Genomic DNA, 57,671 nt, shown 5'->3' on the forward strand with positions numbered 1-57,671 from the left:
CGCCACCACCACCGCCATCGCGGTCGGCGACGTCAACGCCGATGGCCTGCCCGACCTCTGGCTCGGCAATTGGTATCAACGCTACTTCTCCGGCTACGAGGCCTTCAGCAACGACCTCCTGCTGCAGTATCCGATTTCCGGTGACACGACCGCGATCGCCTTTGCCCGTTGGTCCGTGCCCGGCGAAACCAGCCCACTCGACTCGGCCACCGATCCCGGCGGTCGCCCGACCTATGGCGCGATGATCGCCCGCCTCGGCGACCCGGCCGCCGCCGAGCTGCCTTACTTGTTGGAGCTCAATTACGGCCGCCGTTGGAACCGTCTCTGGCAGCTCACGCCCTTCGCTCCGATGATCGAACCGCCGACCACCGAGGAACGCCTGCCGCCCCGCCCCGGGGGCCCACTCGCGTTTCGCGGTGATGAGGTCGCTCGCATCCTGCGCGGCGTCGATATCGCCCCTGCAGCCGGTTTCGACGGCGACAAAATCCGCCACGGCATTCACCCCCAGTGGCTGCACGCCCGCGCCGAAGACGACCCGCGCTTCAAACGCGACGACGAGCTGCCCTTCCGCGCCAACGGCAATACCTTCGACGCCGCCGTCGGCGACATCGACAACGACGGTGACTTCGACGTCTTCGTTTCCACCATCATCCACAACTGGGCCGGCGATTCCTCCGACCGCTCACGTTTCCTCGTCAATCGCCTGCAGGAAACCGGCCGCCTCACCTTCGACTCCCCGGCCCGACTTTCCGTCGATCGCGTCCCCGAAATCGTCACCCCCGACAACCGCAATTTTAATCAGGGCGACATCTTCTGCGAACTGGCTGACCTGAACAACGACGGTCGACTCGATCTCATTCTCTGTTCGTCCGATTACAGCGACCCACCGCCGCACGACGAACGTCTGCGCATCTTCCTGCAACAGCCCGACGGCACCTTCGCCGACCACACCACCGCGCTCGGCATCGACCACATCGGCGCAGGTCAACCCGCCCTGCTCGACCTCGATCAGGACGGCGCCCTCGACCTCGTGGTCGGCCAGACCTTCAACCGCCTCAATGCCGAGCGCCGCCGCACCGCCGCCCTCGCCAACGGCAGCCTCGCCGCCGACGCTCCGGAAGACGCCCGCGGCCAAGCCATTCTGCGCGTGTATCACAACACCTGGACCGAGGGCCGCGCCGGCCTCGTCCTCCGCCTCGTCGGCGACCCCACTCGCGGCGTCACTCGCGACGCCATCGGCGCTATCGCCACGGCCACCGTCGACCTCGACGGCGATCCGACCACGCCCCCCGTTAAACTCATCCGCCAATGGGTCGGCCCAGGAGGCCACGCCGGCAAACGCAGCGACGCCCTCCTCCACTTCGGTCTCGGCGCCGCCGCTCGCGTCGAGTCGCTCACCATCACCTGGCCCGACGCCGCCCGCACCGTCACCACCCACGGTCCACTCAACGCCGGCACCCACACCATCACCCTCTCAGCCCCCGATGCCTAGGCTTCAGCGCGTAGCGGTAGCGGAGCCTTTCGTGTCCATTCGTGGTTAAAAAAGAACCTGCCTCTCAGCCCATGTCCCACCGTCTCATTCTCTTCGCCCTGTCCGTGGTTCTAACCACCGGCGTCCTCCGCGCCCAGGACACCTTGCCGCGCCATTTCTCCGCCGAGCTCGTGCAACGCGCCGTCGACCTCAACGCGCCCCGCTGGAAGTTCGTCGAGCCGCGCCGCTACCGCGAAATGCCCGAGACCTTTGGCCTGCAGATCACCGCGCTCGCCGCCCACGCCGCTCCCGCCTACGAGGTCAACGGCCGCCCGCTCGCCGATCATCTCGCCGCCAAACTCCGCCACTTCCTCGTCACGCCCGAGCCTTACCCCGACGGCACCACCCGCGAGCCGGAAGCGCTCGGCGGCATCGGCGGCTGGACCCACCACGTGCCGGCCAATGCCCTGCTTCTCGCCAAGCATACCCCCGCGGTTTGGAACCAACTCTCCGCGGATGAACACGCCCGGGCCGACCTGCTCATGCAGGCCCTCGCCCTCGCCGGCCACTGGTGCCTCGACGACGACAACAACTATTACGTGCTCATGGACGGGGTGACCCTCTTCCATCGCAGTTGGAATCCCAACCACGTCGAAGGCTACGTCGGCGTCATGGTCGCCGCTTCCCTCTACTTCGGCCCCGACGAGCTCAACGCCTTCTTCCGCTCCTTCGATTTCGATCGCTTCACCGCCCGCCTCGAAGCCGCCAATTTCCGCAACATCCTGCGCTGCTGGACGTGGACCCCGGCCCTGCGCGATCGCATGATGTTTGGCGGCGACCTCGCCGTGCCCGACGACCAAATCCTCGTGCCCGGACTCGTCACCACCGGTCGCGGCGTGCGCAATACGTTCAGCTTCGACGGCATGGGCCTCGACGAGCCGTGGGCCCTTTACCGCAGCCAGGCCATGCGCGTCTTCAACAAAGCCGTGCGCAACGAGGTCAACATCCACGGCGACCTCACCGGCCACATCCTCGGCGAAGCCACCGGCGCCACCACCTCGCCGTGGAACGGCCAGACCGGCTTCATCTTCGAGTTTGAGAGCATGGATTGGTCGGGCCTGCGCACCAACCTCGCTTACGCCTTCGAGGCCGCGATGATCGACCTGATGACCGCGACCACCCTCAAGGAACTCAACGAGTGGCAGCTCGACGCCGGGGGCCGCCCCCTCGAGCGCCGCATGGCGGTGGGCATGGCTGACTTCATCTTCCGGGCCGAGGAAGGTTACGCCGGCTGGGCCAACGGCAAACCCGGCAACTACGACTGGGAAGAGTATTTTCTTCCCAAGGGCGCCGACCTCGTCATCGACCTCTGGCGCAGCTACTTCGAGGCCCCGCCGCCCCCGACCCCGGACCGCCCGCTCGATATCGCGGTCGCCGCCAACGTAGGTGAAACCCAGACCCTCTTCGCCGATCCCGAGGTCTACGCCGCCTGGCCCACCATGGTCCAACTCCCCGACGGGACCCTCGTCATCTCCTTCTGCGCGACCGAGGAACACCTGGGTCCCAATGGCCGCGCCATGATCATGCGCTCCACCGACAATGGACACACGTGGAGCGATCCGGTCGTCGCCGTCGACACCCCGCTGGACGATCGCGAAAACGGCCTGACCGTCGGCCCCGATGGCACGCTCGCCCTGCACGTGCGCAGCGTTGCCTGGACCCGCGCCGCCTACGACGCCCTCGCCCCCGGCTCCTATCCGGACGAAACCCTCGCCCGCTGGTCCGACTACGTGGAGCAACCCGCCTACCGCGCCGCCGCCGATCAAGCCGGCACTTGGATCTACACCTCCACCGACGGCGGCCATACCTGGAGCGAGCCGGTTCCTGGCCCCGACTCCATCCACGGCGGCATCGTCCTCGAAGACGGCACCTGGATGTCCAGTGCCTATCGCGACGAAAAAGGCAGCGTGGCCCTCTACACCGCGCCCGCCGCCAACGGCCCGTGGTCTCGCATCCAGCGTCTGGATACACCCAATACCATCAACCGCCGCTTCGGCGAACCGCACCTTGCCCAACTGCCCTCCGGTCGCCTCGTCATGGCCATTCGCTCCACCGCCAGCCCCTACGACGATCACAACAGCAACAACCAGTTCCACGTCAGCGTTTCCGATGACCTCGGCAAGACCTGGTCCACCGCCGCCAACTCCCAACGCTGGGGCTACCCCGTGCACGTGATCACCCTGTCCGACGGCCGCCTGCTCGCCAGCTACGGCTACCGTCGCCCACCCTACGGCATCAGGGCCAGTCTGAGCACCGACGGTATCAACTGGACCGATACACCCGAACTCGTGCTGCGCTCCGACGCGCCCAACCACGACCTCGGTTACCCGGCCTCGGTTGAAATCGCCCCCGGTGAGATCCTCACGATCTACTACATCGAAAATACCCTCGGCGACCGCCCCATCATTCAGTCCACCCGCTGGCACCTCGAATAAGCGCCCCCTCGCGCCGGTCGGCCGACCCTGAGCACACCCTAGCTGAATTCGGCCCAGCATTCGCCGGCGCCATCCAACCCGAGGTCCCACGCCCCGCCGAAGGCGTGATCGGTTGCCGCGCGCACATCGATCTCGCCCTTGCGCACCTGCAGCATCGTCGCCCCCCGTCCTTCCGCGGGACGACCATACAGCCCCGCGTAGCGCGCCAACACCGCGGTGTTCACACGCTGCGGCCAACCCGCCAAACCGGCAAAGTAGTGGTGCCCGTTGCGCTCCACACTGGTGTTGCCGAGCAGCGCCTGCACCGCGAGGTCCTGCGGCAAGGCCACGGGGCCAACGTTCGACAGGTCCTCGCCACTCATCAGCAGGTTCCCGCCCCGTCGCGTCAGCAAACAGCGGTTGGCGATGCCATGGATCACGCCTTTGCAGTTCTTGTGACTCACGCCCGCGTAGCCGATCGCCAACGCCCGACGCAGGTCAGCCGGCTCCGCACCGGATTCATCAATCAGTAAAGCCGGGCGCTCCCACCAGCGCGGCAGCGCGGCCGCCGTTTCGTCATTCAAGGCCACCGCCCGATGCAGCGGCTGCTCAAAAAACCGCAGCCGTCCCCACAGGTTGCGCAGGCGCGGTCGCTCCTGTCCCCGCGCCCAAAACTCCCGCAACGCGTCCACCGTCTCAAAGGCTTCGTTGCCATCCAAGGTCGCCGCGTAGTCCGTGCCGCGCTCCGCCTCGATCACGGCCGTTACCCGCTCCAAGCGATCCAGCCCGGCCTCCACCTCGGCGCCGACTTTGATCTTAAACTCTCGCACCCCGTAGTGCCGAATCACCGCGCGCAGATCCACCGGCAGACCATCGTCGACGCCAGCCGCCATGGTCTGTGCCTCCGCCTGATCCAAGGCATCTCCGAGACCCACCGTGTGCCGGCAAAACACCCGCTCCACGCTCGTGCGCGGCAACAGATTATCCAGGTCCTGGTCGCCCAACTCCTCATGCAGGTCGCCCAAACGGATGCCCAGACCTCCATCCCGCACGGCTTGGACCACCGAGCAACGGTGCCGCCGGCAAAACGCATCGATCAGCGCCCGCTCCACCAGCGACACGCCGAAGTGCGCCAGCAAGGCCGGCCATCCGCGCTGCGCCGCCTCCGCCCGCTGCGCCTCATCCACCGTCTGCACCAGCGCGTGCACGGAGCGCGCCTCCTGCCCCGACGCGGCCGCACTGGCCTTTCGCAGCACGGTATACATTTCGGCCAGCTCCAACCCGATCGACCGCATCGGATCCTTGGTGAACCATTTCGGCGGCAGGTGATCCGCCGCCCGCCCCCTGACCCGCTCCCCGTCGATCGTCGCTTCCAGCTCCAACCAGGCATGCGGCACCTGCTCCATCACCGTGATGCCGTAATGAAACGGCAACCGGGTGCGGAGCTCGCGCCGATACCAGCGTTGGGCGTGGATCGTGATCATGCGTCGCGTCCCCAGCGCCAGAGGATGGCTTCCAACACGCTGAACTGGTCGGTCAGCAACCCTTCGTAACCGCAGCGTTCATCCTGCCACGTGCGCCAGTCGACGCCCGAGTTGTTGCCGCCAAACACCCGCGCCTCGGCAAAGCCGACACACAGCCGCTTCAGGATGCGGTCACCGTCGCGGCGCAGACCCGCCGCATACAAGCCCATCACAAAACGCCGCGCCTGCGAGTGCGTGCGACCGCAGTTTTGGTAATAACCTTTTGGATACCCCTGCATGATGTCGGCCAGATCTTCATCCGGAATCGGCCACAATGCCAGCGGCAGACCGTAGGCCGGATCCGGCATCTGCACCCGCTCCATCTCGGCCAGCATCGCGGTCATGGCCGCGCGGGCGTCGTCCGCGTCCAGCAGGCCTTCCTGCACCGCCGCGCCATTGACCGCCGGAAACGCATGGTCGTGCAGCTGACCGTCGCGGCAACGCCAACCGGCCAGCCAGCCGGTCTCATCATTCCAAAACATATCGCGGTAATTCGCCCGCAGGCGATCTGCCCAAGCCTCCAGTTCGTCGGCGAGTTTGGTTTCTTCCCAACGCCGCAAACCCATCACGAGGCTGCGCAGCGCGCCGTAAAAGACCGCATTACTCCAAGCGCACTTCCAGCCGAACGAAATCACGTCGGCCCAGCAGGTGCTCCACTGCCCGGTGCCACTCACGCCGGTGCGATGCGGACTTTCAATCAAGCCGTCACCGTCGAGGTCGCGCGCCCGCGCCGCCTCGATTTTGCGCCGAATCGCCGCGCGTTGACGGCGATACCACGTCGCGTCCGCCGCGCCGCTCAGGTAGTCGCCGAGGGCCCGCAGCGCCGCGGCGCCGGTCATGAGATATTCGTCCTCCGCATCGTAGCGGTGACCATTCTTGGAGAGCACGCCGGCTGCGTAACCGGGTCCGTCACTTAACCAACGCTCGAGCGAAACGCCGAGCAGGTCACTGCCATCGGGCCCACCGTGCGTGGCGTCCCGCAGTCCGAGCCGCGGCAGCACCGCCGTCCAGGTTTCAAAACTGATCGCACACGGCATCGAGGCGCCGTTGTTGCTGAGCGTCGCGCCGTCGGCCCGCAGCGTCGGGGCGACGAACATCGTGCGCTCCAACGCCCTCTTCGCCACCGCCGGAGCCCCGCGTCCGAGACGATCTTTTGGCGCGGCCAGCGGACGCATCGTCACCACCGCCTCGTGCGTGCCCGGGCGCAGCACCGCCAGCCCGCGCGCATCGGTGGTTTCGCCCAACTTGAGTTCGAGCAGGTTCAAGTCATCCGCGCGGCGGCACTCGGAGCGCAGCGATACGGCGCCTTCCGACGACTCAAACAACCACGTGCCAAAACCCGGCGCGTTGACCCACGCCGGCAGTTGCAGCCCGCCGGTCTGCCCTTCCTGCACGAGATGACCCACCGCGTGCACCGGCGCGACCGAGTTGCGCCAGCCGATCGCCCACGCCGCGCTGTGCCACGCGGTCGCCGACCGTTTCGCCGTGCGTTTGGCGCGCAGGGTCATGCCATCCCGCCCCACCGTCCACGCGAGTCGATAACTTTGGCCACCGGCTTCCACCTCGTAAGTCACATCGGCACCGCGCACCGCGACCGTGCCCTTGAGATCACAACGCACCGATGGCGCCACCCGCGGGGCCTCCCCCACCGCATGCCATTGCAGTCCCTGCACACACTGCACCGGACTGGTGAAGAGGAGATTGTCGCCGCGCCGCGCCGGGTCCTCCAAACCGAGCCCAAGATGCGCCCAGCCCGGACGGTCCAGGCGGAAGCCCACTTCGTAGTGGGGAGTCCGATACACCACCACGCCGTCACGCATCTCGGCCTCCACCCCACGCGGCAAACCGTCATTCGGATTCACCTCCGTGATTTCCAGGCGTCGCTCGCAGCGCGGTGCCAAATCGCACAGGCGTTCGCCCTCCAGCACCAACGCGCCCATCATCAAATTCCAAGGCGTCCAACCGCCATCGATCCCGCAACGGCGAATCTCAATCAGCGCGGCGTCCGTCACCACTTTGCCGAGGGAGAACCAACGCACGTTGGTGCCCCGCGGCCGTGGCAAGCCGGTGCGTTCCAGCACGACCGTCCACTTGCCCTTCACCCGCGCCCACAGGCGCACATCCACCACCCAATCGAGGTCCAACCGACTCCCGCACTTGTGATAACCCTGCGCCGGACGCAGCCCGAGACGATCCAGTCGCGTCGGTCCCTGCAAGCGCACCGCGCGCTGGTGCACAATGCGTTTATTGGGAAGATCTGTTTCCCCGCGCGTGCGCCCCGCCCAGCAGGAACGACCGGCATCCAAACGGTTGCCGGTGCTCAAGTCGCCCATCGGCGGCTCCAAATCAACGATCTTCAAAAGGTCCTCTTTCATGGCTAGTTATCGAGGACGCCCGCCGGTTGCACCGCTTCCGCCTTCGCGTTCAAGGGTTCCCCCGACGATCGCGTCCAGCCTCAGAGCATATCGCGACCGCCCGCGCAAATCCATGCACGTTTTGGGAGCTGTTGGGTAGTTTCTGGAGGTCGCAACGCTCGGGCTGCGTCGCCCCAACCGCCCTCACTGGAAAAACTCGGCCGGATTCACCGTGATGGTCGAAGCCACCGCCTCGCCGTCGCGCAGGGCCGGCACAAACACCATCTCTTCCACCACATCGCGCACCATCGGCGGGATCACCGCCAACTCGTCATGCAAACGGATCAAGCGACCTTTCTCGTCGAGGTCGACCTGGACCGGAAAATCAAGATCGGCGCCATTCTCACGCTCCAGCAGGGCTCGCGGAATCAGCGACCACGCCGGCGCGGCCGAAACGGTTTCACCGCGATGCTCCCCGAGATGAGCCAACCGCACATACTCGCGGGCTTCCTCGTCGGTGACCGCGTAACGTTTTTCCGAGAGATTGGTCGGCAGCTCCTCCGCCCGCAGGAAGAGGTGCAGGCGGGAGTCCTTGACCTCATAACCCGGCGGAATGCCACGCCGCATGATTTCAATTTCCCGCGGCTTCGGACCGATGTCCCCGAGTTTGTGCGTAAAGCTGATATCGCTGAGTTCCCCTTCCTTGCTGAAACGCACCACCACCACGCCCTGCACATCCTTGAGCGGCGTCGCGGAGGAGACCTCAAACTTCAAACGCACCGCATCGAACTCCGGCGCCTTGCGCGCCGGACCAGGCAAGCCACCATTCGAGGCCGCCACCGACCACATGTCGGATTGAAACTGTTGAGCCTCAACGAATGCGGAGAAGATATCGGTTGAGATCAGCATTTGCTGTTCCGCCGAGGGGGCGTCCGCACTCACCGAGTTGGGGTCGGCGGGCGTGGCATCGCGCCGCAGGTCCATTTCAGCCTCCGCCGCGCGGTCCGCGGCAAAGTCCTGCAGTGCGACTTGATTGCGCATCTGTTCGCGGGTCGGGTCCGCCGCTGGCGAAAAACAACGTTCCACCTTCAGGTCCGCCACCGTCACATCCGTGGCGCTAACTTTCGTGGTCGGCTTGAGCCGCAGGCCGGACGTCTGACGCAAGTTTAAGCGTTCGCCCGATTCGAGTTGGATGCTTCGCCCATCCACTCGCCGCACGGGAACAAGCTCATTTCCTTGGCGCACGGTTAGTTCCGTGCCGACAAACAACACGTGATCGCGCGTCGGCGCCGGACGGGATTCAATCACCTTAGGGTCAGCCGCGTGGGACAGGCTCAACAAGCAGCCACTGCCCAGGACCAACCGCACCAAGTTTCGGGGTAAGTAAAACAGCATGGCGGGTTCGTGGAATGTAGGACCTGCCCCCCGTATGAAAAGAGAAGACCGCCGCAGACGAAACTTTCATTCGTTTCATCGCCGCGGCGGTCCTGCTGCCCACAAAGGGCGGGTCGGCATTCGAAGTCCCTTCCGATCAGCCGACCCGCCCGAGCTCTGGTTTTCCTCTACGAAGCGACGCCGGCTCTACGGCGCCACTTCGTAAATCTCGATGAGGCCGTCGCGGCCGTCTTCGCTGCGGGGCTGCAACTGCACCGTGTAGGCGCCCGGTGCCAGTTCGACCAACACCGCCGCATCGGCCGCGTCCGTTGCCAGCGCGAACGCACCGACAGCCGCCGTCTGCGTTGCAATCACCGTCGCGGTTGCACCGCCGTCGAGCGGCGTGGCCCAGTCTTCGTTGCGAGCGATCAGCTCACCGGCAGCGTTGCGCACATCGATGGCCACATCCGCGAGCGCCGTGCTCACGCCGTAGTCCTCCAGCGTCGGGCCGATGCCGCGAATGAGCATCGTCTTGCTGGCATTGCCTTCGATCACGAAGCCCACGATGAGGCTGTCCTCGCCGTCCCCGGCGCGACTGAGCGCGGAGAGGTTGACCAGTCGGTCCGCCACATCGACGGCGCCGAGGTCATACACCTCCGCCAACACGATGCCCCCGGCACTGGCTTCGTCGTTGATCGCCAGCGTGTAGGGGCCGGGCGCCAACACCGGCGCGAGCACGGCATCGGCACTGCCCGGCGTGAGGCTGAACGCTCCGGCTTGGGCAAACCAATCGCGCATCTGCGGGCTGCTTTGCCAACCGGTGTTCACGGCCAGCTCCGCGCCCTCGGCGTTGTGCAACGCGAGCCGCGGCGATTCCAGTTCTCCGGCGCCGAGATACGGCGCGAGCCCCGGTCCCACCGCGCGCAGCAAGACGCGGCGCGGCGCACTGCCTTCAACGACAAACCCCACCGTGATGACGTCGTCGAGCTCCAGCGAGACGCGCGTGGAGAGGTTGCGCAGACGACTGCCCAGGATGTCGATGCCGCCGTCGCCAGGATCGCCGCCGCCGTTGCCCCCCTCACCGCCGCTGCCGTCGGGATTCACCGTGATGCCGTCGCCACCCGGTAACCAATCACCGAGATCGCCGGTGATCGCCCCAAAGCGCGTCGGCAAGGTGGAACCATAACCGTAGCCCGAAGGCTGCGTGCCGATGAAGTGCCGGTAGTATTCACGCACCGACCCCGAGCCAAACTGCGTCGCCGAAGTCAGGGTGCGCACCCGCAGCACGTATTCTCCTTCGATCGGCAATACGTTGCCTTCCCAGCGCCAGACGGAACTGCCGTCACGCCGCCACGCAAAACCGCGTTCGCTCCAGGTTTCCCCGTCGGTGCTCACCGCAAGACTCACCGCGTTGGCACTGGCGCCACCACCGGTTTGCACCCAGGTGAGTCCGCGGCCGTCGTCATCGACCAACAAGGCTTGGCCAAACGCGTTGGCCGCATTGGTGCGGGCAAGCAGCGCCCGCGACGCGCCGGCAAACCGCGTGAAACTGCCGCCCGCCACCAGGCGACCTTCGCGGTCGATGGTGAGCGCGCGCACCGTGCCGTTGGTGGCCGGGTTGCCCGCGACCGCGAGCGTCCCGTCGTCACCCAACACCGCCAACTTCGGACTGGTGCTGCCATTCACCGTCGTGAAGTCGCCACCCACGCCGATCAGGCCATCGGCCCGCAGCACGACCGAATACACCCGGCCGTCGAAGCTCGGCGTAAACGTCGTATCGAGCGCACCGGTGTCATCGAACCGCGCCAGATAAGCGCGCGCCGAGCCATTCGCCGTGGTGAAGGCGCCAGCCACCAACACCCGCCCGGCCAGGTCCACCGCCACCGCGTCGACGGTGCCATTGACCGTGGGTGCCCAGGCGGCGTCGAGCGCACCGTCATTCCACAGACGCGCCAACCGCGTGCGTGACGCGCCCCCGACCTGACTGAACTCTCCGGTCACAATGATGCCGCCTTGTTGATCCAGCGCGACGCTGCGCACCGGACCGTTGATCACCGGCGCAAAGGCCGTATCCAGGGATCCATTACTCGCCAACCGCGCGAGGCGCTGACGCGTTTGCCCGTGCAGTTGCGTGAAGGCGCCGCCGACCAGGATTCGCCCGTCCGGCGTGGCCACCAGCGTGTTCACGTCGCCGTTGGGCGCCGGCCGGTAGGAGCCGTCGGGATTGCCATCGAGCTGCACGCGGGCGAGCGCGGGCAGATCGTTCGAGTCGAGCGTTGTAAACGCGCCGCCGAGGTAGAGCACGGCTTCGATATCGAGGCGGGTGAAGTCACCGCCGATCAGGATGCTGCCATCGGCGCGCTCCAGCATCGCGTAGGTGCCGTCGTCCGGGTTCGGGTTGAAGGTTTGATCAATGCCGCCATCGGGCAGCACGCGAGCGACGCCTGCCCGCGCCAGACCATACTCGGCATCGTTGGGAAAGAACGCCCCAAAATCACCGCGCACCAACATCGCGCCGTCCGCCTGCACGTGCACTTCACGCACCGTCGCGTTGGGCCGCGGATCAAAGCTGGTGTCGAGCGTGCCGTCGGCATTGAGCCGGGCGAGGTAATAGACGTCCGCATCTTCGTCGGCGATCGCGTTGCCTTCATCGTCTTCGTCGCCGTCGGCATCGTCGTCGTCGTTTTCGTTGTCGGTCAGATTCGTGAAGAGCGTGAAACCGCCCGCCACGATCAGCCGACCATCGTCGAGCAGATCGAGATCCCAGACCGCACTGTTGGGCGACGGATCAAAGTCTGCATCCACCACGCCGGTGCTACTGATCCGTGCCAAACCGCTGCGCGCATAGGTGGTCGCATCGTCGTCGTTGGAGGTGACCACGGTGAACTGACCACCCATCGTAATGTCGCCATCCGGATGGATCGCGAAGGACCCCACAAAGGCATCGGTGATCGGCGCGAAGGTGGTGTCGAGGGTGCCGTCGGCATTGAGCCGCGCAATGTAGGCCTGTCGGGTGTCGTCGTTGGTGGCGCCGTCACCGTCGTCATCGTCTTCTTCGCCGTCATCGACTTGGAAGGTCGTGAAGTTGCCGCCGATCAGCACTTTGCCGTCGGCCTGGAGCGCGGCCGCCGAAATCGAGGCCGAAGGCGCCGGCACCACGAAGCTGTCGTCGTAGCTACCGTCACTCAGCAGGCGCGCCGCGTAGCTCTGCTCCACGCCATCCACTTCGGTGAAGGAACCCACGATAACGATGCGGCCGTCCGGCTGCAGCAGGATCTCCGTCACCGTCGCGTCCGGGGTCGGACGGAAGTCCGGATCGAAGGTGCCGTCGGGCCGCAGGCGCACGAGGTTCGGACCGGAGGTATTGGCGGTGTTGGTGAAGAAACCACCCAACAGCACCGAACCATCCGGTTCCTCGACCGCCGCGAAGAGACGGCCGGAGAGATCGTCGATCTGCGTGTAGTTGGCCCCGGGCAGGTCCTGACCGTTGGCATCCAACAACGCGATGTTGCTGCGCAGGTCATCCCAAATGCCGGTCTCCACCCGATCGAGCAAGGCATGCACTGCGCCGTCGGAACGCAGGTTGAAGGAGCTGAGCACCGAACCGTCGGCCGTAAAGCGAGCCACGTTCTGCCGCGCCACACCACCGATGTCGTCAAAGCGACCGGCCGCCAGCACGTGGCCGGTGCGTTGCACGGTGAGCGCACTCACATAGCGCGCCGGATCGACCGAGGCGGTGGTTGCCCACGCCGTCGTGTCGACCCCGCTCGGCGCGTAACGCACCAACGACGTGGTCGTTCGCACGCTGCGGTCCGCCGTCGAATAAAACACCCGGAACGCGCCACCGAGCAGGTAGTCCCCATCGGCCAGCGGCAGGATCACCTGCAGACTGCCATCGGTGTTCCATTCCTCGCTGTCGTCACGCGTTCCGTCGGCGTTGAGCCGCACCAAGGAGTCGGCCAGGTCGTAAACCGTATCAGGATCCGGCGCGTAACGGTTAAACTCACCGCCCACCAGGATGTCGCCGTCGTCCATCACCTCGAGGTCAACGACGGCGCCATTGAGCGTGGGGGTGAAGGTTTGATCCAGCGAACCGTCGGCGTTGATCCGGGCGAGGTTGTAGCGGTCGGCATCGTCGTCGGTGACGTCGTCGCCGTCATCATCATCGGCCTGCCCGTCGTCGAGTTGCAGCAGGGTGAATTCGCCACCGATCAGGATGCGACCATCGGCATCCACGACGACGGAGTTCACCACGCCATTGGGCGCGGGATTAAAACCTTCGTCGACGTCTCCGTCGGTTTCGAGGCGCGCCACGTAAGCGCGGGTCTCCGTGCCCACGGTCGTGAATCCACCGGCAATCAGCAGGCGGCCATCCGATTGGCGCGCGATGTCGTTCACACTCGCATTCACCAAAGGCGTCCAATCCTCATCGATGCTGCCATCGGCCAACACGCGGGCGAGGTAGGCGCGACTCACGCCTTCATAGTCGTCGCCCGAGGTATCGGCGTCATACCCGGGCGTGAAGCCCGTGAATCCACCGCCCACCAACATCGCTCCGCTGCTCTCCCGCAACAGACTGCGCACCGTCGCGTTGGGTTGCGGATCGTAGCTGGTATCTAGACTGCCGTCCGGATTGAGCCGCGCCAAATAGGGCTGCGAGACGTCGTCGATCGTGGTGAACGCGCCGCCCACCACGAGCTTGCCGTCGTCCTGCAAGGCCAGCGCCGTGACCGAGCCGTTTAACTCCGGGGCGAAACTCGCATCCACCGTGCCGTCCGGCTGCACCAACGCCAAACCGGAGCGAGCCACGCCGGCGAAATTTGCGAACGAACCGCCCACGTAGACCGCGCCGTCGCCGCGCTGCACCGCCGCAAGCACGACGGCTTCACCGCCCGTGGTGAACTCCGCGTCAATGCGACCCGTTTCGTTCACCCGCGCTCCAAACAAACGCGTCGACGTCACGCCGGTGGTGCCGTCGTAGATGGCCACAAAGTGACCGCCCAACACGATGCCGCCGTCCTCCTGCAGCGCGATCGTATTGACCGTCCCGGAGGGCCCCACCCGGAAGGTGGTGTCGACCTGACCATCCCGTTCCAGTCGGGCAAACCCGGCTGCCGACTGCGAACTCTGCGACACGAAGGGCAGGAACTTCGTGAACTCGCCGCCCACGATCGTCGTCCCCGCGTGCTCAATCGCCAAAGCAGTCACACGTCCATCGGGCCGCGGATGATACGCCGTATCGCGCACGCCATCGACCGACAGGCGCGCGAGAAAGAGCTGCTGCTGCAGCTCCGCTTCGCCGGTGCCACGCAGCGCCAGGAAATCGCCGCCCAGCAGGATCGAGCCGTCACTTTCGATGGCGATGGCCCGCACCAGGTTGTCGGCCGCCACATCCCAGGCCGTATCCAAACTTCCGTTACTCGCGAATCGCGCGATCCGGCCGACCGCCTCGTCGCCCGCCTGCGTAAAGGCGCCGGTCGCGATGAAGCCGCCGTCGCGCTGCGCGGCCAGCGCCAGCACTTCGTGGTTCAGCGCGGGATCAAAGCCCGCCACCGGGGTGCCGTCTGACTCCAGCAGCGCCAGATAGTCATGTGCCGCAGGGGTGGCCTCCGGTCCGGTCGCCACGGTGCGAAACGCACCACCCACCGCGATGCGACCATCCGCCAACACCGCCAACGCCAACACCGCGTCGCGCCAGGTCGCTTCGCCGGCAAACTGCGGCGCAAAATCGGGGTCCACGCTGCCGTCGACGCGAATGCGCACCAAACCGTGGCGCACGTGCGCGCCGCTTTCGTCGGTCACAGTGGTGAAACCACCTCCGACCAGCAGGCGGCCGGTGGCATCAAGGGCGAGTGCGCGCACCGGGCCGTCAAACGCTGGCGCAAACGCGGCATCGAGCGCCCCGTCGGGCGCAAAGCGCGCGAGGCGGTCGCGGGTCTGCGGCGCCCCTCGACGACCGGGATGCAAACCGGTGAAGGCACCGCCCATGACGATGGCGCCGTCGGGTTGCACGAGCGCGGCATGCACGATGCCGTTGAAGTTGGGATCAAACGCTTCGACCGGTGCCGTGGTGGCACGGCTCATCGACGCGGCGGCGAGCAGACAGAGGCTCAACCACCACGCACTCCAGCGAGGGGAAACAGGGACAAATCGGTTCATAACAGGGACGGAAAACAGAGAGGTGAAATTCAGCGGAGGACCGGGACGGGACCGGGGTTAAAAACGGGTGGTGACGCCGATGCGCAGACCCAGACCGCTGGCGACTTCGGCCTGCGCCTGACGGCCATCGATCTCGAGGCTCAGCTCTTCGTCGAAGTCCTCGTAGTAGGCGCTGGCGAAGAGCGAGGTGCGTTCGTTGAGCGACCACTCGCCGTCGACACTGCCGTAAATGCCGGCAAAGGTTTCGGTCATCGTGCCGCTTTGTTCGCCGATCTCGGGACTCTCGATGTCGTCGTTGATGACGAGCTTCTCGCGGTAGTTCATCGAAAGGCCGATCAGCGTGAACGTGCCGCCGCCGCTCAGCTTCAGAGACATGTTTTTAAACGGTTCCCACCGCACCCAGGGGCCGGAGCGAAGCGTGAAGTAAGCGCCGCTCATCTGCCAGAAACCGTCGATCTGCGCACCGTCCGCAATGGTCTCAACGGTGCGCTCCACCGGGCGGCTGCCGAGCAGCGTGGTGTTGTCGACCACGTAGGTCGTGGTGACCCCGTCGTCACCCACCACTTCGATGATGCGGGAGGACGGCGCGGTGTAACCTTCGATCGGTTCACCGTCGCTGTCGTAGTCATAGGGGACCGGGGCACCGTTCAGCGAATAGGTGTCGGTGATCACGATGAGGTCGGCCGTGGTGCTGCCGTTGTATTTGGCATTCACGTCGGACAGCCCCCACCCCGCCAGCAGGCCGAGTTGCCAGGCCTTGCGCCGCGGTGAGACCGGTTTGCCCCACTGGTAGAGCACGCGGCTGTATTCAAGATCCGGATTCACGCCCTGCGGCGTCTCCGCCTCGATCACCGCGTCGCTGGGCGACGCCGCGTAGGCATGGAACATGATGCCATCGCCCTCGGGTGTGATCTGGTCGGCGTAGTCGTAACTCCAGGTGTTGGTGAGACCGTCGGAAAACGCCTCGCCATCAGCACTTTGACCCCGCGCATCGAGCGCGACGTAACCGTCGGCATACACGCGGTTGGCCAACGAGGTGGAGTCGTCGTCCTCAAAGTCGGTGCGTATTTCGCCCATGCCACTGAAGCGCACCGAGCTGTTGCCCAGGAAGCGCAGACTCACCGAAAACTCGTTGCGATAAGGGCGCACCAGCAGCGAATCAGGAATCGCCCGAGCGTAACGCGTGAGGGCGTTTTCGACTTCCGACGGCGGTTTCGCCTCTTGGCCAAACGCGAGCGCCGGCAGCAACAGGGCAACAAAGCGAAGCACCCTCGGACAAGGGTTCAGGGCAGGACGGGATATCATCATGAGAGCACGGTGTGACTCGCGTTTTTTGCGAAATCCGGAACCCGCTGGATGAACCCGCCGGACACCGGGATGAATCCGCGCCGAAGCGGGACGAATACACGGCACTTTGTCAGACCAAGTTGAAACCCTGGTCCGGAACCACGGTCCCATACGCCCTCGCCCGATTTCAGGCGCTTCCAGTTCCATGACCCATTTCTGCAACCTCGACCAAACCTCGTCTCCGGTAGCCGCGCGCCCGCACCTCGCGCCGCAATTGCCGTGGGGCTTGGTCGCATTGCTCGCCGGCGTGTCGATCATGTCGGGCCTCGCCTTCACCTGGCCGCTGCTGCGTTTCATCGAGCTCGACGCCGCCATGGCCGCCACCCTCGTCCTGCTCGGCTGGGGCCCGTGGGCACTGCTCGCCGGCGGCATCATTGCCTTTGCCCGCCTGGCGCCCCTCGACCCCCATCGCTGGCGCCGCACGCTGCCGCTCCACATCGCGGCCTGTTCACTGCTCGCTCTGGGATCCTATTTGTTCTCCGACTGGATGCGCGACCGGCACTTTCATCAAGGCGGTGGTTTCGGTCCGACAGGTCCCGCTCCGCGCGAGATGGTGCTCAATCAACCGCCGCCGCCGCCACCGGACAGTGGCTCCGGACCCGGCACACTGCCGGCGCCCGACGCCACCACCCTCGCGAGCATGATGTTGAGCCGCTCCTTCGGCTCCGGCCTCGTGGTGCCGGTTTACCTGCTGCTCGTCGCGGTGACCCAGGCCATGCGCAACCATCGCCGCGCCGATGAAACCGCCCGGCTCGCCGAACGCGCCGCCCACCAGCTCGCCCAAGCCCGCTTGCAGGCCCTGCAAAACCAGCTCCAGCCCCACTTTCTTTTCAACACCCTCAACGCCGTCACCAACTACATCCATACCCAGCCGCAGGTGGCGGAGGAAATGGTGTGCGCCTTGAGCGACCTGTTGCGGCGCGTGCTCAAACTCTCCGACCGCACCTCCATTCCTCTGCGGGAGGAACTGGAAATCGCCGACCTCTACCTCGCCGTGCAACGCCACCGCTTTGCCGGACGGCTCGTGCTGGTCCGCCACATCGATCCGCGACTGCTCGACCGCCCCGTGCCGCCCCTCCTGCTGCAACCCGTCATCGAAAACGCCATCGTGCACGGCGTCGCCCACGCCACCGAAGCCAAACCCATCGAGTTGCGCGTGGAGGAGGTGAACCGTCACCTGCGCTTTTCTCTCATCGACCATCACCCCGTGCCGGCCCCGCGGCTCGATCCCTCCCGCACCGGCGGCGTTGGTCTCTCCAACATCCGTTCGCGTCTCGCCACCCTCTACGGTGGTCACGCCGGCCTGCACGCCGAACCCCGACTTGAGGGTGGGTTTCTCACCGAGATCAACCTGCCCCTCCATCTCCCCGCCTTGTCCTCATGAAGGTCCTCATCGCCGACGACGAAGCCCCCGCGCGCCAACGTCTCCGCAGCCTCCTCGCTGCCGAGCCCAACCTCGAGATCGTGGCCGAATGCGCCGACGGCACCGCCACGCTCGAACAGGCCCTCGCGCTGCGCCCGGACCTCATCTTTCTCGATATCGCCATGCCCGGCATGGATGGCATCCAAGTGCTCGAGGAACTCAACCGCGTGTGGTCGCCGCGCGTGGTGTTCACCACCGCTCACGCCGAGCCCGCCGTCGCGGCCTTTGAACTCGAGGCCGCCGACTACCTGCTCAAACCCTACTCCCGCGCCCGTCTAACCGCCGCCCTCGCCCGCGTGCGCCGCCTCGTGCCCGCGCCCTCACTCGACTCCACGCCGCCCTTCGCCGATCCGGACGCAGACCCCGCCGCCGACACGCTCGTCACCTCGCCGCCTGCGACGAGTCCGGAACGCCTCTTGGTCAAATCGGGCTCACGTTACCATGTCGTGGAGACTGCCGACATCCTCTCCGTGCAGGCCGCCGCCAACTACGTCGTGCTCCACACCACCAGCGGCAAACACATCATGCGCAGCACGCTGCGCCAACTGGAAGCCGACCTCTGCCCCCGGCGGTTCTACCGCACCTCCCGCTCCACCATCGCCAACCTGCACGCCGTGCGTGAAGTGAAGACCTCCAGCAGTGGCACCCACGCCATCATCCTCAGCGACGGCAGCGACCTCCCCCTCACCTCCGGCCTCCGCGAACTCGAACACCGCCTCCGCCACCTGAGCTGACTCGCCCCGCGGCACCACCTCTCCGGCGCGCTGCGGCAAGATGCCGCACCCACTGTGCACACCCTGTGGCCGAGGCTTCCAGCCTCGGCAGCACTTTCACGCCAACCAACTGGCCAGGCTTGCCCGCAACGCTTCGCGCGCGCGCCGCAGGCGGGTCTCGACGGCTTTCGGGCTGCAGCCCAAGACCGTCGCCGCCTCGGCATGGCTCAAGCCTTCATACTCCACGCACACCACCACTTCGCGCCAACTGCGGCGCAGCTGCTGCACCGCCGCGCGCACGGCCCGCGCGCGCTCGGCTTGTTCCGTGCTTTGCGCGCCATCGGCTTCGGATCCGGCGGTGGTATCCAAGGCTACTTCGTCCAACTCCGTTTCCGGTCGCCGCCAGCGCCAACGCAACCGACTGCGGCCGAGGTTGACCGCCAGCGTGAGCAACCACGCTTTGAGCGGCGCGCCCCGCCGGTAAGACGCCCGCTTCTGATAGAGGCGCACAAAGGTGTCCTGCGCCACGTCCTCCACATCGGCCGCAGTTACGCCCACGCGCCGCAGGAAGGCTTTCACCGGCACTTCCCAGCGCACCATCAGTTCCGCCACCGCCGCGTCGTCGCCATCCTGTAGGCGCGCCATGAGCGCCTCGTCGGACTCGGTTTCGTCAATCGCTGGTGGGGTCGGCGTCATGCTGGTGCGGTGCCGACCAGTTCAGGTCAGGAGCACCCTCATGGTCAAACTTCGCCAACCGCGGTTCCACCAGCGCCAAATACCGGGCGCCGGCCTCGTCGCCCATCGCTCCGGCCACGCGTGTGAGAAAATCCCGCAGATCCGAACGGCAATGCGCGTCGTGCTTGGCGAGGATGCGCTCGGCTCGCGCGACTTCCGTCGCGTCGGCGTTCGCCGCCCGCAGGCTGGCCACTTCGGCCCGGCCTTCGCGGATCATGCGGCAGTGTTCGTCACAGACCGATCGATACGCCGTGTGCATGCGTTCGATCTCGTCCATCTGCGCCGCACTGAGCGCAAACTCACGCTGCATCCACGCCACGTCGTCGTGCGAATCCGCCGGAGCCATCGCCCCGCCGCGGGCAAAACCAAAACCCGCCCACGCCGCCAGCAAAGTCAGCGCGAGCAACGCCAACCCCACGCGTCCGCGATGCCGCCCCGTCATGGCGAGTCCTCCAAGTCGACCCGTTGGTGCGGATCAATGCTGCTCACGTAAGCGTCGAGTCGGGCCGCACGCTCGCGCTCGTTGAGCCGTTGGGCCGTCAAGACGCCGCCCGCTCCGGCCATGAGCACCGTCGCCGCCGCCATCGCGCTGAGACCGAGGCCGTGTTGACGCAGCCACACCGCGAACGACCGATCGGCGGCCGCTTCGCGTTCGATGCGTTGCCAGACTTCGGCCCGAAACTCGGGGCGGGCCGAGGGCTGCTCACGCCAGGTGGCGAGCAGCTTGGAGAGAGGATCTGGTTTCGGGTCGTCGGACATGGCGGGAAAGGCGTCTGCCCAACAATACGCCGACGATTCCCGCATCCCTCGTTTTTTCTGCCGAAAACTTTTTTGCACTTTTCGCGAGGGGTAAAAGCCCCGCTCCGCGTAACGCCCCCATATGAAAAACCTGATGCTTGCGCTTCTTTCCCTCGGCCTGGCCTCCGTCGCCTTCGCCGCCCACCACGAATCCGACGAATCCCACGCCGCCGCCAAAACCGACGACGCCTACCCGCTCAACACCTGCGTGGTCTCCGGCGAGGAGCTCGGCAGCATGGGAGATCCGATCGTTTACATGCACAAGGTCGACGGCCAACCGGACCGCGAAGTCCGCTTCTGCTGCCGCATGTGTGTGGGCCGCTTCAAGAGCGATCCGGCCAAATACCTCGCCAAGCTCGACGACGCCGCGCACGCCGGCCACGACGCTGCCATGACCGAGGGTGAAGCCTGTTGCGAAGACGGCTCCTGCGCCTCCTGCCAGGCCGGACACGAAAAACACGACTCCTGATGGCGACCAAAACCGCCACTCCTTGGTTTGGCTACCTGATCGTCGCGGCCCTCGCGGGCGCGATCGGCTACTTCGTCGCCCGTCCGTCGACCACGCCCGTCGCCCCCTCCGGCGAAACGGCCAACGCGGGCGATGCGCCGAGCGCCGAGCGCAAGATCAAGTTCTACCAGAGCCCCATGCACCCATGGATCACGTCCGACCAACCCGGACGTTGCACCATCTGCGGCATGGCGCTGGTGGCGGTTTATGAAGGTGAAGCCGGCTTCGGTGACGGCGAAACGGTCACCTTGTCCGATGCCACCGCCGCCGTCATCGGCGTGGCCACCAGCGAAGCGACCGAGCGCGACCTGACCCGCACCCTGCGCGTCAACGGCACCTTTGAGGCTGACCACACCCGCCACCGCGTGCTCTCCGCCCGCGTGCCGGGCCGCATTGAAAAGCTGCACATCGATCAAGTCGGCGTGCGCGTCGAAGCCGGCGCGCCGCTCATCACGCTCTACAGTCCGGAAATGCTCACCGCGCAACGCATCTACCTCGAGCGTCTCGCCGTGGGGCCCAGCGCGATCTCTTCCTCCCAAATCGCCGATGCCCGCGAGCGCCTGCTCGACCTCGGCGCCAGCGAAGATGACCTGACCCGCCTCGAAACGGAAAAGCGACCAGAGGCCGTCGTCACCGTGCGCGCCCCCTTCGCCGGCACCGTGATTTCCCGCGGCCCCAATGCCTACGAAGGCGCCTACGTGGCCGAGGCCGACAAGCTTTTCGAAATCGGCGACCTATCGTCGCTGTGGTTTGTTTTCGACGTCTACGAATCCGACCTCGCTCTGCTGCAGGAAGGTCAGGCGGTCGCCGTGACTCCGGCCGGTGCCGCCGGCGCGCCGCGCGAGAGCACCATTTCCTTTATCGATCCCAACCTCAACGAGACCACGCGCACCGCCCGCGCCCGCGTCGTCCTCGACAACGCCGACCGCGACCTGCGCCACCGCCAGACCGCCACCGCCGAAATCACCATCGACCTCGGTCCGGCGCTCACCGTGCCGCGCAGCGCGGTCCTGTTCACCCGTGCTCAACCGACCGTGTTTCTCGCCCTGCCCGACCAGGCTTACCAACCGCACAGCGTGCGCCTCGGCCGCGCCAATCCGGAGGTGTATGAGATCACCGCCGGACTGCAGGCTGGCGACCGCGTCGTCACGCGCGCCGCGCTTCTGCTTGAGGGGCAGGCCCAGCTCTCCGCTCCCGCCACCGCCATGGGCGGCGAGATGGCCATGGCATCCGATCACGGCATGGATGGGATGGCCGAGGCCCATGCTGATCCGGCAACCGACATCGCCGCGCTGGAGCCCTTGATCTTTGCCGCCGCCGACGCCGCCGCCGCGCTGGCCAACGACGATGTTGCCGCCTACGCCGAGACCCTGCCGCGTATCCACGAAGCTTGGACAAGCTACCTCGACGCCACGCCACACGCCGCCGACGGTCCGCTGGCCGAGTTGGTGGATGCCTTGATCGACGGTCCATCGCTCGAGGAGGCGCGCACGCCCTTTGAACCCTTCAGCACGCAGGTCGCCGACCTCGCCCGTGCTGCCGGCCTGCACCACGCCGGCAAGGTGAGCATTTTCCAATGTCCCATGTCACCCGTGCTCGGCACCGGCCGCTGGGTCCAACGCAACGACGACCTGCGCAATCCGTTTTTCGGCGAGATGATGCTCACCTGCGGCTCCAAGCTCGACTGAGCCCCTCCGCCCTATGATCAACCGGCTCGTTCATTGGTCCCTGCACAACCGCTTCGTCGTGTTGTGCGTTTTCCTCGTCCTCTGCGGCTGGGGTGTGGTCGCGCTGCAGCGCGTGCCGGTCGACGCGATTCCCGATCTGTCGGAGAATCAGGTCATCGTCTACGCCGACTGGCCCGGTCGCTCGCCGCAGGAGGTCGAGGACCAGATCACCTATCCGCTGTCGGTGGAGTTGCAGGGTCTGTCCGGCGTCAAAACCGTGCGCGCCTCGTCGATGTTTGGGTTCTCGTTTCTCACCGTCATTTTCGACGAGAAAACGGACAACGCCTTCGCCCGCACGCGCGTGCTGGAACGCCTCAACGCCATCGGGGCCGATCGCCTGCCCGCCGGAGTCACCGCCCGCCTCGGACCCGACGCCACCGGCCTCGGCTGGGTTTACCAATACTACCTGCAGGACGAATCGGGTCATGAAGATCTCGGCTCGCTGCGCACGGTGCAGGACACCTTTGTGCGCTACCAGCTCGCTGCGGTCCCCGGGGTGGCCGAGGTCGCGTCCATCGGCGGCTTCGTGCAGCAATACGAGATCGAGGTTTCCGCGACAAAGCTCCGTCAATACGACGCCACCCTCGGTCAGGTGCTCGACGCCGTCGCCGCCAGTAACCGCAACGTCGGCGGCAAAACCATCGAGGAAAACGGGGCCGAGTTTGTGGTGCGCGGTGTCGGACTCATCGAGGACGTGACCGATCTTGAGCTCATCGCCGTGCAGGCCCGCGACGGCACGCCGCTGCTACTGCGCGACCTCGCCGAAATTCGCATCGGCGGCGCCTTTCGCCGCGGCGCCCTCGATGTAGATGGCCGCGAGGTGGTGGGCGGCATCGTGGTGATGCGCTACGGCGAGAACGCGTATCAGGTAATCCAGGACGTGAAGGCGCGTATCGCCGCCATTTCGCCGGGCCTGCCCGAGGGCGTGAGCATTGAGTCGTTTTACGACCGCAGCGCGCTCATCGAACGGGCCATCGACACCCTCAAGGGCGCGCTCACCGAAGAGATCATCCTCGTGACCCTCGCGCACGTGCTCTTCCTCTTCCACTTCCGCAGCATCCTCATCGTCACGCTGCCGCTGCCGGCCTCCATTCTCATCTCCTTTATCCTGATGGAACGCTTCGGCATTCCGTCGCACATCATGTCGCTCACCGGCATCGCCATTTCCATCGGCGTGCTGGTCGACGCCGGCATCGTGATGACCGAAAACGTCATCCGGCACTGCGAGCGCGAACAGGAGAAATCCCACGGCGCAACCCTCACGCCCGAACGGGTTTTCCAACTCACCCTCACCGCGGCGCAACAGGTGGCCCGACCGATCTGTTTTTCGATGGGCATCATCATCCTGGCCTTTGTGCCGGTGTTCCTGCTCGGCGGCCAAGCGGGCAAACTCTTCCACCCGCTCGCCTTCACCAAAACCTTTGCGCTCATCGGCGCGACCCTGCTCGCCATCACTGCTGTGCCGGTGTTCTGCACCCTGCTGGTGCGCGGCCATTTTCGCTCCGAGGACAACAACGTGCTCATGCGCGCCTTGCTCCGCGGTTACGATCCGCTGCTGCGCGCCGCGCTACGCCACCGGGGCCTCGTGCTGACTGCCGCCGCCCTGCTCCTGCTCGGCACCGCCCTCTTCGCCTTCGGCTTGCCGCGCGCACTCAACGAGCGCCTGCCCGCCGCAGTCGCCCGCCACACGCAGGGTTTTGGCCGCGAGTTTATGCCCCCCCTCGAGGAGGGCGACCTGCTGTTCATGCCCGTGCTCCTACCCGCCACTTCCCTGTCCGAGGTGAAACGTATCATGTCCTGGCAGGACGAGGTGATGAGCCAACATCCCGAGGTCGTGCGCGTCGCCGGCAAACTCGGTCGTGCCGACACCGCCACCGACCCGGCGCCGGTGGAGATGATCGAAACCACCATCACGCTTAAACCGAAGGACCAATGGCGTCCGGGCGTCACCAAGCAGCAGATCGTCGACGAACTCTCCGGCCTGCTCACTCAGGTCCCCGGCTACGTGCCCGGCTTCCTCATGCCGATCGAGAACCGCATTCTCATGACCAGCACCGGCATCCGCGCTCAGGTCGGCGTAAAACTCTTCGGCGACGATCTCGATGCGCTCCAACGCAAAGCCTTCGAGATCGAGAAAGTCATCAAAACCATTCCCGGCGCCGCCGGCGTCGCCCCGTCGCGCATCCAGGGCAAACCCTACCTCGAGATCCGTATCCGCCGCGCGGATATGGCCCGCTACGGGTTGCGCGCCGAAGACGTGTTGCGACTCGCCGAAACCGGCATCGGCGGCACTACTTCCACCTCGACCCTCAAAGGCCGCGAGCGCTGGCCGATCCAAGTGCGCCTCGACACCGCCGATCGCGGCGACATCGAAGCCCTCGGCGACATTCCGCTCGCCACGCCCAGCGGCGCGATCATCCGCCTGCAACAGGTGGCCGACATCGAGCGTGTTCTCGGCCCCAGCGCCATCGCCTCGGAGAACGGCCGGCTGCGCGTTTTTGTGCAGGCCAACGTGCAGGACCGCGACCTCGGTTCCTTCGTCGACGAAGTAAAACGCCGCGTTGAGTCCGAGGTCACACTCGACCCGGGCATGACCCTCGATTTCGCCGGCGAATACGAAAACCAACTCCGCGCCCGCCAAACCTTGCAACTCATGGTGCCCGCGGTGATCGCGATCATCTTTGTGCTCCTGGTGATGACCTTCCGCTCCGCCAAGGAAGCCGCCCACGTCATCCTCGCCGTGCCCTTCGCGCTCACCGGTGGTTTCCTACTGCAGGGTGCCCTCGGTTATCCATTCAGTGTCGCGGTTTGGGTCGGCTACATCGCGCTCTTCGGCACCGCCATTCAAACCGGCGTCGTGATGGTGGTTTACCTGCAGGAGTCCGTGGATCAGGCGCGCGCCGAACGCGGCCGGGCTCTCACCGCCAGCGAACTTCGTGAGGCGGTGATCGCGGGCGCGCGTTTGCGCCTGCGCCCCAAGGTCATGACTGTCGCCACCACCGTGGCCTCCCTCACGCCACTCTTCTGGCTCGACCGCAGCGGCGTCGAAGTCATGCGCCCCATCGCCGCCCCGGTGGTCGGCGGCATGATCTCCAGCCTGCTGCACATCCTCATCGTCACGCCGGTAATCTTCCTCTGGCTACACCAACGGAAAACCAACCAAAGCTGAGGACCACGAAACACCCAAAATACACGAAAGATGTTCGGAATTGAGGAGCCCTCCGATGCATTCGTGTGTTTCGTGTCTTTCGTGGTTTATTCCCTCATTCTCTCATGACTGATCACGAAATCGTCTACATGGGCATGCCGCACGAACGCGTGCTGCGGCCGCGCTTCTACCTCGCGGTGGCCCTCACTCTGCCGATCCTGCTCATCGCGATGGGCCCGATGCTGGTGCCGGCGTGGTCGCACGGTTTCCCCGGTCTGTCCCACACCGCCAACGGCTGGCTGCAGGCGGTGCTCACCACCCCGGTCTTTTTCTGGAGCGGCCGCTTCTTCATCCGGCGCTGGTGGTATTCGATCCGTGAACGCGACACCAACATGTTCACGCTCACCGTCACCGGCACTGGCGTGGCTTACTTCTACAGCCTCGTCGCGCTCATCTGGGGTGACCACTTCCCCGCCGCCCTGCTCACCGATCACGGCGCTCCGCTCTACTTCGAAGCCACCGCCTTCATCACCACCACCGTGTTGCTCGGCCAGATCATGGAGCAACGCGCCCACGCCCGCACCGAGTCCGCTATCCAAAGCCTGATGGACCTCACGCCGCCCACCGCGCACCGACTCGATGCGGATGGCAACGAAACCGACGTTCCGCTCAAAGACGTGCAGGTCGGTGACCGCCTACGCATCCGCCCTGGCGAAAACGTGCCCGTCGATGGCGAGGTGACCGACGGCCGCAGCGAACTCGACGAAGCCATGCTCACCGGCGAACCCGAGCCCGTGCTCAAGGAATCCGGCGACACTGTGAGCGCCGGCACCGTCAACACCTCAGGCACGCTCGTCATCACCGCCCGCCAGGTCGGCGAAGACACCCTGCTGGCCAAGATCATCAAACTCGTCGAAGAGGCCGCCGACAGCGATCCGCCCATCGCCCGCCTCGCCGACCGCGTGTCCGACTTTTTTGTGCCCACCGTCGGTGCCATCGCGCTCGTGTCGTTCCTCAGCTGGACGATCTTCGGCGGTGACCAAGGTTGGCTCTGGGGTCTGCTCAACGCCGTCGCGGTGCTGGTCATCGCCTGCCCCTGTGCCCTCGGTCTGGCCACGCCCGTGTCCATCGTCACCGGCATCGGTCGCGGCGCCCAGGCCGGTGTGCTCGTCAAAGACGCCACCGCTCTCGAACGCCTCGCCCACGCCACCACCCTGCTGGTCGACAAAACCGGCACCCTCACCGAAGGCCGGCCCCGCGTCGTCGCGGTAACAGTAGCCGGGGGCGGTGACCCCGGCCCGGGCTCACCGAGCCCGGCTACAGAGGAGAGTATCCTTGCCCTCGCCGCCGCCGTCGAGACGCACAGCGAACACCCGCTCGCCCGCGCCATCGTCGACGCCGCCAAGGAGCGCAAACTGACAATCCCCGACTCCACCGATTTCGCCAGCGAACCCGGCCAAGGCGCCTCCGCCACCATCGATGGCCACACCATCACTGTCGGTCGCGCCGCCGCCGACGCCAAGGTCGACTCTCATCCCCACGCCTCACTGGTCGCGGTGCGCCGCGGCGACGAGGAGCTCGGCCTGATCGCGCTCGAAGACAAAATCAAAGCCAGCACCCCCGCCGCGCTCAAAGCCCTGCACCACCGCGGCATCAAAGTCGTCATGGTCACCGGCGACCGTCAGGCGTCCGCCCAACGCATTGCCGACGAACTGGGTCTCGACGCCGTGCACGCCGAAGTCACGCCCGAGCGCAAACAGGAGCTGGTCAACGCCGCCAAAGCTGAAGCCACCCACGGCGCCACCATCGTCTTCGCCGGCGACGGCATCAACGACGCGCCCGCCCTCGCCGCCGCCGATGTCGGCGTCGCCATGGGCACCGGCACCGATGTGGCCATGAACAGCGCCGGCCTTGTCCTGGTGCGCGGTGACCTGGCCGCCCTAGCCGCGGCGGTCACGCTCGCCCGCGCCACCCTGCGCAACATCAAGCAGAACCTCTTCTTCGCCTTCTTCTACAACAGCCTCGGCCTGCCCCTCGCCGCCGGTCTCTTCTACCCCTTCACCGGCTGGCTGCTGCACCCCATGTTCGCCGGCGTGGCGATGAGCCTAAGCTCCATCAGCGTCGTTTCCAACGCCCTGCGCCTGCGACGGGTAAAGTTGGACTGAGCGCCCTTCCAACGGCAGCGCGACCAAGGTCGCGCTGCGTTGCCTCTCCGCGCCCCTGAAATACGTAACCGAATAGCGGATACGTCCGACGGCTCCGTAACGTATGTTACATCTGCAAATGCAGGCCAATCGCGTGTCGACTGTGTTACATACACGTTACAGATTTGTGACACGTTACCCGTCATGCACCGCCTCATCGTCCTCCTCCCTGCCCTCTTGCTCGGGTTGGTCGGCTGTCAAACGGCCGAGACCCGCGCCCGTCACCACCACGAACTTTTCACCTCGCTCGACGCGGGCACCCAGGCGCGCCTGCTGTCCGGCGAGGCCATGGTCGGCGACACGCCGGCGATGGTGGAGATCGCCTATGGCTCCCCGCAGATCGACAAAGCCATCACCACCGCCAGCGGCCGCGAGCGCCGCACCTGGGTGTATACGAAAAAGCACTACACCAAAGAGGAGTCGCAGATTTCCCACAGCTCCGGTCGCAGCGGCGCCGTGATCGAAGACGTCTATCGCGTGCTCAACGTGCTGGAACGCGAAATCACCTTCCTCGACGGTCGCGTCGTCCACGTGCGCGACCCCCAACGCGAAGCTCAAGCCCTGGCGGCCATCGGCCCCTTGGACTAGTTTTTTAAGCCACGGATTCCACGGATTTTCACGAATGGTATCGCCGCGTTAACACGCTAGCCTAGTGGATGAATTCCAGGTGTAGTTTTGGGCCTACTGACCCAGATAATGCCGTAAAAAGCGATCCAGCCGGCGGCAGGAATGATCAGCCAAAAGTCCCCGACCAACGAACTGTAAAGCAAGATGGACCCGCTCACCACCATCAGTATTGCCAGCCACCAGTTCCCGTTACCGAGCGTCAGTCGGTAGGCAACCGACCGCCTCCGTTTGAATAGTAAGGCATGGACAACGCTCCACGCGACGAGTGCCAAGAGTATTGGCAGGACGCCCGCCAAAGGAATACCGATGGAGTCTGCCCAATGCGGGAACTCCCCGCGCTCGAGATCCAGCCTCAGCGACCCTACTTGCCCCGCTACCGTGAGGATCGCGACGACACCTCCAAATAGAGCGACGGAACGGCGGCTTCGCGCCAGAAATCGATTAACTCGATCGCGACGAATCCACGCTACGAGCACGAGCCCCCACGAAATCGAGCACAGACCATAATCTTGGAACGTCAGGCTCATAGTAAGCGACTCGCGTCTCAGCTCTCGAAAATCCTGTGCCCTGTCCGGACCCGCCAGCACCATATATCGGCGGTCATAGTCCGCTTGATTGTGATACCGCGGAAGCAAAAGACCCACCACCAGCAATGTGGCGCCGCCTACGATTAAACAAATCGGCACGAGTCGCTTCATTTCATCCTTAATCCGTGTCCATCCGTGTGATCCGTGGCGTAACCTTTCCTCCATCGTGTTCGGGTTAAAACAGCACCGCCCCCAGCCCGCCGCAGGCGAGCACCAAAGCCCAAGGCGGAAGCTTGGTGAACTTCAGCGCGGCAAGGGCGGCCGCCGCCACGACGATGCGCAGGGGTGAAGTCATCGCCGCTGGCCAAATGGGATCGATGAGCGCGGCGAGCAACAGGCCCACCACCGCCGCATTGGTGCCTTTCAGCGCAGCCTGCGCCGCCGGCACCTGCCGCAACTTCTCCCAATACGGCATCGCGCCCAGGATCAGCAACCAGGACGGCACGTAGATCGCCAGCAGCGCCCATACCCCGCCGACCACGCCGCCCGGACCAGTGGAGATCGAAGCGCCGAGGAAACTCGAGAACGCAAACAACGGCCCCGGCAAGGCCTGCGCCGCTCCGTAACCCGCCAGGAAAACCTCCACTTCGATCCAGTCACGCCCGACCGTAAAGGCATCGAGCAACGGCAACACGACATGCCCGCCGCCAAAGACCAGCGAGCCGGCACGATAAAACCCATCGAAGACCGTCAGTATCTCGCCGCCGACGCCCGCTTTCACCAGGGCCGGCAGGCCGAATAACCCGACCGCAAACACAAGCAGCCACCCCCAACCCGGCAACAGGATGCCGCGACCCTCCGCACTCACGGCGCGCGGCGCGTTTCCCGCCTCCTGACGGAACAGGATCCAGCCCACCACCCCGCCGAGCAAGATCGCCACCACTTGCCACAGTGCCCCGGTGGTGAACACCAGCAGCGCCGCCGCGCCCACGGCCAACGCAGCCCGCGGCACGTCGGGACACAGCTTGACCGCCATGCCCCAAATCGCCTGCACCACCACGGCCACCGCCGCGAGTTTCAGGCCCACCACCCAGCCCGCCCGACTCACGTCGCCCAGTGCCACCACCCCCAGGGCAAAGCCGATCATCAACACCGCCGACGGCAGCGTGAAACCCACCCACGCCAGCAGCCCGCCGACAAAGCCCCCCTCACGCAGCCCGATCGCGTAACCCACCTGACTGCTCGCCGGCCCGGGCAAGAACTGACACAGCGCCACCAAGTCCGCGTAGTCCGCGTCACTCAGCCACCGCCGCCGCTGCACAAACTCGGTTTGAAAATATCCGAGGTGCGCCACCGGTCCGCCAAAGGAAATGCAGCCCAGTTTGAGGAAACACCAAAACAACTCCGGCAGGGTAACACGTCGATCGGCCATGGTCGTTGACTGAGTTAGCCTACCCTCCGAGCGCCGCAACCGAATCCGGCCGTTTACGGTCCTTTCGCCTCGCCGGCCTGCAACAAGCCCATCCGGGCGCAGAAGCCGCGGCCTTGTAACGAAAGCGGAACTTGCACCGCCGGAGCGGATTCCCAGCCTAACGGGGCTTGATGCCAAAGCTGGCCTTGGGGTCAGCAGGGAACCTGCCTTGCTTCCCTGAGTTTCCGCATCACCGTCACCATCCTGCTGTGCCATCCGATTCCATCATGTTAGAGACCTCGCCCTTCGCTCCGGAGCCGGAGCACGGTGCGCGGGTGGTTGCCCGGCTGCAGGAGTCGTCCCTCTTCCTCCAGTATCAAGCGGACTTCGAGGAAGCCACGGGGCTCCCACTCGCCCTGCGGGCCGTCGGTATCACGCAGCCCCTGCTCAACAACTCCACCCGGGCGAATCCCTTCTGCATCCTCCTCGCTGCGCACAATCCCTCGTGCACGGCCTGTCGCGAATTGCAGCTACGCTTTGACCGGGAATCGGTGCACGAACCGCTCATGCTGGAAGGGTTTGCCGGCATCGCCGAAGCGGCCGCGCCGGTGCGCCTCGGCGACGAAGTGATCGCCCATCTCGAAACCGGACAGGTGTTGCTGCACAACCCCACCGAGAAACGTTTTCTGCAGGTGCTGCGACAGGCCCAGGAACTCGGCCTGCAGGTGGATCCGGCAAAACTGAAGAGCGCCTACTTCGGCACCCGCGTGCTGCGGCGCAAGCACTTCGAATCGATCGTGCGCCTCATGAACATCTTCGCCCAGCACCTCGGCGTGGTGAGCAACCAGATCGCGGTGCAGGAACACGAAGATGAACCCCCGGCGGTGAAACGCGCCCGCGCCTTCGTGGCGGAGCATCTGGATGAGGAGCTGAACCTCTCCCGCATCGCCCGCGCCAGCAACATGAGCGAGTTCTACTTCTGCAAGGTTTTCAAAAAGGCGACCGGCATGACCTTCACGCACTTCCTCGCCTGTCAGCGTGTGGAACGAGTGAAGCAGGACCTGCTCAACCCGCACATCCGGGTGAGTGAATCGGCCTTCGCGCACGGTTTCCAATCCCTCTCGCAGTTCAACCGCGTCTTCCGCCGCATCGCCGGCGAATCTCCCTCCAGCTACCGCGAACGTGTCCTCCGCCACTCGGCATAAGGCACGACCGACCAGGTAGGGTCGGACCGCCGGGCCGACCGCCGTCGTCTTACACCAAGGTCACGGAGGGTAACACCGTGGCGACAGCGACCGAGAGGCAGGGCCGCTTTTAACGCAAAGACCGCAAAGAGCGGGAAGGTCGCAAAGGCCACTCCACCGCAACGCGGGCGACACACCCGCGGCTACATTTCCCGTCTGGATGTAGCAGCGGCCGTCTCGGCCGCTCGTCGTTGCCTCTCGGCTCCATGTCCCGCAACCGCGGCGATCGCGTCTCTGCGCGTCCTTCGCGGCTGGAAATCTTCGGGTGCCATACCGGCAAATCCCCCTCCAGCTACCGCGAACGCGTCCTCCAGAACTCGGTGTAAGGCACCACCGGCCAGGTAGGGTCGGACCGCCGGGCCGACCGCTGACGTTTTACAAGGAGGCAGCGGAGGGCAAACAGAGGCAATAGAGCCACTCCGCCGGGGTTTTAACGCAAAGACGGCGAAGCTTCGTGGCTACGAGCGTGAGCGAGTGGATGGCGCACCATGTCCAGCGTAGTTTTACACGGAGGTCACGGAGGACAAACAGAGGCGACAGCGACCGGTAGGCAGGGCCGCTTTTAACGCAAAGACCACAAAGAGCGCATCCGCCGTCGCTCTACGAGCTTTGGCGGACCAGGAAGGTCGCAGAGGCCACTCCGCCACAACGCGGGCGACACGCCCGCGGCTACATTTCCCGCCTGGATGTAGCAGTCCCGCGAACGCGGTGATGTCGGCCGCTCTACCTGCCTCTCCGCTTCGCGTCTCTTCGCGCCCTTCGCGGCTCCCAAAACCACCGTGCCTGCCCGCCGCGTAGCCGGGAAACGCCTGACACTATTCGCGTTCCGGTCCCAGCCGACTAGGATGACGCATGCCAAGACGCTCGATTGCTTCCCTCTCCGGCCTGCTCTCGTCCTTCTTTTTTTGGGTCGGATGCCAAACCGGCCCGCAACACGGGGACCCACCCATGCCACTGGCCGACTTCGTCGATCTCAATCGCTTCATGGGCACGTGGTATGTGCATGGCTACACGCCGACGCCAATCGACGGTAACGCCTTCAATCCCACCGAGACCTACGAACGCGGAGAGAACGGTCGCATTGAAACGAGTTACCGCTTCAACGATGGCAGCCTCGACGGAACGACCAAGGAGTATAATCCCACCGGCCGCGTCTTCGACGAGACCACCAACGCCGAGTGGCGCATGACCTTCTTCGGGATCATCACCTCGCCCTACCTCATCCTGTATGTGAACGACGACTACACCCAGACCGTCATCGGCCACCCCGATCGCGACAAGGCCTGGATCATGACGCGCGATCCGCAGATCGACGAATCCACCTACACGGCGCTGCGCGGCGAACTCGAACGCCGCAACTTCGACCTCTCCGAGCTGCAACGCGCCGAGCACAACCAACGAAATTGAGAACGTGCCGCGTTTTGCGGTAGAACGTTGATCCCGGCGGACCGGGGAGAGGACAGTTTTGAAACAACGCCTCCCTCACCCTTCCGGATCAGGCCGGGGCCGCGCCACAAACAGGGCGGGAGGCGGTAGCGCTCGTTCCAATTTTCGCCATTCTTTGATCAGCTTGGCACGGTCTGATTTTTGCGCGGTGCGCTCAAGCGTGCGTCCGAGGTGGGCCTGCTCAAAGTCGTCGTCCACGCCGTTGGCATTCTCGTCGACGTAGAGGGGATTGTCATCGGCCTGCACCAACCCCTTGAGCCACGCGCCCTCGCTGCCGGCAGCGAAGGTGATCTCCCGACGTCCCTGACCAGGGACATACGGAACGTCCACCTCGGCCAGGCGAGTGCCACTATAGACGTCGAACACGCCGTTCTCTGGATCAAGTCGCAGCGTGAGCACCGGCACCATCGCCATCAAAGCCCCGTCAAATTTGCGTAAGGGCACATGTAAACGGCGGGGTTGCACTCCAGCGGACGGAGCGCGCCCCCCCCCGCGCGGAGGAGCAAGCAGGGCTCGTGACGGACGCGTTAGCGGCGGGCGCGAGACGTGCCGCTTGTTGCGGTTGTTTAGCGCGGCGACGAGGCCGTTTTGGCCGGGTCAAACTCGAGGTTGCGCGTCCAATCCGGATTCAGCACATACGTGAAGCTCACGTTCCGGCCGATCTCGTTGTTGCCGCCCACCGGGATAAAATCACCGCTCACGACTCCATACATTGCGCGGACGACGTTGCCTTTTTCGTCAACCTCGCTGCGGACCCGGAAGAGGTAGTTGGTTTCTCCACCCAGATCGATGGTCGTTCCCCGGCCGCCTTCCTTGAGGCTCCATTTTAAGAGCCAAGTCCGCGAAGACTCGTAACCGGATAGCGGTGCTTCATACGGCCACTTCAAGGCCGAGCCGATGTCCTTTGGATGCTTGAAGACGGTGATGCCGTCCTGTGGCCTGCTAAATCGAAGCGTAAACTTTTGGTCGTAGTCTCTGCTCGATGTGAAGCGCCCGCCCAACTCGAAGATAAAATCGGGCGTGCGACCCTTTCCAAAAGGCGCGACCCAATCCCCGATTTCTAGATCGAAGCCCATCGGGCCATCCGTCTTGGGTAGCGGCCGGCGATCTACGTCACGAGAGAAGCCGACGACGGGATTCCGGACTGGGCGGAGCTCCATCTCGATCTTCTGCACGCCAGTCGCATATTGCTGGAAGCTCTTCTCGTCGTTGATGCCGCGGTGCGGGCCTTGCGTCCGATAATAACCAGCCTTCTCGACCGACAGTAGGTAGTCCTGTTGAGCGGTGCCGGAGACGGTGGCGACGCCTTCCTTGTTGGTTTTTGCCTCCGCCTCTTGGTATTTGTCGCCGAGTCGATAACGGGGAAGCGACAGATGCACGGTGGCACCCTCCACCGGGCTCCCTTCGGGGTCGCGCACACTGGCTTCGACCGTGATCGGAACGGCGGGCATCACGAGGTCTTGGGCAATCGCGCATCCAGGCGATACAAGAAGCGCCCACACGCCTAAGGTTGAGGTTAGCAGTGTCTTCATTGGTATTCTTCGCGTGCGGCGAAGAGCGGAATCGGATTCAGAATACGGGGCAGAACGTAAGTGCGTTCAACTGGCTTTCTAGGGTCGATCGAAAACTCGCTTTCCGTCTCGTAGTGGCCCGACTTCCACGCCCTTAGCGTAACGCCATACGTTGTTTCACCTTGAATCCGCACCACGCCATTGGCGTCGCTTTGCAAGATACGTTCGCCTTGCGGTTTGGCCTTTTCACCTTGAAACAACACCAGCACGTCACCACCGGCCAATGGGGTGCCAAGGTCGTCAATCACCTTCACTTGCACGCTCACCGGTTCGCCGAATACGCAACCGGAGCCACAGGCAGCCAGCATCATGAGCAACAGTCACTTCATTGGTTTAATCCTCCGCGGCTAATCATTTCTTGGAATATCGGGTAAACGTAGCGCAGCACCACGTAACAAAAGTCGCTATGTTTCCAGCGGTTCTCTGTGTCATGCCAGCCGTTGCGCTTCGCGATGTTGGGAGCAGGGTCGTTAGTTTTTTCATCGGAGGTTTCCTTCGTCGCTAAACAGGTCCCATGCGCGGTAAGAGGCAGACCGGGGGGGGGGGGTGAGGCATGACCCCGTCGGACCGTGACGCAAAGACGGCGAAACTTCGTGGATACGAGCGTGAGCGGATGGATGGCACACCATGTCCAACGTAGTTTTACACGGAGGTCACGGAGGAATGAACAGAGGCAACAGCGTCCGAGGGACTGGGCCTCTTTTAACGCAGAGGCCACTCCGCCGCAACGCGGGCGACACGCCCGCGGCTACATTTCCCGTCTGGATGTAGCAGCGGCCGTCTCGGCCGCTCGTCGTTGCCTCTCGGCCTGAATAGCTCAGGCGAGGAACATCGTGTTGGTCGCGACGCCGGCGGCGAGGCGGCGGTAGATGGCATCGAGGGACTCGCCGGTTTGGTGGGCGCGTTGCAGACGCTCCGCGAGCGGGCCGTGTTCAAGGATGACCGCCAGCGCGTTCTGTTCGGCGGCGGAGGTCGTCGCGCAAGGGTTCAGGCGCTGACCGGCTTCGCGCCAGAGTTCCAGCATCGTGGCCTTTTCACCGGTGTGGCCAAACGCGCGCAGGAGGAGCGGGTCCGTGACGACCGCGCTGCTGCCTTGCTCCACTGCCGCGTCGAAGAGCGCACGCAGAGGCTCAACTTGAGCGGTCTGTTGTTCGGCGAGGGAAACCTTTGTTTCGGCGACGAGTTCGCGGAGCACGGCGATGATGAGGCGCAGCACCGCGAGGTCGGCGGCCGGGCATTCCTGGATGTCGAGCACGCGGATTTCGATGGCGTCGCGGTCGAAACGCGCGATGGCTCCGCGGGAGTTGGAGAAGCGCGCCTCCAACACGCCGTCGGGGTCGTGGGGCGCGAGCTGCTCGGCGATGGGATCGAAGATGACACGTTCGTAGTCGTCGCGTGAATACACCGGCTCCGGGATCACGCGACCGCAGAGCGCGGGCAGCTTGATCGAGTTGCTGCGATAGAACGCGAGGCGGTTGTCCGCGAAGCCGGTGGCCCGGCCTTCCACAAAGGGCGACGACGCGGCGAGCGCGGGCAGCAGCGGCAGCACCAGACGGATGGCGGCGTGCAGGCGGGCAAACTCGGCGTCGTTGGCAAAGGGCAGGTTGAGGTGCACGCTCTGCAGGTTGGACCAGCCGTGACCACGGCAGTCGAAGATGCGGTCGAAGGCGGCGTAAACCTCCGAAAAGTCATGCGTCCAGAGCACGGCTTCGTCCGGTCGCATGGTCGGGTGCATGGCGGTGGGCAGCACGCACACGTTGTGCGGCGCGAGGCGACGGTTGGCCTCGGCGACTTCGGCGGCGAAGGCATCGGCGAGACCGTCGAGGGACTCCTCGGGCAGCGTCGTCTTGATCTCCAGGACGTGGGCGATGAGCTCGTTGGACCAGGTGAGGCGGCCGCGTTCGATGTCGGAGATGGGCTGGCCGGCGGCGTCGATGAGGATGCGATCGGCCCAGGGGCGCACGCTGAGGTCGTCGCGATCGACGAGCATGTATTCGAGTTCGACGCCAAAGTAGGCGAAGAGGTGCGGAGGTTTCATGGGAAATTTGTGGAGAGAAGGAGAAAATGAATTGGCCACAAAGAGGCACGAAGAGTCTCAACTGTTAGCGGACATCGGCGTGCGCCTATAGGCGCGGGGACGGTTTTGAGGGACTCGCCTGCCTCATTTTTGTGTCTCTTGGTGCCTTTTTGTGGCCAAGACCAACCCACTCACTCTTCCGGGCGGCGTTCTTTGCGGCGGTCGAGCTTGCGGACGAAGTGTTCGATGATGCGTTCGTAGAGGGCATCCTTGAGCAAGGTGTCCTCGTAGCCGGCGTCGATGGAGGGATTGTCGTTTACCTCGATGACGTAGGCGGAGCGGCCGGACTGTTTCACGTCGACTCCGTAGAGGCCGTCACCGATGAGCGACGCAGCTTTGACCGCGGTGCGGATCACTTGCTGCGGCACGAGTTCCACTGGCACGGCTTCGACTTTGCCGTAGTCGGCGCCGCCATCGGCTTGGTTGGAGATGATCTGCCAGTGTTTGCGCGCCATGAAGTATTTGGCGGCGTAGATGGCTTTGCGATCGAGCACGCCGATGCGCCAGTCGAAGTCGGTGACGAGAAACTCCTGGGCGATGAGCAGGTCGGTGTCTTCAAACAACTCGGCGGTGACCGCGTCGTATTCCTCGCGGGTTTTCACCTTCTTCACGCCGAGGGAGAAGGCGCTGTCGGGCTGCTTGAGGATGATGGGGAAACCGAGGGCCGCCGGCACCTCGTCGACGTTGTCCTTGTGCACGATGATGGTGCGCGGCGCGAGGATGTCGTGGCGATCCAGCAGCTCGGCGAGGTAGACCTTGTTGGTGCAGCGCAGAATGGACTGCGGATCGTCGACCACGACCAGCCCTTCGGCTTGGGCACGGCTGGCGAAGCGGAAGGTGAAGTGGTTGACCGCGGTGGTTTGGCGAATGAAGAGCGCGTCAAACTCGGCCAGACGCGAGTAGTCGTCGCGGGAGATGACCTCGGCTTCGATGTCGAAGTTCTCCGCGGCGCGGATGAACTTGGCGATGGCTTTGTCGTTGGACGGGGAATGCGCTTCGGCCGGATCGTAGAGGATGCCCATGGTGTAGCGCGGCGGCGTCTTGGGCTTGTGGGTGGGGCGACGTCCGGCGAAGAAACTCTTGGCAACCTCCGCAACAAAGGGACGGTGCGACTCGGGCACATCGGAGGCCGAAATGGAGCTAATGTCCTGCATCTCCCAGTGCGCGTCGTGGCGCACGAAGGTGGCGCGCATGAGCGGGGCCTGGAATTGGTTGTAGAGCTGCTGGCAGAGCCGGTCGTAGGCCTTGGCGGTATTGCGGGCGAAGTAGATGCTCAGGACGAAGCGGTCGGTCTTGAGCGGAGCGAGCGACTTCTGGATAAGTTCATCGACCTCGCCCGAAAGGATGCGGGCCACGACGGTGGACTTGAGGTCCTGGATGGTGGCAACGCTCGGCAACGGGCGATGGCCGCGGGCCTCGGCGAGGAGGGACACGTAGTATCCAACCGACTGATACCGGTAGGAGCGGCACAGGTTGTAGACCCGGGTGTGACGGCCGGAGAGGAAGGCCGGATCGGTAAGATAGGTGCGGGCGGCGACGACTTCGACGCCGGGGATCGAGAAGGGCCACCGCTCAGGTTGGTTGACCACAATGAGACTGCGCATGACGAGGGACCCGCGCGGATCAGGCGGCGGGAGGGGGTTCGATGACGATGAGGTTGGCGTCGTAGGTAAGGACGCCGAGGAGGATAGAGGACATGACCCGGTTGATGTCGATGGCGTAGCGCCGGGTCGGGGAATGAGGGTTCGACTGCAGCGGGTCGGCGATCTCGACGTGGCGGGCTTTGCGATCGTAGCCGCAGAGCACGACGAAGTGGCCGGACGGGTTGCCGCGCAGATCGTCGTCTTCGTCGTCCGGACCGTATTCGCGCATGGCCTGATAAAGGTAGGTCGAACTGAGACCGGAGAGGATGGGCAGGTCGCGATTGAGGTAGCGGCGAATGAGAGCGCCGCTGATGGGGTCGAACTGGAGGCGGCCGCCGAGTTTCAAGAACTCGATGTAGGCGGAGCAGGCCAATTGGAGTTTGGGCGAACGGCGCACCTTGCGCTGGGCCTCGAGTTTGGCGATGAGCTCGGGCGCGGACAGTTCAAACCACGTCGGGTCAAAAACCTGCAGGTTGTAGGTGTGCACGGTGGCCCGATAACCGCGCCGGAGGGCGTCGAGGGCGAGCAGCACACCGAGCGTGCCGCCGGTCTCCAGGCGGGGCACGGTGCGGATCAGCTCCGGCAGGGGCACCTCGCGATCAAAATAGCGGTAGATCGCGTGCAGGCAGGTCGGGCCGCAGGTGGTATCGTCGGGTTGCGGGAGGATCTCCAGGGAGAGCAGGTGCCGGGGAGGCGAATCGTGAACGGACATCTAACGGGTCAGGCAGGATTGTCGTCCATAGCATCGGCGAGTCCACTGCCAAGCACGCTGATGAAACCTGTTTGTAATCGGTCGAAGCTGGACCTCACCCGCGTCGCCCAACACGGTTATCGCCATGAATTCGCAGGCATGGCGGGGAATCTTGGCGGCGGGCATCGTAGCATTGACCGGTTGTGAATCCACCCAGTCCCGGTTGAAGGAGCGCGAAGCCACCGCCCGCGGTTGGAGCCCGGTCACGCGGGAGCGGGTCACTCGCGGCGAAATCAAACCCGGAGACGATTACGACATGGTGTATGTCGCCCTGGGCCAACCGGGCGACATCGAGACGATCACCGTGCGAGATGGCGGCGTGCTCACGATTTGGAACTACCCCAAAATCGTCCAACGCCAGATCAGCGAAGAAACGGTGGACTACGAGGAGATCACGGAATTCGACGTGCGCACCGGACAACGGCTGCAATATCGCATCCCCGTGCGCGAGGGGGTTTACGAAACCAGCAAACAGCAAGGCCTGCAGGTGATTTTCCGCGACGGCCTTGTAACCAGTGTGCGTTGGGGCCGGAACGGTCCGCCGGCTGCCGCCAGCGAAGAAAACTAAAAGCAAAAGACCGGACCCGCGCTGGAGTCCGGTCTGCGAAAACGAGCAATGTGGTGGGGTCGCTCAGCGACCGTGGCACTGCTTGAACTTCTTGCCGCTGCCACAGGGGCACGGGTCATTGCGACCGACCTTGGGCATGGCCTGCGCCGGCTGGGGCTTGGGCATGGGCAGCTTGATGTCGCTGGCCGGCTTGCGCGCGGGAGCGGCGCCGGGCATACCGCCCACGCCACCACCGGTGACATGGGAACGGATCTGCGGCGGAGGCGGTGCGGCAGCAGCGGTGGGCGCTTGCGGCGCGTTCTCCGGGCCCTCGGTCTTCGCGCCACGACTGAGGAGCTGCAACATGTTTTCGAAGGCTTGGATGTTGGAGGCGCTGCGGAAGAGGCCGGTGCAAATCTTGAGCCGCACGTTGCCCATGAGTTCCTCGAAGTATTTGAAGGCCTCGCCCTTGTATTCAACGAGCGGATCCTTCTGGCCGTAGGAGCGCAGGCCGATGGCGCGGCGCAGCTCTTCCATTTCGGTGAGGTGCTCCTGCCAGTGGCGGTCGATGGCGTTGATGATCACGTAGCGCTCGAGGGCGCCGAGGGCTTCGGGGATCTCGACGGATTCCTTCACCTCGTAGGACTTTTTGACCTTCTCGAGGACAATGCGCGTCGAGTCCTCGAAGTTGCGGCCCTTGAGGTCCTGCACGTGCAGGCCGATCGGGAAATGGGTATTGAGCCAGCCGATGAGCTGTTCGAGCGACTCCTCGGTCGGGCCGCCCTTCTCGCCCCAACCGGCGGTCTCGAGGCGTTCTTCGACCTCTTCCTGCACCTGCTCGAAGATGATGTCCTTGGGGCGCTCGGCGTGGATGGCGGCATTGCGGATGCCGTAGATGACTTCGCGCTGCTGGTTGAGCACGTCGTCGTATTGGAGGAGGCGTTTGCGGATGGAGAAGTTCTGTTGCTCGACCTTCTTCTGCGCGCTCTCGATGGAGCGGTTGAGCAGGGAGTGCTCGAGCTCTTCGCCTTCGCGCATGGAGCCTTCCATGAGGCGCGAGGCCAGATTGCCCTGGAGGAAGAGGCGCATGAGGTTGTCTTCCAGCGAGAGGAAGAACTTGGTCGTGCCGGGGTCGCCCTGACGCGAACAACGACCGCGCAACTGGCGGTCGATACGACGCGATTCGTGGCGCTCGGTGCCGATCACATAGAGGCCGCCGAGTTCGCGCACCCCTTCGCCGAGCTTAATATCGGTGCCGCGACCGGCCATGTTGGTGGCAATGGTGACGGCGCCGCGATGACCGGCGCGGGTGACGATGTCGGCCTCCTGCTCGTGGAACTTGGCGTTGAGCACGGTGTGCACGATGCCGGCGCGGCGGAGCATGCGGGAAAGCACTTCGGACGACTCGACCGAGACGGTGCCGACGAGGACCGGTTGGCCGCGCTTGTTGGCTTCGGTGATCTCCGCCACCACCGCGTTAAACTTGTCGCGGCGGGTCTTGAAGATGGAGTCGTTCTTATCGATGCGGATGTTGGGCTTGTTGGTCGGGATGACCTGCACGCCCAAGCGGTAGATTTCGCTGAACTCGGTGGCTTCCGTCTCCGCCGTGCCGGTCATACCGGCCAGCTTCTCATACATGCGGAAGTAGTTCTGGATGGTAACGGTGGCGTAGGTGCGGGTCTCGCGCTCGATGTTGACGCCTTCCTTGGCTTCGACGGCTTGGTGGAGACCGTCGGACCAGCGACGGCCCGGCATGACGCGGCCGGTGTTCTCGTCGACGATGTTCACCTTGCCATCTTGGACGACGTATTCGACGTCGCGCTCGTAGAGGCAGAAGGCGCGCAGGAGCTGGGAAATGGCGTGGATCTCTTCGGAAACCTCGGCGTAGGCCTCGTGGGACTTGTTCTTGCGCTCCTCGCGTTGCTCCGGCGTGAGGGAGGTGTCGGCGTCGATGGCGGAGTGCTCGGTGGCAAGGTCGGGCAGGACGAAGGCGTCGGGGTTATCGGGGCGCAGGGTGCGACGACCGATTTCGGTGAGGTCGGCCTGGTGTTGGCGCTCGTCGATGGAGAAGAAGAGCTCTTCTTTGAGGGCGAACATCTCGGTCTTCTGCAGATCGGAGTTCATCTCGGTCTCGATCTTGTCGAGGGCCTTGCGGGCGGCCGGAATCTCGAGGACGCGCAGGAGTTGTTTGTTGCGCGGGCTGCCGAGCTTCACCTGGAGGAGCTTGCGCATGGCCTCGTGGCGGGCGTCGGCATCGGCGCTGTCGTCCTCGATGACCGGCTTGGCTTCGGAGACGAGACGGTTGCAGAGCTTGGCCTGCATGTTGACCAGGCGCTCGACCGTCGGCTTGAGGCGGGTAAAGGGCTGCTCGCGCTCAATCGGCGCCGGACCGGAAATGATGAGCGGGGTGCGGGCTTCGTCGACGAGGATGGAGTCGATTTCGTCCACGATACAGAACCAGTGGTCGCGCTGCACCTGGTCCTCCTTACGCGTGGCCATGCCGTTGTCGCGGAGGTAGTCGAAGCCAAATTCGGAGGCGGTGCCGTAGGTGATGTCGCAACCATACATCTCGCGGCGCACGGCCGGGGCCATTTGTTGCTGGATGCAACCCACGGTGAGCCCGAGGTATTTGTAGAGATGGCCCATCCACTCGGAGTCGCGGCGGGCGAGGTAGTCATTGACGGTGACCAGCTGCGAATTGCGACCGACGAGGGCGTTGAGGTAGAGCGGCAGGGTGGCGACGAGAGTTTTACCTTCACCGGTCGCCATTTCGGCGATCTTGCCTTTGTGCAGGGCGATGCCACCGATGAGCTGCACATCGAAGTGGACCATGTCCCAACGCTGTTCGTGGCCATTGACGACGGCGGTGGTGCCGACGAGACGGCGGGCGGCGTTCTTCACCGTGGCGTAGGCCTCGGGCAGGATGTCGTCGAGGGTTTCGCCGTTTTTGAGGCGCTCGCGAAATTCGGGGGTCTTCGCCTTGAGCTGCTCTTCGCTGAGCGCCTGATACGACTCCTCGATCTCGTTGATCTTGGCGACGAGGGGCTTAACGGACTCGAGGAACTTGCGATAGTGACGACCGGCGAAACGTTTGAACAGAAAGTCGAACATGAGGAACCGGCCAGCGTAGGCCGGGCCACCGCCTTGGCAAATGACAAATCCCGATGTTCCTCAGAGGTAACTTCCGTCAAAAAGACGACGGGCGCGCCCTCGAGTGAGACAGCACCGGGCGACACGATGACACACTTGGGCTCGCGGTGGCGCAGGTTATAGCGCGCCCCGCCTCGGTCTCAGACCTGCGTGCGGAAGTAATCGATGGTGCGTTTAAGGCCTTCCTCGAGCGGCACGGTCGGCGCCCAATCGAGGTGTTTTTTGGCCAAGGTAATGTCGGGCTGGCGCTGCTTCGGGTCATCGGCCGGGAGCGGCTGGTGGATGATCTTGGAGGGGCCGCCCACCAACTTGAGGGTGAGCTCCGCCAGCTCGAGCATGGTGAACTCGCCGGGGTTGCCGATGTTGACCGGGCCGACCGTAGCGTCCTGCGCCATGAGTCGCAGGAAGCCTTCGATGAGGTCGTCGACGTAGCAGAAGGAGCGCGTCTGGGAGCCGTCGCCGTAGACGGTGAGATCCTGCCCCTGCAGCGCTTGCACGATGAAGTTGGAGACGACGCGCCCATCGTTGGGGTGCATGCGCGGGCCGTAGGTGTTGAAGATGCGCACCACGCGAATATCGACGCCGTTCTCCCGGTAATAGTCGAAGAACAGGGTCTCGGCACAACGCTTCCCTTCGTCGTAGCAGGAGCGCAGGCCGATGGTGTTGACGTTGCCCCAATACGACTCGGGCTGCGGGTGCACGGTTGGGTCACCATACACTTCGCTGGTGCTGGCCTGGAAGACGCGGGCCTTCACGCGCTTGGCCAGACCGAGGCAATTGATCGCCCCCATAACCGAGGTCTTGGTCGTTTTGATGGGGTTGAACTGGTAGTGCGGCGGGGAGGCCGGGCAGGCCAGGTTGTAGATCTGGTCGACCTCAAACTTGAACGGATCGATCACATCGTGGCGCACCAACTCGAAGTCGGGATTGCCGACCAGATGGGCGATGTTGGCCTTTCGGCCGGTGAAAAAGTTATCGAGGCAGATCACCTCGTGCCCCTCGCCGAGGAGACGATCACAAAGATGGGAACCCAAAAAACCAGCCCCGCCGGTAACAAGAATGCGCATGCGCGCAGTGGTAGCACGCCGCTCCCTGCTGTCCAGCCATGAGCCGTGCCTAGCTCGAGTTCTGGGGTAAGTGCCCCCCTCTTCAGACCTTGCCTAGAGGGTCGCCGCGCCTGCAAATTACCCGCGTTAGGCGCTCCGCCGTCCCTCCAAACGGTCGCAACACTTTGATGCCGTCCAACCATGTCCCCCGTTGCCCCTCTGCCCCAGTCGGTTCCCGGTTCCGCCGCACCTGCATCCTTACCTCACCGCGCCCTGCCCATGGAAGATCCGGCCCGCGTGAAGGCCTTGGCGCGGCTACACCTGCAAACTCCCTCCCCCGACGGAAACTTCCACCGTTTCACCCGACTGGCCAGGGAGTTCCTGAAGGCTCCCGTCAGCATGATCGCTCTCGTCGGAGAAAAGCATCAAACCCTGCAAGCTTACGAAACGGCCGAGGAGGAACCGCCCTTCCCCATCGACCCGGACCTCGGCCTCGAACTCAACCGCATCGTCGTCGAGCAGGGACATCCGCTCATCCTCGAGGATCCGACCGCGGTGCGCGCCGCCCGGGGCGAAAATAACTCGATCAGCCTGATCGAAGCGTATGCCGGCTACCCCATCTGCACGCCGGACGGCTTTGTAATTGGCGTGTTCTGCATTCTCAGCCCGACGCCACAGCGCTGGCAGTCACAGGAGCTCGAACTTCTGCATGACCTCAACCAACTGGTCCAATCGGAGATCGCCCGCATCCAACAGCGGGTGGTCAACGAGGCCGCCTTGCAGGCCAGCGAAGATCGCCTGGCCAAGGTGCTGGGCTGGGCCGATTGTTTGGTCTGGGAAGCCGAGGTCGACTGCGACTCCGAGCACTGGGACTGGCACTTCAATATCCAGCCGTCGGGTCTCAGTCAGCGGCTGTTTGGCAGTCGCGTTTTGGCCAGCAGCGAGGGCCTTTACTACAAACTCCATCTGCCCGACCAACCCGACATGGATCGTCGCTGCCGTGAAGCCATCCTCGGCGGCGCGCCCGGTTACCAACAGGAGTTTCGCATCATCAACCAGGACGGGTCCGAGACGTGGCTGAGCGAAAGCGTCACCATCTCCGCCCTCGGCAACAAACGCTACTGGTTGGTCGGCGTGGCCACCGACATCACCCTGCGCAAGCGTCTCGAACAGGAAATGACCCGGGCCCGCGACAAAGCCGTCGAGGCTTCGCGACTGAAGTCCCAGTTTCTCGCCAACATGAGTCACGAAATCCGCACTCCGATGAACGGCATCATCGGCATGACGGACGTGTTGCTCGCCACCGAGTTGTCGGACCAACAGAAGCAGATGACCGAGGTCATCCGCCAGAGCAGCGACGCCCTGCTGCTGATCATCAACGACGTGCTCGATCTGTCGAAAATCGAAGCCGGCATGTTGAAGATCGAGCGCGCTCCGGTCGCCCTGCGCGACCTCCTGCAGGAAGTCACCGAACTGTTTGCACAGCCGGCCCGTGCCAAGGGGCTGGACCTCGATTGTCACATCGACTCCGCGGTCCCCGACACGGTTCCGAGCGACAGCCTGCGCCTGCGACAGATCCTCTCCAACCTGATCGGCAACGCCATCAAGTTTACCGAAACCGGCCGGGTGGCGGTCGACCTGCGGATCAGCACAGCGCCCCGCCAAATCCGTATCACTGTTTCGGATACAGGCCCCGGCATCCCTGCCGCCGAGCAGGACCGTTTATTCACCCCTTTCGTTCAGGTGGACGGGTCTTTCACCCGCCGCCATGGCGGCACCGGGTTGGGTCTGGCCATCTCCCGGGAGCTCGCCGAGCTCATGGGCGGCACCATCACGTTGAAAAGCCAACCCGGCGAAGGGGCCGCGTTCACCATCGAACTACCCGTGGAGCTACCGGCCGCCGAATCCCCCGCCGAGCCGGTTGTCCCTCCCTCCCCTCCCCCCGTAGCACCCGCGACCGCCGCCGCACCGGAGCCGACCGCCGCGGAAACGGCACCTGTCGCCACACCTGAGAACACGGCGTCGACCGACCTCGCCCGCGTGCTCTTGGTCGAAGACAACGTCACCAATCAACTGGTCGCGTCCCTGCAGCTCCAACGGATGCGGGTCGGCTTCGCCATCGCCAACCACGGCGAGGAAGCCTTGGAGATTTTGGCCCGGGAGACCTTCGATGCCGTGTTGATGGATTGCCAGATGCCGGTCCTCGATGGCTACACCGCCACGCAGCGCATCCGAGCCGGGGAAGTGGCGGGACTCGATGTAAACATCCCCGTCATCGCCCTGACCGCCCACGCCATGGTGGGAGACCGCGACCGCTGCCTGGCCGCCGGCATGAATGACTACGTGGCCAAGCCCATCACCATGCGCTCCCTGCAGGTCGCTCTCAAAAATTGCGGGGTGCTGCGGTCCGAGGACGCTCCCCTCCGCCCGAGAACTCCTGCCGCCGCGGCGACCCGCCCGTTGAATCTGCAACCCAGCGTAATCGCCGAATACCGGGAGCTTCCCGGCGAGCACCACCCTTCCCTGCTGGAGGATCTGTTGCACGAATTCTGTGACAACGCCCCCGCTGAGATGAAAAAGCTGCGCAAACATGTGGAGCGAAACGAGCCTGCCGAGGCCGCTCGCCAAGCCTTCGAGGTCGCCGGCTTGTGCGCCAACCTGGGTGCCAACGAGGGACGCAACACCTTGCTCGCCATGAGTGAGTCGCTCCGCCACGGCGACCCGTCCACCGCCCTGGCCCAGCTCAACGCCTGCGCCCCCCTGATCACCGAGATCGCCGCCGAGGCGCAACAGCTCCTCGATAAACTGGGCCACGAAAAACCGACTACTTGAGCCCGGCTTCGTAGCGCTCGATCCAGGCGAGGTGCCACGTGCCGTAATCGCCGGCCTCAATGTGGGCCCGCGCCTGCGCCATCAGATCGAGGTAGAAGTGCAGGTTGTGCAGCGTGAGCAGCGTGCCCGCCAACATCTCCTCCGCGATCACCAGATGCCGCAGGTAGGCGCGGCTGAAATTGCGACAGGTGTAGTTGGCCAGCCCCTCGACGATCGGGTTCGGATCGCTGCGGAAGCGCTCGTTGCGCAGGTTGATCGGTCCGTCCGGGGTAAACACCAAACCGTTACGCGCCACGCGCGACGGCAACACGCAGTCGAACATGTCCACGCCCAGCGCGACCATTTTGAGCAACTGCGGCGGCGTGCCCAGGCCCATGGTATAGCGGGGTTTGTCGGCCGGCATGAAGGGCGTCGTCGCGCCCACCTGTTTGAGCATTTCCGGCTCAGGTTCGCCCACACTCACGCCGCCCACGGCGTAGCCCGGCAGGTCGAGCGTGGCCAACTGCTCGGCCGCCTCGCGGCGCAGATCGTCGAAGGTCGACCCCTGCACGATGCCGAAGAGGTGGTGGCGCTGCGCCAAAAAGCCCGAGTCGACCGCGATGTCGCGACATTGCTTCGCCCAGCGAAAACTCCGCTCCACCGCCGAGGCGCAGGCATCCCGCTCGCACGGCCAGGGCGGGCACTCATCGATGACCATGGCAATGTCGCTGCCGAGGTTGGTCTGGATCTGCATGACCTCCTTGGGCCCGAGGAAGAGCTTCGCGCCGTCGAGGTGGCTTTGGAACTCGATCCCGTTGTCCTTGAGCTTGCGCAGCTTGGCCAAGGAGAAGACCTGGAAGCCGCCGCTGTCGGTCAGGATCGGTTTATCCCAGCCCATGAACTTGTGCAGGCCGCCCATCTCCGCGACCAGTTCGCTGCCGGGGCGCAGATTGAGGTGGTAGGTGTTGCCCAGAATGATCTGCGCGCCGATTTCGCGTAAGTGGGCCGGTGTCAGCGCTTTGACCGTCCCCTGCGTGCCGACCGGCATAAAAATGGGCGTCTCCACCACCCCGTGACGGGTGCGAAGACGGCCGCGACGGGCGGCGGTAGCTGTATCGGTGGTAATGAGATCGAAGTGGGCGGGCATGGCGCTGCGACAGCCTACCCGGACGCTTGACCCCGCTGTCAATCCGCCAGCTAATGGCCGGCTACTCAAGTTCGCCGTGCTTCTCGTCATCGACAACTACGACTCCTTCACCTTCAACCTCGTCCAGTATTTCGGGCAACTGGGCGTGGAGCAGCGTGTTTTTCGCAATGACCAGATCACGCCCGAGGAGGCCCTCGCCCTCAATCCCGAGCGCGTCCTCATCTCCCCCGGCCCCTGTTCGCCCAAGGAAGCCGGCGTCTCTCTCGAGATGATCGCCACCTTCGCCGGCAAAGTTCCGCTCTTCGGCGTCTGCCTCGGCCACCAGTCGATCGGCCACTACTTCGGCGGCAACGTCGTGCGCGCCGACCGCCTCATGCACGGCAAAACCTCGCCGATCACCCACACCGATACCGACGTGTTTTCCGGCCTACCCCAGGGCTTCGCCGCCACCCGTTACCATTCTCTGCTCATCGAACGCGCCTCCCTCCCCGACTGCCTCGCCATCACGGCCGAGACCGCCGAGGGCGAAATCATGGGCATCCGCCACAAAACCCTGCCCATCTGGGGCGTCCAGTTCCACCCCGAGTCCATCGCCACCGAAGGCGGCATGAAGATTCTGGAGAACTTTCTGGCGCTAAACTGATCCCAAGTCCGCACGTAAGCACACCATGCGCTGTCCCAAATGCACTTCGATCGATGACAAGGTCATCGACTCCCGCATCAGCAAGGAGGGCAACACGATCCGTCGCCGCCGTGAATGCCTGGAATGCGGGCACCGTTTCAGCACGACCGAAACCCTCGTGCGCGAGGGCCTCTCCGTGATCAAACGCGACGGCCGCCGCGAGGACTTCGAGCGCAGCAAACTCGCCCGCGCCATCAACGCCGCCTGCCACAAGCGCCCGATCGACGAGGAGCAGATCGCCATGCTCATCGAGGACGTGATCGACGCCCTGGAGGCCCAGTTCGACACCCAGATCCCGTCGCGCCACATCGGCGACGCGGTCATGCAACGCCTCTCCCGCATCGATCAGGTGGCCTACGTGCGCTTCGCCAGCATCTACAAACAGTTCCGCGACGCCTCGGAGTTCATCCACGAGATCAACGCCCTCGATCGGCCGAAGACGCCTCAGGTATGACCAAGCTCGCGCGCGAAGACCTGCGCCGCTTGCACCTCGTCAATGCCCTCTTTGCCCACGTCACCGGGCAGGACCTGTATTTGGCCGAGCAAATCAAGAGCGCCATCACCTTCAGCCTCGCCGAGTTCGAGGCCCAGACCCGAGAGCACCCGGAGTTCGCCGCCCAATACGACGCGGCTTTCAACAACGCCGCCGCCAAGCTGCTGGAGGACTCCTTCAGTCACCTGCCCCGCCACGGCTTTTTTCACTGGGACGCTACCTCGACGCTAACCGCCGCCGAGCCGCTCTTCGCTCGCGCCGAACTCATGACCGGCCTCAAGCGCCTCACGCCGTTCCGCGAGTCGACCCTGCTGGTGACCAACCTGCGCCCGGCCTTCCTGCCGCCCGACAAGCGCCAGACTCCCAAACGCAAAGAGCGTTACGCCGAGTCACTCACCTACATCCGCGAACTCGCCGCCGCCCGCACCGCCCCGTCGGCCAACCTCAATTTGCTGTTTCTCTAGCGGTCCGCCCCACGACCGCCCCGCGGACGATTTTTTCCGTGTGTTCCCGGCCGTCCGTCGGCCAAGCTGGGTCTCATGCCCACCCTCTTTGAGAAGATCATCGCCCGCGAAATCCCGGCCAAGATCGAATGGGAAGACGAGTTTTGCATCGTCATTCACGACATCCAGCCGCAGGCCCCGCTCCATCTGCTCATCATTCCGAAGGAGCCCATTCCCCGCCTCGCCGAAGCCGGTGACAACGATGGCCCACAGCTCGGTCACCTCCTGCTCATCGCCCGCGAAATGGCCAAGAAATTCGACCTGGCCAACGGCTTCCGCGTCGTGATCAACAACGGTCCCGACGGCTGCGAAAGCGTGCCCCATCTCCACGTCCACCTGCTGGCCCAACGCCAGATGCAGTGGCCTCCGGGCTGAGCTCCACGCCCTTACGTCGCCTCGTAGCGGCCGTCGGTGCGCTTGGCCAGGCGGCGCTGCAGTTCGAGCATCATCAGCGCGGTATTCACCTCGCTGATACCGAGCCCAGTCAGCCCGACCAGTTCGTCCGGGCCAAGTTGGGCGCCGCCGGCAAAACACGCCATTACCTTGGCCTCCGTCGGCGCCATCGGCGGACCTTCGTCCTCGACCGGCAACTCCGCCTGCGCGCCGATGCGCTGCGGCTTGAGTCCGTCGAGATAGGAAAACTCCGCGAGGATATCGTCCACGCAGGTCACCAGAGTCGCCCCGTCGCGAATGAGCTGGTGACAGCCCGCGCTCGTTGGCTGATCGATGCGGCCCGGCACCGCAAAAAGTTGCCGCCCCTGCTCGCCCGCAAATCGCGCCGTGATCATCGAGCCGCCCGCGACATCCGACTCGATCACCACCACGCCCTGCGACATGCCCGCGACGATGCGATTGCGCATGGCGAAGGACTGCCGGTCGGCCCTCCGGCCGAAGGGAAACTCACTCACCACCGCGCCGTTCGCCGCGGTCTGCCGGTAGAGATCGAGGTTCTCCGGCGGGTAGATGATGTCCATGCCAGTGCCGAGCACCCCCACCGTCGGACCACCGGCATCGAGCGCCCCTTGGTGCGCGTGTGAATCGATACCCCGCGCCAAACCACTCACGATACAAAAACCCGCCCGCGTGAGTTCACCGGCCAGTGCATGGGCAACCTTCTGACCATAAAGGGTGGTTTTGCGGCTGCCGACGATGGCGAAGCCGGGACGATCAAAGGTGTAGTCACCACGCTGATACAGCCCAATGGGCGGATCATAAATTTCGCGCAATGCCGCCGGATAGTGTTCGTCGACGCAGGTGACGAATTTCGCCCGCGCTTTGGCGATGCGAGCCTCCTCGCGAGCGAGATCAAAGACCTGTTCCCAGCCCACGATCGTCGCGCTCGTTTTGGGCCCCACGCCCTTCACCGCTTCGAGGGCTTTGGCCGGTGCCGCCAGCACCGCTACTGGATCCTCGCCAAACGCTGCCAACAAACGGCGCAGGTTTACCGGCCCGATGTTGGGCAGCGCATTGAGCACCAGGTAAGCCTGAGCCGCCGTGAGGTTCATGCCGCCGGATCCGTGCGCAGCACGGCGTTGAGGTGATCGATGATGGCGGTCGTGCGCACGACCACTTCGCCCTGCGATCGCGCGACTGCGCGCGCCGCCAGACCTTGCCAAGTGACAGCCTGCGCCGCAGCGCGGATGGGCTCCGTCGGTTCGCCGGCGAGGAGCCCGCCGATCAGGCCCGCGAGGATGTCGCCACTGCCACCGCGTGCGAGCACCGGCCCGCCGTCGATGCCGTGGTATATCACTCCGGCGTGCTTGATCGTCGTGATCGGCGCTTTGCGCACGACGTGAGTTTTGGACGGGTCGATGGCCTTCTCGATGCGGGCATACTCGCCCGCATGCGGCGTGAGCACCCGCGGTGCGGTCCCGAGAGCGATAAGGTTGCTTTGCAGGGCGTCGGCATCGAGCACCATCGGTGTCGTCGCCTGGCGAATAAGCTCGGCCACGAGCGCATGCGTTTCCGGTTCGCGACTGAGCCCGGGACCGATCACCAACGCTTGCGCGCGGGAAAGCTTTTCGCGGATGGCGAGACCACTCTCGATCGCAATGCCGCCGTCCGGGGTTTCCGCGCACCCCATCCACATGATTTCCGGCCACTGTGCGGCCATGGCCGCAGCGATCGATTCCGGCACACACGCCGTCACCAAACCCGCGCCGCTGTGCAGCGCAGCAATCGCACTCATCGCCACCGCGCCCGGATAACTGCGCGAGCCGCCGACGATGACGACATGGCCGAAGGTGCGTTTGTCGGAGTGGGCCGGACGCAGCTGGCGGAGCGGATTCAGCACCGCCGTCGTCAACACCCGCTGCTCACCCGGCGACGCGTCGGTGAAGAACCCCAGATCGAGGTAACGCAGCCGGCCCGCGTTGGCGCAGTTGAGCAACGGAGTTTTGAGAATGCCGGTGGCGTATGTGACATCGGCGCGGAAGGCGCCGTCTTCGTCCAAACCGCTCGGCAGGTCCACGGCGGCGCGCACGCGAGTCGTCAGCGCGGCCGACGCGGCCAGCCATGCCAAGGCCGGTTCGCGCAGCGGCGGGCGAAATTGAAAACCAAATACACCGTCGAGCACCGCCGCGTAAGCGCCCGCCAAACCGTCTCGCGTGACCGCCCGCACCCGCTCGCTGCCGCCGATCTCCTGCAGACGTCGCCACGCCGCCACCGCCAGCGGGCGCAGCGCGTTTTGCCCAAACACAAAACCCACCTCCACCTGCCACGTGTTGCCCGGTTGGCCGAGCAGTTCGGCCGCGGCGAGCAAAGCGTCGCCGCCGTTGTGACCTTTGCCGACGAGTAGCAGCAGCCGACCACCGTGTGTCGAAGCGCCGGCCACGGCCAGGTCCTCCAACAGCGCGTGCGCGACCGCGCGGCCTGCCTGCTGCAGGGCCGCCCATTCCTTGGCCTCATCCCCGCCGAAAAGCTCCCGCTCCCACGCCGCCGCGGCCGCGCAATCGAGAATGGGATGCGTGCCGGGCAAATACGTCATGCTCAGGAAGCGATGCGCGTTACCGACCGCTCGGTGGCGGCGGCAAGGTGTTGAACTCCGGCGCCTGCGGTTTGGCGGGCGGTGGCGGACGTTTGTCGGGGTTGGCCTCGAAGAACCGTTTGGCGCGTTGCTCGGCCGTTTCGGTGAAAAGGATGGGGCTGTGCTCCGGGCCGTAACCGTCGATGGGCAGCCGACTGAAACCGGGGATGGCGCGGAAGTAGTCGGCGTCGCGCAGACGAATCACTTCGAAGTGATCGCTGAAGCTCATGGTGGTGCCGTTCCACACCGCAAACTCGGTGCGGTCGTCCGTCCAGAAGGCCCAATCACGCAACCCGGCGAAGAGTTCCTGCACCATTTCCATGCTGGGTTTGTCGCCCACGGAGAGCGGGTTCTCCCGCGGCTTTTCGGGCGGAGAGTCCGCGGAGCTCGCGGTCGCGGCGAGCGTGGTCTCGGCCGGCGCGGGCGCGTCGTCGTGGTCACCACCACTTTGGAAGCCCCACATGGTCAGCAGGCCGGCGGCAAAACCGACCATGATCCAGGAGGGAACTTGGGAGGGTTTCTGAGTTTCGGTCGAGGGATCAGCGCTCATGCGGATGCGGGAGGAGTTTTAAGAATGGCGGCAACGGCCATGGCGGAGGTTTCGGTGTGGGACAGCGACACCAACACATGCGAGCCCCCGACCTGTTGCAACAACGCCTCGCCCTTGGCGTCGAGACGGATGCGCGGTTCGTGACGTTCGCCATGATAGACGGAAATCGACTGCCAGCCGAGCTCGGCACCGATGCCGGTGGTGAAGCACTTGGAGACGGCTTCCTTGGCGGCGAAGCGAGCAGCGTAGTGTTTTTGCGGGTGCTTCAGACTGTCGCAGTAGGCTCGCTCCTCGGCCGTGAACACGCGGTTGAGGAAACGCTCGCCCTGCCGCTCCAAGACGCCTCGGATGCGTTCCACCTCAATGAGGTCGCAGCCAAGGCCGAGAAGAATGCCGCCGGGTGGAAGGTCGATCATGGATAGGAAGCGACTAGCGAGTAGCGACTAGCGAGTAGAGTAAAAACGCCTACCGGCCTGATGCTCGCTACGCGCTACTCGATGCTCACGACTGCCCGGCGTTCAGCCGCTCGCGCATTTCGCGCACGGCTTCGTCGATGCCGGTGAAGAGCGCGCGGCTGATGATGCTGTGGCCGATGTTGCACTCGTGCAGGTGCGGGAGCGTGCGGATCTCGGCGACGTTCACGTAGTTGATGCCGTGGCCGGCGTTGACCGTGAGCCCGAGCGCATGGGCTTGTTCGGCGCCGCGCACGAGGCGGGACCACTCCGCCGCGCGGCGATCTTCGACATAGAAGGCGTTGGCCCATGCGCCGGTGTGTAGTTCGATGCAGGGCGCACCGAGCTCGGCGGCGAGGGCGATCTGCGGCTCATCGGGGTCGATGAACAGGCTCACGGTCACGCCGACCGCCGCCATTGCGTCGATGATGGTCTTCACCCGCTCGCGTTGCCCGACCACGTCGAGTCCGCCCTCGGTCGTGATCTCGGCGCGGTTTTCCGGCACGAGGCAGACGGAGTCCGGTTTCAGTTCGATCGCGATCTGCGTCATCTCCGGCGTGCACGCCATCTCGAGATTCAGGCGGGTGGCGATCGACTCGCGCACGCGGCGCGCATCGGCATCGATGATGTGCCGGCGGTCTTCGCGCAGATGAATGGTGATGCCATCAGCACCGGCGCGCTCGGCTTGCACGGCGAGGGCGACGGGATCCGGTTCGACGGCGGGTTCGGCGCCGGCCGGGACCGAGCGGTAGCGGGCTTGGCGGACGGTGGCGCAGTGATCGATGTTGAGACCCAGGAGAATCATTACGGAAATCGATAACGGTTTCCGGCCGGCGCGAAATCAGGAAAACGAATGCGCCCGCACTTCCGACGGTGCAGCTTCGCCGCTATCGGACGCGCAATTGTAACGGTGCCTCCCTTGAGCGCCTGCGCCAGAGCCAGTAAGCCTTCGAGTCCTGTTCCGTCCTCACCCTCGATTCGACTCATGACTGCCGACCGCCTTCTCCGCGCCGCTCTGTTCTTTGCCCTCACGACCACCGGTCTGCTGGCCCACGACGATGAAGCTCACCATTGGGATGAGCCTTTTGATTTCCCGGATCTGCCGGGCTACCTGACCCTTGTCAGCGACCTGCATCAGCACTCGGTGTTTTCAGACGGCGCGGTGTGGCCGACCATCCGCGTGCAGGAGAGCAAGCGCGATGGCATTGAGGTGATGGCCCTCACCGAACACTTGGAGTATCAGCCCCACGCCGCCGACATCCCCCACCCCGATCGCAATCGCAGTTTTCACCTCGCCCACGACCACGCCCAGGATGACTTGCTCGTGGTGACCGGTGCGGAAGTCACCCGCAGCATGCCCCCGGGGCACATCAACGCGATTTTCATCGAGGACGCGAATCGGTTGATCATGGACGACCCGATGGCCGTGGCGCAGGAAGCGACCCGCCAGGGCGGTTTCCTGTTCTGGAACCATCCCATGTGGCTGCCGCAAAAGCCCGATGGCGTCTCCGAACTCACGCCCCTGCATGAGCAAATGATCGCGGCCAAGGTCCTGCATGGCATCGAAGTGGTGAATCATGGCCGCTACTCCGAGGAGGCACTGCAGATCGCACTCGATCACGATCTTACCATCATGGGCACCTCGGACGTGCACGGTCTGATCGCGTGGGAATACGAAACCTACCCGCACCTGCATCGTCCGGTGACCCTGATTTTCGCCGAGGCGCAGACGGCGCCGGCCGTGCGCGAGGCTCTCTTCGATCACCGCACCGTGGTCTGGTATACGGATACTCTGATCGGACGTCAGCGCTGGGTGGAGCCATTGACCCGCGCCTGTCTCGACATCGCGCCGGTGGGTTATCCCAACGATCACCTCGCCCTCAAGGTCGTGGTCTCCAATAGCAGCAGCACGCCCTTCACCCTGCGCAACCGCTCGGCCTACGCGCTGCATCGGACGGCCGACATCTTCCGGGTGCCCGCACACGGTCAAATCACCTTGGAATTCAAAACCCGGGAGAAGCTCGAAGCCGTCGACCTGAGTTTTGAGGTGCTCAACGCCATCATCGCGCCGGCCACCCATCCCACCCTCACCTGGGAAAAGTTGACGGTCGGCACAGACGCGTCGGCCGCCGCAGAGCACTGAGCCGGGCTACTGTCCGCGCGCGGACTCCCGCTCACGCCTACGCTCGGTCCGACATTTTGCCCTTTCGATGCGCGCCGTTCGTGCATCCACTTCGCGCATGCCGCCTCCCGCCAAACGCGAGAACCTGCTCGTTAATCTGCTCTGCAACATCGCGATCCCGTCGCTCATTCTGGCCAAGGCCAGCACGCCGGAGCGACTGGGACCGGTGGTCGGGCTGATCGTCGCGCTGGCCTTCCCGGTGAGCTACGGCATCTGGGACTTTGCCAAGCGCAAGCAGGCCAACTTCATCTCCATCCTCGGTTTTGCCAGCGTGCTCCTGACGGGCGGACTGGGGCTCACCGAAGTCGACCGCTTCTGGTTCGCCGTCAAAGAGGCCGCGGTGCCCGCCCTCATTGGTTTGGCGGTATGGATCTCGATGTATACCTCGCGCCCGCTGGTGCGGCAGTTTCTCTTCAACGATCAGGTGCTCGACGTCGCCAAGATCGAGGAGCAGTTGCAGGAAAAGGGACGCGTGAAGACCTTCGATGCGTTACTCAAATCGTCGACCTACCTGCTGGTGCTGTCCTTCGCGCTGAGCGCCTGCCTCAACTTCGGGTTGGCGCGCTGGCTCCTGCAGAGCCCGACCGGCACGCCCGAATTTAATGCGGAACTGGGCAAGATGAATGCCCTCAGCTGGCCCGTCATCGTGCTGCCCACCATGGTCATCATGATCTTCGCGCTCTGGCGGCTGGTTTCCGGCATCACGCGGCTGACCGGTCTCAAGTTTGAGGAAATGATCCACGCCGAGCACGTGAAGAAGGACTAACAATCCACCGGCCGCGGGCCGTATTTCGAGGCAAAAACCGACATTGCCGGCCAAGGCTTTTTCGGCACTTTTGCGGGCGATTGCACGCATGAATACCCCGATGCCTATGTCCTCTGCCTACCCTGTCCCCAAACGGTCCCGCGGTTTTACGTTGGTCGAAATCATGATCGTGGTGGTGATCATTGGCCTCTTGGCGGCCATGGCCATTCCGGCTTTCTCGCGGGTGCGAGAGAACTCCCGCCACTCCACCCTCGCGAACGACATTCGCATCTTTGCCGCCGCCTTCGAAACCTACGCGCTGGAGCACGGGAGCTTCCCGGCCGACACCAACATCGGGGTGCTGCCTCCCGCGATGCTGAGCGGCAACAGCACCCTCGACGCGGATGCCTTTGCCGCCAAGACCCCCATCGGCGGGAATTACGATTGGGACTACAATGTGTTCGGCGTCGTCGCTGCAGTGTCGGTCGCGGATGCCACCATCACCACCGCTGAGCTCACCCGCTTCGATGCGAAGTTCGACGACGGCGATCTGACCACCGGCCAGTTCCGCGGCAACACCGGTCGCTACTCCTACGTGCTGCAGTTCTGAGGACTGCGGTTGCGGTCTCGCTCACGGCACAGGGCCGTCCGGCACCCTGCGACGGGCCCAGCAGTCCCGCCCTACCGGTAAAACAAAAACGCCCCGGATCACTCTGAGGCGTTTGGAACTTTAGCGATGCGGCGAGCGGCTTATTCGCCGAAGCCTGGCACGTCGCGCTTGGCCGGGCCCACGTAGATCTGACGCGGGCGGTTGATCTTGGCCTTCGGGTTGGAGGCCACCTCGTGCCACTGGGCGATCCAGCCCGGCATGCGGCCGATGGCGAACATGACGGTAAACATCTCGGCCGGAATCTTGAGGGCGTTCATGATGAGGCCGGAGTAGAAATCGACGTTCGGGTAGAGTTTGCGCGAGATGAAGTAATCGTCGCTGAGCGCGGCCTGCTCGAGGTTGCGGGCGATGTCCAAGAGCGGATCGTTGGTGATGCCGAGGCTCGCGAGGGCGGCGTCGAAACTACCTTTGAT

At 64.7% G+C, this 57,671-nt stretch carries 44 protein-coding genes (2 of these 44 running past the window's edge); 20 read left to right on the top strand and 24 right to left on the bottom strand.

Annotation, left to right across the window (positions count from 1 at the left end):
- Together K1X11_RS09270 and K1X11_RS09275 are read left to right on the top strand one after the other, a co-directional pair.
- On the top strand, positions 1-1,492 hold the 3' portion of the coding sequence (locus K1X11_RS09270; protein ID WP_221029716.1) for a CRTAC1 family protein. The gene continues 521 nt to the left of window position 1, outside the view; only the last 1,492 of its 2,013 coding nucleotides appear in the window; its start codon lies off the left edge, out of view; its stop codon occupies positions 1,490-1,492.
- Between the two features lie 71 nt (positions 1,493-1,563).
- Positions 1,564-3,966 carry a sialidase family protein gene (locus K1X11_RS09275; RefSeq protein ID WP_221029715.1) on the top strand — a complete coding sequence of 801 codons (2,403 nt, stop codon included), beginning with the start codon at positions 1,564-1,566 and terminating at the stop codon, positions 3,964-3,966.
- A gap of 38 nt (positions 3,967-4,004) precedes the next feature.
- Here the strand turns inward: K1X11_RS09275 and K1X11_RS09280 are convergent, their stop codons facing one another.
- The 5 genes from K1X11_RS09280 to K1X11_RS09300 all read right to left on the bottom strand — a co-directional run bounded on the left by K1X11_RS09280 (position 4,005) and on the right by K1X11_RS09300 (position 16,624).
- Positions 4,005-5,429, bottom strand: a complete 1,425-nt coding sequence (locus K1X11_RS09280; RefSeq protein WP_221029714.1) for an enolase-like domain-containing protein — start codon at positions 5,427-5,429, stop codon at positions 4,005-4,007.
- Entirely contained in the window at positions 5,426-7,843 is a 2,418-nt protein-coding gene (locus K1X11_RS09285) for a glucosidase family protein (RefSeq protein ID WP_221029713.1), read from the bottom strand. The genes K1X11_RS09280 and K1X11_RS09285 overlap by 4 nt, the downstream gene beginning before the upstream one ends.
- Before the next feature lie 183 nt (positions 7,844-8,026).
- The gene (locus tag K1X11_RS09290) at positions 8,027-8,986 is read right to left on the bottom strand and encodes a hypothetical protein (protein ID WP_221029712.1); all 960 of its coding nucleotides are present in this window, start codon (positions 8,984-8,986) and stop codon (positions 8,027-8,029) included.
- 417 nt (positions 8,987-9,403) lie between these two features.
- A complete protein-coding gene (locus tag K1X11_RS09295) occupies positions 9,404-15,355 on the bottom strand; it encodes a delta-60 repeat domain-containing protein (RefSeq protein ID WP_221029711.1) in 5,952 nt (1,983 codons plus the stop codon).
- 57 nt (positions 15,356-15,412) lie between these two features.
- Positions 15,413-16,624, bottom strand: coding sequence for a hypothetical protein (locus K1X11_RS09300; RefSeq protein WP_221029710.1), 1,212 nt, complete (start codon positions 16,622-16,624; stop codon positions 15,413-15,415).
- 223 nt (positions 16,625-16,847) lie between these two features.
- Between K1X11_RS09300 and K1X11_RS09305 the strand changes: the two genes are divergently transcribed.
- Positions 16,848-18,086, top strand: a complete 1,239-nt coding sequence (locus tag K1X11_RS09305) for a sensor histidine kinase (RefSeq protein ID WP_221029709.1) — start codon at positions 16,848-16,850, stop codon at positions 18,084-18,086.
- Positions 18,083-18,859, top strand: coding sequence for a LytR/AlgR family response regulator transcription factor (locus K1X11_RS09310; protein ID WP_221029708.1), 777 nt, complete (start codon positions 18,083-18,085; stop codon positions 18,857-18,859). The genes K1X11_RS09305 and K1X11_RS09310 overlap by 4 nt, the downstream gene beginning before the upstream one ends.
- 96 nt (positions 18,860-18,955) lie before the next feature.
- Here K1X11_RS09310 and K1X11_RS09315 read toward each other — a convergent pair whose 3' ends face one another.
- Genes K1X11_RS09315 through K1X11_RS09325 form a run of 3 tightly spaced genes read right to left on the bottom strand, consistent with a single transcriptional unit; the run spans position 18,956 to position 20,332 of the window.
- On the bottom strand, positions 18,956-19,534 hold the full coding sequence (locus K1X11_RS09315; protein WP_221029707.1) for an RNA polymerase sigma factor: 579 nt from the start codon (positions 19,532-19,534) through the stop codon (positions 18,956-18,958).
- Positions 19,509-20,015 carry a hypothetical protein gene (locus tag K1X11_RS09320; protein WP_221029706.1) on the bottom strand — a complete coding sequence of 169 codons (507 nt, stop codon included), beginning with the start codon at positions 20,013-20,015 and terminating at the stop codon, positions 19,509-19,511. Before K1X11_RS09320 ends, K1X11_RS09315 begins: the two co-directional genes overlap by 26 nt.
- Positions 20,012-20,332, bottom strand: coding sequence for a hypothetical protein (locus tag K1X11_RS09325; RefSeq protein WP_221029705.1), 321 nt, complete (start codon positions 20,330-20,332; stop codon positions 20,012-20,014). Before K1X11_RS09325 ends, K1X11_RS09320 begins: the two co-directional genes overlap by 4 nt.
- A 133-nt stretch (positions 20,333-20,465) precedes the next feature.
- Between K1X11_RS09325 and K1X11_RS09330 the strand changes: the two genes are divergently transcribed.
- The 5 genes from K1X11_RS09330 to K1X11_RS09350 all read left to right on the top strand — a co-directional run bounded on the left by K1X11_RS09330 (position 20,466) and on the right by K1X11_RS09350 (position 28,546).
- On the top strand, positions 20,466-20,840 hold the full coding sequence (locus tag K1X11_RS09330) for a hypothetical protein (protein WP_221029704.1): 375 nt from the start codon (positions 20,466-20,468) through the stop codon (positions 20,838-20,840).
- Positions 20,840-22,567: an efflux RND transporter periplasmic adaptor subunit gene (locus K1X11_RS09335; protein WP_221029703.1), complete on the top strand. Its 1,728-nt coding sequence runs from the start codon at positions 20,840-20,842 to the stop codon at positions 22,565-22,567. The genes K1X11_RS09330 and K1X11_RS09335 overlap by 1 nt, the downstream gene beginning before the upstream one ends.
- Positions 22,568-22,580: 13 nt before the next feature.
- A complete protein-coding gene (locus K1X11_RS09340; protein ID WP_221029702.1) occupies positions 22,581-25,775 on the top strand; it encodes an efflux RND transporter permease subunit in 3,195 nt (1,064 codons plus the stop codon).
- 104 nt (positions 25,776-25,879) lie between these two features.
- The gene (locus K1X11_RS09345) at positions 25,880-27,919 is read left to right on the top strand and encodes a copper-translocating P-type ATPase (protein ID WP_225919307.1); all 2,040 of its coding nucleotides are present in this window, start codon (positions 25,880-25,882) and stop codon (positions 27,917-27,919) included.
- Between the two features lie 183 nt (positions 27,920-28,102).
- Positions 28,103-28,546: a hypothetical protein gene (locus K1X11_RS09350; protein ID WP_221029701.1), complete on the top strand. Its 444-nt coding sequence runs from the start codon at positions 28,103-28,105 to the stop codon at positions 28,544-28,546.
- Between the two features lie 801 nt (positions 28,547-29,347).
- On the opposite strand, the gene chrA is transcribed toward K1X11_RS09350, so the two are convergent.
- Positions 29,348-30,544, bottom strand: coding sequence for a chromate efflux transporter (chrA, locus tag K1X11_RS09355; RefSeq protein ID WP_221029700.1), 1,197 nt, complete (start codon positions 30,542-30,544; stop codon positions 29,348-29,350).
- Positions 30,545-30,810: 266 nt separating this feature from the next.
- Here chrA and K1X11_RS09360 point away from each other — a divergent pair, with 266 nt between their 5' ends.
- Together K1X11_RS09360 and K1X11_RS09365 are read left to right on the top strand one after the other, a co-directional pair.
- Positions 30,811-31,728: a helix-turn-helix domain-containing protein gene (locus tag K1X11_RS09360; protein WP_221029699.1), complete on the top strand. Its 918-nt coding sequence runs from the start codon at positions 30,811-30,813 to the stop codon at positions 31,726-31,728.
- A gap of 987 nt (positions 31,729-32,715) precedes the next feature.
- Positions 32,716-33,174 (top strand): lipocalin family protein, encoded by a 459-nt coding sequence (locus K1X11_RS09365; RefSeq protein ID WP_221029698.1) that lies wholly within the window; start codon positions 32,716-32,718, stop codon positions 33,172-33,174.
- Positions 33,175-33,249: 75 nt separating this feature from the next.
- On the opposite strand, the gene K1X11_RS09370 is transcribed toward K1X11_RS09365, so the two are convergent.
- The 6 genes from K1X11_RS09370 to K1X11_RS09395 form a co-directional block, all read right to left on the bottom strand.
- Complete coding sequence (locus K1X11_RS09370) at positions 33,250-33,657, bottom strand: hypothetical protein (protein WP_221029697.1); 408 nt, start codon at positions 33,655-33,657, stop codon at positions 33,250-33,252.
- Between the two features lie 122 nt (positions 33,658-33,779).
- Positions 33,780-34,745, bottom strand: coding sequence for a carboxypeptidase-like regulatory domain-containing protein (locus K1X11_RS09375; RefSeq protein WP_221029696.1), 966 nt, complete (start codon positions 34,743-34,745; stop codon positions 33,780-33,782).
- On the bottom strand, positions 34,742-35,095 hold the full coding sequence (locus K1X11_RS09380; RefSeq protein ID WP_221029695.1) for a DUF4198 domain-containing protein: 354 nt from the start codon (positions 35,093-35,095) through the stop codon (positions 34,742-34,744). Before K1X11_RS09380 ends, K1X11_RS09375 begins: the two co-directional genes overlap by 4 nt.
- A 506-nt stretch (positions 35,096-35,601) precedes the next feature.
- Positions 35,602-36,822: a glutamate-cysteine ligase family protein gene (locus tag K1X11_RS09385; protein WP_221029694.1), complete on the bottom strand. Its 1,221-nt coding sequence runs from the start codon at positions 36,820-36,822 to the stop codon at positions 35,602-35,604.
- A 170-nt stretch (positions 36,823-36,992) separates the two neighbouring features.
- Complete coding sequence (locus K1X11_RS09390) at positions 36,993-38,465, bottom strand: RimK family protein (RefSeq protein WP_221029693.1); 1,473 nt, start codon at positions 38,463-38,465, stop codon at positions 36,993-36,995.
- 19 nt (positions 38,466-38,484) lie between these two features.
- Positions 38,485-39,216, bottom strand: coding sequence for a hypothetical protein (locus K1X11_RS09395; RefSeq protein ID WP_221029692.1), 732 nt, complete (start codon positions 39,214-39,216; stop codon positions 38,485-38,487).
- A gap of 124 nt (positions 39,217-39,340) precedes the next feature.
- Here K1X11_RS09395 and K1X11_RS09400 point away from each other — a divergent pair, with 124 nt between their 5' ends.
- Positions 39,341-39,823, top strand: a complete 483-nt coding sequence (locus K1X11_RS09400; protein WP_221029691.1) for a hypothetical protein — start codon at positions 39,341-39,343, stop codon at positions 39,821-39,823.
- A 63-nt stretch (positions 39,824-39,886) separates the two neighbouring features.
- Here the strand turns inward: K1X11_RS09400 and secA are convergent, their stop codons facing one another.
- Both secA and K1X11_RS09410 read right to left on the bottom strand, forming a co-directional pair.
- Positions 39,887-42,913, bottom strand: coding sequence for a preprotein translocase subunit SecA (gene secA, locus K1X11_RS09405; RefSeq protein WP_221029690.1), 3,027 nt, complete (start codon positions 42,911-42,913; stop codon positions 39,887-39,889).
- A 179-nt stretch (positions 42,914-43,092) separates the two neighbouring features.
- The gene (locus K1X11_RS09410) at positions 43,093-44,019 is read right to left on the bottom strand and encodes a UDP-glucuronic acid decarboxylase family protein (protein ID WP_221029689.1); all 927 of its coding nucleotides are present in this window, start codon (positions 44,017-44,019) and stop codon (positions 43,093-43,095) included.
- Between the two features lie 258 nt (positions 44,020-44,277).
- Here K1X11_RS09410 and K1X11_RS09415 point away from each other — a divergent pair, with 258 nt between their 5' ends.
- Positions 44,278-46,830: a GAF domain-containing hybrid sensor histidine kinase/response regulator gene (locus tag K1X11_RS09415; protein ID WP_221029688.1), complete on the top strand. Its 2,553-nt coding sequence runs from the start codon at positions 44,278-44,280 to the stop codon at positions 46,828-46,830.
- On the opposite strand, the gene tgt is transcribed toward K1X11_RS09415, so the two are convergent.
- Complete coding sequence (gene tgt / locus K1X11_RS09420; protein WP_221029687.1) at positions 46,823-47,956, bottom strand: tRNA guanosine(34) transglycosylase Tgt; 1,134 nt, start codon at positions 47,954-47,956, stop codon at positions 46,823-46,825. The two genes, K1X11_RS09415 and tgt, sit on opposite strands and share 8 nt — an antisense overlap.
- 76 nt (positions 47,957-48,032) lie before the next feature.
- On the opposite strand from tgt, the gene K1X11_RS09425 reads away from it, so the two are divergent.
- The 4 genes from K1X11_RS09425 to K1X11_RS09440 all read left to right on the top strand — a co-directional run bounded on the left by K1X11_RS09425 (position 48,033) and on the right by K1X11_RS09440 (position 50,009).
- Positions 48,033-48,599: an anthranilate synthase component II gene (locus tag K1X11_RS09425; protein ID WP_221029686.1), complete on the top strand. Its 567-nt coding sequence runs from the start codon at positions 48,033-48,035 to the stop codon at positions 48,597-48,599.
- 25 nt (positions 48,600-48,624) lie between these two features.
- A complete protein-coding gene (gene nrdR, locus K1X11_RS09430) occupies positions 48,625-49,092 on the top strand; it encodes a transcriptional regulator NrdR (protein ID WP_221029685.1) in 468 nt (155 codons plus the stop codon).
- On the top strand, positions 49,089-49,595 hold the full coding sequence (locus tag K1X11_RS09435; RefSeq protein WP_221029684.1) for a hypothetical protein: 507 nt from the start codon (positions 49,089-49,091) through the stop codon (positions 49,593-49,595). The genes nrdR and K1X11_RS09435 overlap by 4 nt, the downstream gene beginning before the upstream one ends.
- A gap of 75 nt (positions 49,596-49,670) precedes the next feature.
- Complete coding sequence (locus K1X11_RS09440; protein ID WP_221029683.1) at positions 49,671-50,009, top strand: histidine triad nucleotide-binding protein; 339 nt, start codon at positions 49,671-49,673, stop codon at positions 50,007-50,009.
- An 11-nt stretch (positions 50,010-50,020) separates the two neighbouring features.
- Here the strand turns inward: K1X11_RS09440 and dprA are convergent, their stop codons facing one another.
- From dprA to K1X11_RS09465, 5 genes are all read right to left on the bottom strand, one after another.
- Positions 50,021-51,139, bottom strand: a complete 1,119-nt coding sequence (dprA, locus tag K1X11_RS09445; protein WP_221029682.1) for a DNA-processing protein DprA — start codon at positions 51,137-51,139, stop codon at positions 50,021-50,023.
- Positions 51,136-52,620 (bottom strand): NAD(P)H-hydrate dehydratase, encoded by a 1,485-nt coding sequence (locus K1X11_RS09450; RefSeq protein ID WP_225919305.1) that lies wholly within the window; start codon positions 52,618-52,620, stop codon positions 51,136-51,138. Before K1X11_RS09450 ends, dprA begins: the two co-directional genes overlap by 4 nt.
- 19 nt (positions 52,621-52,639) lie before the next feature.
- Positions 52,640-53,209: a hypothetical protein gene (locus K1X11_RS09455; protein WP_221029681.1), complete on the bottom strand. Its 570-nt coding sequence runs from the start codon at positions 53,207-53,209 to the stop codon at positions 52,640-52,642.
- Complete coding sequence (gene acpS, locus K1X11_RS09460) at positions 53,206-53,625, bottom strand: holo-ACP synthase (RefSeq protein ID WP_221029680.1); 420 nt, start codon at positions 53,623-53,625, stop codon at positions 53,206-53,208. The genes K1X11_RS09455 and acpS overlap by 4 nt, the downstream gene beginning before the upstream one ends.
- A gap of 85 nt (positions 53,626-53,710) precedes the next feature.
- Positions 53,711-54,466: a pyridoxine 5'-phosphate synthase gene (locus K1X11_RS09465; protein WP_221029679.1), complete on the bottom strand. Its 756-nt coding sequence runs from the start codon at positions 54,464-54,466 to the stop codon at positions 53,711-53,713.
- 180 nt (positions 54,467-54,646) lie between these two features.
- Between K1X11_RS09465 and K1X11_RS09470 the strand changes: the two genes are divergently transcribed.
- The 3 genes from K1X11_RS09470 (at position 54,647) to K1X11_RS09480 (ending at position 57,198) form a co-directional block, all read left to right on the top strand.
- Positions 54,647-55,804, top strand: coding sequence for an Sb-PDE family phosphodiesterase (locus K1X11_RS09470; RefSeq protein ID WP_221029678.1), 1,158 nt, complete (start codon positions 54,647-54,649; stop codon positions 55,802-55,804).
- Positions 55,805-55,901: 97 nt separating this feature from the next.
- A complete protein-coding gene (locus tag K1X11_RS09475; protein WP_221029677.1) occupies positions 55,902-56,609 on the top strand; it encodes a VC0807 family protein in 708 nt (235 codons plus the stop codon).
- Positions 56,610-56,709: 100 nt separating this feature from the next.
- The gene (locus tag K1X11_RS09480) at positions 56,710-57,198 is read left to right on the top strand and encodes a type II secretion system protein (RefSeq protein WP_324726153.1); all 489 of its coding nucleotides are present in this window, start codon (positions 56,710-56,712) and stop codon (positions 57,196-57,198) included.
- Between the two features lie 140 nt (positions 57,199-57,338).
- Here K1X11_RS09480 and K1X11_RS09485 read toward each other — a convergent pair whose 3' ends face one another.
- Positions 57,339-57,671, bottom strand: partial view of a citrate synthase gene (locus tag K1X11_RS09485; RefSeq protein WP_221029675.1) — the end only. The gene runs 957 nt beyond the window's last position; the window shows 333 of its 1,290 coding nt (coding positions 958-1,290); its start codon lies beyond the right edge, outside the window; it ends in the stop codon at positions 57,339-57,341.

It is taken from the genome of Actomonas aquatica, from assembly GCF_019679435.2.
Classification (GTDB): Bacteria; Verrucomicrobiota; Verrucomicrobiia; order Opitutales; family Opitutaceae; genus Actomonas; species Actomonas aquatica.

What these genes read in the sequence shown, in the direction of transcription:
- K1X11_RS09275 (WP_221029715.1), top strand. Translation starts at nt 1,564, where the DNA reads ATGTCCCACCGTCTCATTCTCTTCGCCCTGTCCGTGGTTCTAACCACC.
- K1X11_RS09280 (WP_221029714.1), bottom strand. Translation starts at nt 5,429, where the DNA reads ATGATCACGATCCACGCCCAACGCTGGTATCGGCGCGAGCTCCGCACC.
- K1X11_RS09285 (WP_221029713.1), bottom strand. Translation starts at nt 7,843, where the DNA reads ATGAAAGAGGACCTTTTGAAGATCGTTGATTTGGAGCCGCCGATGGGC.
- K1X11_RS09295 (WP_221029711.1), bottom strand. Translation starts at nt 15,355, where the DNA reads ATGAACCGATTTGTCCCTGTTTCCCCTCGCTGGAGTGCGTGGTGGTTG.
- K1X11_RS09305 (WP_221029709.1), top strand. Translation starts at nt 16,848, where the DNA reads ATGACCCATTTCTGCAACCTCGACCAAACCTCGTCTCCGGTAGCCGCG.
- K1X11_RS09310 (WP_221029708.1), top strand. Translation starts at nt 18,083, where the DNA reads ATGAAGGTCCTCATCGCCGACGACGAAGCCCCCGCGCGCCAACGTCTC.
- K1X11_RS09315 (WP_221029707.1), bottom strand. Translation starts at nt 19,534, where the DNA reads ATGACGCCGACCCCACCAGCGATTGACGAAACCGAGTCCGACGAGGCG.
- K1X11_RS09320 (WP_221029706.1), bottom strand. Translation starts at nt 20,015, where the DNA reads ATGACGGGGCGGCATCGCGGACGCGTGGGGTTGGCGTTGCTCGCGCTG.
- K1X11_RS09325 (WP_221029705.1), bottom strand. Translation starts at nt 20,332, where the DNA reads ATGTCCGACGACCCGAAACCAGATCCTCTCTCCAAGCTGCTCGCCACC.
- K1X11_RS09330 (WP_221029704.1), top strand. Translation starts at nt 20,466, where the DNA reads ATGCTTGCGCTTCTTTCCCTCGGCCTGGCCTCCGTCGCCTTCGCCGCC.
- K1X11_RS09335 (WP_221029703.1), top strand. Translation starts at nt 20,840, where the DNA reads ATGGCGACCAAAACCGCCACTCCTTGGTTTGGCTACCTGATCGTCGCG.
- K1X11_RS09340 (WP_221029702.1), top strand. Translation starts at nt 22,581, where the DNA reads ATGATCAACCGGCTCGTTCATTGGTCCCTGCACAACCGCTTCGTCGTG.
- K1X11_RS09345 (WP_225919307.1), top strand. Translation starts at nt 25,880, where the DNA reads ATGACTGATCACGAAATCGTCTACATGGGCATGCCGCACGAACGCGTG.
- K1X11_RS09350 (WP_221029701.1), top strand. Translation starts at nt 28,103, where the DNA reads ATGCACCGCCTCATCGTCCTCCTCCCTGCCCTCTTGCTCGGGTTGGTC.
- chrA (WP_221029700.1), bottom strand. Translation starts at nt 30,544, where the DNA reads ATGGCCGATCGACGTGTTACCCTGCCGGAGTTGTTTTGGTGTTTCCTC.
- K1X11_RS09360 (WP_221029699.1), top strand. Translation starts at nt 30,811, where the DNA reads ATGTTAGAGACCTCGCCCTTCGCTCCGGAGCCGGAGCACGGTGCGCGG.
- K1X11_RS09365 (WP_221029698.1), top strand. Translation starts at nt 32,716, where the DNA reads ATGCCACTGGCCGACTTCGTCGATCTCAATCGCTTCATGGGCACGTGG.
- K1X11_RS09375 (WP_221029696.1), bottom strand. Translation starts at nt 34,745, where the DNA reads ATGAAGACACTGCTAACCTCAACCTTAGGCGTGTGGGCGCTTCTTGTA.
- K1X11_RS09380 (WP_221029695.1), bottom strand. Translation starts at nt 35,095, where the DNA reads ATGATGCTGGCTGCCTGTGGCTCCGGTTGCGTATTCGGCGAACCGGTG.
- K1X11_RS09385 (WP_221029694.1), bottom strand. Translation starts at nt 36,822, where the DNA reads ATGAAACCTCCGCACCTCTTCGCCTACTTTGGCGTCGAACTCGAATAC.
- K1X11_RS09390 (WP_221029693.1), bottom strand. Translation starts at nt 38,465, where the DNA reads ATGCGCAGTCTCATTGTGGTCAACCAACCTGAGCGGTGGCCCTTCTCG.
- K1X11_RS09395 (WP_221029692.1), bottom strand. Translation starts at nt 39,216, where the DNA reads ATGTCCGTTCACGATTCGCCTCCCCGGCACCTGCTCTCCCTGGAGATC.
- K1X11_RS09400 (WP_221029691.1), top strand. Translation starts at nt 39,341, where the DNA reads ATGAATTCGCAGGCATGGCGGGGAATCTTGGCGGCGGGCATCGTAGCA.
- secA (WP_221029690.1), bottom strand. Translation starts at nt 42,913, where the DNA reads ATGTTCGACTTTCTGTTCAAACGTTTCGCCGGTCGTCACTATCGCAAG.
- K1X11_RS09410 (WP_221029689.1), bottom strand. Translation starts at nt 44,019, where the DNA reads ATGCGCATTCTTGTTACCGGCGGGGCTGGTTTTTTGGGTTCCCATCTT.
- K1X11_RS09415 (WP_221029688.1), top strand. Translation starts at nt 44,278, where the DNA reads ATGGAAGATCCGGCCCGCGTGAAGGCCTTGGCGCGGCTACACCTGCAA.
- tgt (WP_221029687.1), bottom strand. Translation starts at nt 47,956, where the DNA reads ATGCCCGCCCACTTCGATCTCATTACCACCGATACAGCTACCGCCGCC.
- nrdR (WP_221029685.1), top strand. Translation starts at nt 48,625, where the DNA reads ATGCGCTGTCCCAAATGCACTTCGATCGATGACAAGGTCATCGACTCC.
- K1X11_RS09435 (WP_221029684.1), top strand. Translation starts at nt 49,089, where the DNA reads ATGACCAAGCTCGCGCGCGAAGACCTGCGCCGCTTGCACCTCGTCAAT.
- K1X11_RS09440 (WP_221029683.1), top strand. Translation starts at nt 49,671, where the DNA reads ATGCCCACCCTCTTTGAGAAGATCATCGCCCGCGAAATCCCGGCCAAG.
- dprA (WP_221029682.1), bottom strand. Translation starts at nt 51,139, where the DNA reads ATGAACCTCACGGCGGCTCAGGCTTACCTGGTGCTCAATGCGCTGCCC.
- K1X11_RS09450 (WP_225919305.1), bottom strand. Translation starts at nt 52,620, where the DNA reads ATGACGTATTTGCCCGGCACGCATCCCATTCTCGATTGCGCGGCCGCG.
- K1X11_RS09455 (WP_221029681.1), bottom strand. Translation starts at nt 53,209, where the DNA reads ATGAGCGCTGATCCCTCGACCGAAACTCAGAAACCCTCCCAAGTTCCC.
- acpS (WP_221029680.1), bottom strand. Translation starts at nt 53,625, where the DNA reads ATGATCGACCTTCCACCCGGCGGCATTCTTCTCGGCCTTGGCTGCGAC.
- K1X11_RS09465 (WP_221029679.1), bottom strand. Translation starts at nt 54,466, where the DNA reads ATGATTCTCCTGGGTCTCAACATCGATCACTGCGCCACCGTCCGCCAA.
- K1X11_RS09470 (WP_221029678.1), top strand. Translation starts at nt 54,647, where the DNA reads ATGACTGCCGACCGCCTTCTCCGCGCCGCTCTGTTCTTTGCCCTCACG.
- K1X11_RS09475 (WP_221029677.1), top strand. Translation starts at nt 55,902, where the DNA reads ATGCCGCCTCCCGCCAAACGCGAGAACCTGCTCGTTAATCTGCTCTGC.
- K1X11_RS09480 (WP_324726153.1), top strand. Translation starts at nt 56,710, where the DNA reads ATGCCTATGTCCTCTGCCTACCCTGTCCCCAAACGGTCCCGCGGTTTT.